Below are 57,671 nucleotides of genomic sequence, written 5' to 3' on the forward strand. Positions count from 1 at the left end.
CGTTAAATCCGCCGCCTGAGCGCACAGCGAGTCTAATAACGGCAAAAATGCCGTTAAATCCGCGATCTGAGCGCACAGCGAGTCTAATAACGGCAAAAATGCCGTTAAATCCGGCGGCCTGAGCGCACAGCGAGTCTAATAACGGCAAAAATGCCGTTATACCCGCCGCCCGTATGCGCGGCGCACTCAACACCAGCCTGCCGCGCATTCCCAAGGCAGGCTAACCTCAAAGGGGAGTGAACCCATGAAGATCATGACGATTTTGGGCACACGGCCCGAGATCATCCGCCTAAGCGTCATTATTCCGCTGCTCGATGAGCATGCCGAGCAGCATGTGCTGGTGCACACGGGACAGAACTTCACCGCAAGCCTCAGCGGCATTTTCTTTGCCGAACTGGGGCTGCGGGCACCGGATTATGTGCTTCAGGATAAGCAGGCAGGCCTTGGCGGGCAGCTTGCCGCCATGTTCGGAAGCCTGGAGAGCATTCTGCTTAAGGAACAGCCGGACCGGATTCTGCTTCTGGGGGATACGAACAGTGCGCTGTGCGCAATCCTCGCCGAGCGGATGGGCATTCCCGTAGTGCATATGGAAGCGGGCAACCGCTGCTACGATTTGAAAGTGCCGGAGGAGAAAAACCGCCGTGTTATAGATGCCGTCTCCACTATAAATATGCCTTATACCCAGCAGAGCAAAAGACATCTGCTAAGCGAAGGTTTTCCCAGCCAGCGCATTGTATTAACCGGCAATCCGATCCACGAAGTGATTACGCATTATGAGCAGCAGATTGGAGCCAGCGATATTCTGACCCGGCTGAAGCTGAGCGCGGGCCAGTACTTTCTCGTCACTGCACACCGGGCTGAGAATGTGGATGATCCCGAACCGCTGCTGCAGATTATGTCCGGACTGAACCTGGTGGCAGGGCATTTTGGCATCCGCCTGATCTGCAGCATCCATCCCCGTACCCGCTCCAAGCTTACGGAGCAGTTCAAGCTTGAGATGAATCCGCTGGTGGAATTTCATGAGCCTTTTGGATTCTTTGATTTTGTCCATTTGGAACGGTATGCCCGCTGCGCGATCACGGACAGCGGAACCGTTCAGGAGGAATGCTGCCTGATGGGGGTGCCCGCAGTAACGATCCGCCGAACCACAGAACGTCCGGAAACGGTGGATTGCGGCAGCAATGTAGTGTCAGGAGTGGAGCAGGAGAGCATTTTGCGCTGTACCCGGCTTATGACGTCGCTTCATCCGGAATGGGAGGCGCCGGAAGGTTATTTAACCCCGGATGTCTCGGTAAAGGTAGTCAAATTTTTGCTTGGAGGGAACCTGCATGTTCAATAATAAAAGGATAATGGTCACAGGCGGAACCGGTTCCTGGGGGCATGAACTCATCCGGCAGCTTTTGCCGCAGAACCCGAAAGAAATTGTAATTTTCTCCCGCAGCGAGTCTGCGCAAGTGGCAATGAGCCGCGAATATGAAGATTCCCGCCTCAGCTTCATCATTGGCGACATTCGTGACAAGGACGCTCTGACGGCGGCTTGCCGCGGCGTCGATTATATCTTTCATCTGGCGGCGCTCAAGCATGTGCCGGTCTGCGAGGATCAGCCGTATGAAGCGCTCAAGACCAATGTGGTCGGTACCCAGAATGTCATTGAAGCAGCTATCGCGAACAATGTGGAAAAAGCAATATACATCTCCACCGACAAAGCCGCCAACCCCTCCAATTTCTACGGCATGACCAAAGCGATCGGGGAAAAGCTGTTTGTCTACGCCAACCTGCTGGGCTCCGAAACCAGGTTCGTGACTGTGCGGGGCGGCAATGTGCTGGGAACGAACGGCAGCGTGGTCCATTTGTTCATGAAGCAGATCAAGGATAAGGGACAGGTGCGGATTACCGATATGAATATGACCCGTTTCTTCTTCACCCTGCGCGATGCCATCACCTTGCTGTTCAAGGCCTCTGAGGTCAGCATCGGCGGTGAAATCTTCGTCATGACCATGCCGACCTGCCGGATCGCGGACCTGGCCGGGGTGCTGATTAAGGCATCCGGCAAACCGGATGTAAGCATTGTTGAAACCGGCATCCGGCCGGGTGAGAAAATCCATGAAATTCTCATGAGCGATTTCGAAAGCCAGACAACGGTTGTCTACGATGAGCAGTATCTCGTCATTCTTCCTACGCTGGATATGCCTGAACTGAAGACCCATTACAGCAAATTCCCGCATGTGTCCTTCAACAGCTTCAGCTCGGAGAATAACCTGATGGACCAGGAGGAAATCAAGCACATCCTGATCAGGGGGGGGTTCCTCCAATGAAGCTGCTTATCCTCGGCGGAAACGGTATGGCGGGTCATATGCTGGCGGATTATTTCCGCCGCCAGCGCAAGCATCACGTCTTCCATACAACCCGGGATAAGAGTGATCCTGGCGGGCTGTATATAGATGCCGATGATATCGCCGGAGTTGAAAAACTGGTCGAAATTGTTTCTCCCCATTGTATAATCAATGCGCTGGGCGTGCTGAATCAATTTGCTGAACGCGACCCGATCGGCGCATACCATGTGAACGGGTTTCTGCCCCACCGCCTGCGCCGCGCGGCCGACCTTGTCGGCGCCCGGCTGGTTCACATCAGTACCGACTGCGTGTTCGAAGGGACACGCGGCGGTTATACGGAGGACGATAAGCCAGACGGGACATCCGTGTATGCAATTACCAAAAGCCTTGGAGAAGTGCGCGAGCCCGGGCATTTGACGATCCGCACCTCGATTATCGGCCCTGAAATCCGCTCCGGCGGCATCGGTCTGATGGAATGGTTTCTGGCCCGGAAGGGCCAGGTATCGGGATATCAGCGGGTCATGTGGAACGGGGTAACGACATTGGAGCTGGCCAAAGCGATAGATTCCCTGCTGGATTCAGAGATCTCCGGACTGATCCATCTGGCCCATCCGCAGCCGGTCAGCAAATATGAGCTGCTCCGGCACATGCAGGCCGCATTCCGCAAGGAGGATGTTGAGATCATTCCCGATTCAACGCACATTCAGGATCGTACTCTCGTCAGTACAAGACCCGATGTTCAGGTAGTGCTGCCCTCCTACCCTGTTATGCTTGCGGAGCTGGCGGGCTGGATGAGCCGGACGGCGGTGTCCACATGAAGGCCCGGAGGCTGTTGATTACGGGGGCCGCCGGATTTACCGGAAGGCATGCGGCAGCTTACTTTCAGGCGGCCGGAGCTGAAGTTACCGCCGTGGTGCGCCATACGGCAGCCGCGTCCGTATTTCCGGCCCAGGTGAAGCAGTACGTCTGCGATTTGAGCGACCGCAGGGCGGTAAGGTCAATGATTGAAGAGATTCAGCCGGATGAAGTCCTGCATTTGGCCGGCAAGAACTCGGTACCCGAATCCTGGCGCGATCCGCTGCTCTATATGGAAACAAATGTAATGTCTACACTTTATCTGCTTGAAGCCCTTCGTACCCGGCCGGCCCGCCGCATTCTGGTGGCCGGCTCCCGGCTTAAATACAGGCCGGGTCTTGCAGAAGGTCCGCCTCATCCCTACAGTTTGAGCAAAACGCTGGCCGAGCTGGCGTCTCTGGCCTGGTGTACGCTGTTCAAGCAGCCTGTGCTGCTTGCAGAGCCCTGCAATCTGATCGGGCCAGGCCCATCCACAGGATTCTGTTCCTTGCTTGCACAGCATATTGTGCGGAGCGAGGCCGCCGCAGGCACTTCTGACACACCTCCGCCGTTCAAGCTCTCTTCACGATATGACCGCAGGGACTTTCTTGATGTGCGCGATGCGGTAAAAGCGTATGACTGTATCCTGCGCAAGGGAGAAACCGGAAAGATCTACCGGATTGATTCCGGCATTCAGCGGGGACTCGGAGAGATTGCTGAGCAGCTGCTGGCACATGCGGCCGTTCCGGTGGGTATGGAATGGGGGCCGGACAACGGTGAGGCAGAACAGGCTTCTGCTCTGGCGGCAGCTGCCGTTCCGGAAACGTTGCCGGCAACATCTGCTAATAAAGAATCATCCGTATCCCCCGAAGACAATGCCGCCAGTCTTGGCTGGAGCCCGCAGGTGAAGCTTGCCCGTTCGCTCGCGGATATCGTTGACTACTACCGGGCGAGCAGGGAAGGAGGTGCTTAATGAGGCCGAAGGTTTCTGTAGTGATTCCTTTTTACAATTGCCCCTATATTGAGCAGGCGCTGAACAGTGCCTTGAACCAGTCCTGGCAGCCCTATGAGATTATCGTGGTCGACGATGGCTCCACCATGCATGCAGAACGGATTGCTCCGTACCGTCCGCACATCCACTATCTGGGCAAAAGCAACGGAGGCACTGCATCTGCATTGAATCACGGCATCCGTCATGCGACAGGCGACTACGTTGCCTGGCTCAGCTCGGATGATATGTTCTACCGCGACAAAATCAACAATCAGGTGCAGTTCATGGATCAGAACCGCCTGCTGATTACCTATACCAATTTCAATTACATTAATGAAAACTCACAGCTGACTGCACTCAACGCGGCTGCGGTATTTCCGAGCCAACTGGATTATTTACGCTGTTTTCTGCAAGGGAATCCGATTAACGGCTGCACCGTGATGTTTAAGCGTGAAGTGTTTGGAGCCATTGGTTTTTTTGACGAGCTGCTGCCTTATACCCATGACTATGATCTGTGGTTCCGGGCAATTCTGAGCGGATTTCCGCCGGTGATGCTGAACCAGTCCTTGACCGCCTACCGGCGGCATGACGGAATGGGAACGATTAAGCACTACGATACTATCATGGCTGAGGCTGCTGCAACCAATGCCCGTTACAGCCCCATGCTCCGCGGACTCATTGCTTCTATGGGCGGCTGAGCTGCAATCTGCTAGTTATTGGAGGAATGGATCTATGTACCGGGAAATTGAGGTGAAGGACTTTCTTCCGGTTCTGCTGGAGCATCTGAAATTCTCTGAGAGTATCCTGGATGTCGGGAGCGGCACCGGTACGCTGCTTGAACGCTACGAAGCTTCGGTGGTGATCGCACTGGATATTCACAGGCCTTATCTGCTGCACCGCAAGTATACGGCACCCCATATCATTCCGGTGCATGCCGATGCCGGACATATCGATAAGCTGTTTCTGCCGGGGACCTTTTCGGCAGTGACGCTGGTCGACTCCCTGGAGCATTTCACCATGAGGGAGGGCAGGGCCATTTTGCGAAAAGCGGAGATCATCGCCGCAAACCGCGTGGTTGTATTTACACCGCGCGGGTTCTTTCCCCAGGAAGGAACGGATCATTACCATCTGCACGGAGAGCAATTTCAAAAACACCGGAGCGGCTGGGAGCCGGAGGATTTTTTGGAGCTGGGCTATGCCGTCACCGTCCTCAAGGGCTATCATCATGCGGAGAATCCTTCCTTCCGTGAAGCGTTCGGACCGGAGCATGCGCCGCTGGACGCCTTGCTTGCCTGCAAAATCGTATAAATTCAACCCGGGAAGGAGGTGAGCGCATGAATCATGGAACCAGAGTCTCGGTGGTAATCCCGTTATACAATTGTCCATACGTGCATCTTGCCATAGAGAGTGTGCTTACGCAGAGCTACCGGGATATTGAGATTATCGTTGTCAATGATGGATCAACGCTTCACACAGAGAAGCTTGCCCCTTACACCGGCAGAATAAAGGTGCTTAACAAAGTAAACGGCGGTACCGCTTCAGCCCTGAACCTGGGAATTAAGTACGCCAGCGGGGCTTATTTTGCCTGGTTAAGCGCCGACGACCAGTTTCATCCTGATAAAATCAGGCGGCAAATGGAAACCTTGCGCGGCACACAAACCTCTTTTAACCATACAGCCTATTATTATATCAATGAGCTGGGACAGCGATTCTCCGATATCGTCCGTATGTCCCCCCACAGTAAAACCCAGCTTATTGAGATTATGATGAAGGGCTGTCCGGTAAACGGAAGCTCTGTACTGCTCGATATGAATATTTTCAAAAAAGTCGGACTTTTTAATGAAAAATTGCTATATACCCAGGATTATGATCTGTGGCTGCGCATATTGCCGCATTATGAATGGTCATATATTGAAGATCCGCTGCTGGATTACAGGGTTCATAAGGAGATGGGATCCGTCATCCACAGTGAGGCGCAGAACCGGGAGATTAAGCAGGTGCAGGAGCAGCATCAGGGAACCCTTGTACGGCTGCTCGGAAAGGAGGGAGAGCGATGAGAATAACCTTCCCTATTCTAACGCTATCCCGGGGAGGAGCGCAGCGGATGCTGGCTGAGCTGGTCAACCGTCTCACGGAATTAGAGCACCGGGTGATTGTTCTGATGCCGCCCGGCGGCATCGTGGAATATGAGATCAGATGCCCGATTATCTTTTCCGGCGCTGCCCGGATTTCGGAGGATGATTTCCCGGAGGGCGATGTGATCATCTCCAACTTTTTTTCAACTGTGTCTGTGGCGCAGCGGGCCAGCCGGCAAGGGAAGGGTATTCATATCCGCCTGGCGCTCTGCTATGAGCCCACGTTCTTGCCGGACAATAACGAATCGTTTGCCTCTTACCATCACTCGCCGAATTTGCTGGTGCTCTCGCGCTGGCAGCAGGGGATCATCCGCCTCAACCATGGAATCAAAGGCCGGATTGTGCCCATTGGCGTAAGCTCCGACTTTAAAAATATGCACATCCGCAACCCGCAAAGGAAATTTGTGGTTTCCACCATAATGCGCAAGCCGGAGGGGGGCTTCTCAGACCACCGGGAGCAGGAATACCTGCTGCAGCAGCTGAATTTGGTAAAGGCCAGGCATCCGGAGGTTCAGCTGTATCTGATTACGCCGCCGGGAGAATTCGCCGAATCGCCTGCCCTGCAGGCACTTATGGGCGACGGGCGTTACCATTTGCGCACTCCTTCAAATGATGAGGAACTCTGCTACCACTATAATGAAAGTGATATTTTTGTAAGCTCCAGCACCTACGACAGCGGCTCGCTGCCCGGTCTTGAAGCGATGCGGTGCGGTGCGGCACTCGTTACGGTCTATTCCGGAGGCAATCTTGAGTACTGTGTCCACGGACATAACTGCCTGATGTCGTACCGTTATGAGAACCGGCTGGCAGAGGATGTTGCGGCTCTCATCCGGGATCAGGAGCAGCGTGACCGGCTGGCCCGCAATGGGGAAGCCGATTCCCTGCGGTTCACCTGGGAGAGAAGTGTACAAATTTTCCAGGCAGAGCTTTATGAGCTTTTATCTAAGCAGGGCTGAACCGGATTGCATAAGGCAGAAAGAACCTTCAACTCCACTTGGCCGTGTGGAATTGAGGGTTCTTTGTGTTTTAGAAAATGGAGAAGGAATTCATCATTTCGCGAAAGGACTGGGCATATTTCTCGGAACCGAACCGGGAGATCATGTGATTGCGGCCCTGCTCGCGGAGGAAGCTGCGCAGCGGCATATTGTCCATCAGCTCCAGGCCTTCGTTAACGGCGGCTTCAACATTCCCCAGCGGGTAGAATTTTCCCGTTATATTATGAATGATGAAGGAACGCACACCGTCGGAATCTGTGCTCAGCACAGGACAGGTACAGCATACAGCCTCGGCAACGGCATAGCCGAACCCTTCGGTGATGGAGGTGGACAACAGAAATCCGCCGGAAGCGGCAATGGAGGAGTAGTATACCGGCATAAGATGATTGGGAATATTGGTGAATACATTCAGCCTGTCATTCAGCCCCAGAGATTGAAGCTGAGTGTTGAAGAGCTGCTTCTGCTCCTCTGACGCCAGATTCGGGTCATGGAACATCCACAGATGCAGATTGGGTTTGCTGCGGCGGATGAGGTGCGCCACGTTCAGATATTCACTCCAGTTCTTGTTCGTTTCCAGCCGTCCTACCCAGGCTATCACCGGATCACAGGGAGGGTCACCGGGAATGAAATGGAAGGAATGGACATCTACAATATTGGGAATGACATAACGCTGCAGCCATGGGCAGGTGGAAATAAACAGCTCCAGCAAATGGTCTGTGGGCGGAATCAATACCGCATTGCAATAGGAACGAAAAAAGGGGAGGGCATCAATGATCATCAGCTGGGCATCGCTGCGTGTTCCAAGGCCTTGGGCTTCATAAATGATCGTACGGTTGTACCCCAGACGGCGCAGACGCTCCATCAGCAGATAATCCGAAGTTACAATAATGGCATCGTAGTTGTAGGTATTGAGTATTCCTTGGATCTCCGTATCCGTTTGAGCAATAAATACTGGAAAGTTCGCCTTATTTTGGCTTCCTGATCCCGGCATGAGATACAGCACATGGCACTCTATCCCGCTGCGCTGCAGACTTTCGCACCGCAGCTTATTCAATGTCTCCACTCCGCCGCTGGGTACATAAAAAGTAAACAAAATCTTCAAGCTCATCCCTCCTGACTTTACCCTGCGAAAGAGATGCCCCTCGCAAAGTACGGCCTGCTGTTTATAAGATACGCCGGACTCCGCTTGCAGGTGACGATGAAAGGGCGGCGTTCCAAATCCTTTCAGGATAGCCCAGCCGGGTGAAGGCCATCCTAATCAATGTTGCGCTGCACATATTACAAATTCAGAGATGGAGGATGAATTCATGTTGCGATCAAAGATCAGCATGTCGGTTATGGCCGCGCTGCTTCTGGGCATGGTGAGCATCACGGGGTGTGGCACCAATAACACGGCAAGCGACAATAATGTTCAGACCAACAGTGTGCGGGGAGCCCAAGATGGCCGGCTGGGTGTAAACTCCGTACCCGGAAGCTTGAAGGCAAATGCCTTCGACAAGATGGAAATGAGCAAGGAGCTGGCTGACCGCGTGGCGGCTTTGCCGGAAGTCCGTTCCGCCAATGTAATGGTGGCTGGCAAAAGCGCATATGTTGCGGTAACTCTGGATGAAGCCGCAGGAGGGACGCATGCCAAAAACAGCGGCAATACTACACGGATAAACAGCTACAACGGTACAGGCAACGGCATGAAGGATATGACTATCGGCACGAGAGGGTCGAGAACGGGAACGCCGGGCATGACCGGCATGGGCGGCTCGATGACAGGCGTTCCGGGAAGCGCGACAGGCACAGGAACCACCGGCGGAACAGGGACGGCTGATCCGGGGGCTTATGCAGGCAATGGAGGCAACGGAATTATGTCCCGCAGCAATATAACCGATGGCCGCACCCTGAAACGGGATATCGACAGAAGTATGGGAACAGCGGCGGGAACCCGTACGGTCACTCCATACAGTACGGACAGCACGGGTAACGGCAACGTTATTGCTAACGATACTGTGACCAAGGAAATGAAAGATAAGGTCGCTGCCGAGGTCAAAAAATACGATAAGAACATCGACAATGTATACGTATCGGCCAACCCGGATTTCGTGGAGCGGGCAAACTTTTATGCCGAGGAATTCAGCGCAGGCCATCCGTTGAAGGGCTTCGCAACGGAATTCAGCACAATGGTTGAACGCATTTTTCCAACACGCAGCGGATATTAATCATAATGGCCAGCAAGCCTTTTCTTAAAATATAAGAATTTATATGCTTTGCACATTAAATTATCCTTCTATTTCTCGCTGAAACGCCCTGTCCCTAATAAGGACGGCGAAGCCGTTTCTGCTTGTTATTATTCCTGCGGATTGATGCATTATTCCGAATGTAATGATAATACGCAAAAAAAGCGCAGCCCCTTCCGGCAGTAAATAGCCGGTCCGGGGCTGCGCTTGTATGAATTCACGGGCATTTTTAGTCAGCGAGCCTGCGTCCGTTGATCCAGACTCCGCGCAGGTCCAGCGCATCATCCAGCAGCAGGATGTCACCGCGTTTGCCGGCTTCCAGCGTTCCGATGGTCCGCTGCATGCCGAGGGCTTCCGCCGGTGTCATACTCGCTGCTCTGGAGGCCTCCTCCAGCGTCAGACCGACCTCCTGCACCAGATAGCGGAATCCGCGGATCATGGTGAGTGTACTGCCCGCGAGGGCCTCCGGATTCTCCTTTAGCCTGGCAACGCCGTCACGGACCAGAACCGGAAGGTCGCCGATGGTGTATTCGCCGTCACTGAGTCCGGTCGCCGACATGGCGTCTGTAATCAGCAGCAGATTGCCGGCATTCTTCAGCCGGGCGAGGACGGAGATGGCTGCCGGATGCACATGAATGCCGTCGGCAATAATCTCTGCGCGTATCCGCGAATCGAACAGGATGGCCCCGGCGGCACCCGGCTTGCGGTGATGGAGCGGGGTCATCGCATTGAACATGTGCACTGCCTGGTTCAAGCCGGCATCGGCCGCAGCGATGACCTCTTCAAATACAGCATCGGTATGGCCCAGTGCTGCTGTGATTCCATGCTTGCGCAGCCAGGTGACGGCTTCCAGCGCACCTTCCCGTTCCGGAGCGAGGGTGACCTGCCGGATCAGTCCGGGATATAAGGCCTCCCACTGCTCCAGCCATTCAATATTGGCGGGGACAATATGCTCGGGGTTTTGCGCACCGGACCATTTGGGACTGATGAACGGCCCTTCCAGATGCACCCCGGCAAGCTGTGCAAAAGGCATCGGGGAGGCGCGGAATGCGTCCACTTCCGAGAGCGCGCGGTCAATATCCTTTTTGTCCGCTGTCATGGTGGTGGCCAGCATGGTGGTGGTTCCCTGCGAGGCATGAAACCGGGTAATCGCCTCCAGTGACTCTGCATTTGCATACATGAAATCAAATCCGGCCCCGCCATGCACATGCACATCTACGAAGCCCGGAATCAGCAGGCCGCCGGTTTCCTCAGTGCTTACAGGCCAGTGTGCATAGACTTCCGGCAGAAAGGCGGCTTCACCGGCGTAATGGATGGCCTCTTCCGAGACGGCGATCGCCCCCTGCTGGATGATTCCTGCAGGGGTAAGAACTTTTCCGAACAGCAGCTCGCCGGCGGTGGAGGTTATTTCAGCCATTTTGCAGCACCTTCATCCAGCAGCACAACGACATTGGGATGGCTCTGGAGCAGAGAAGCCGGGCACTGTGTGGTGATCGGGCCTTCCAGTGCATTCTTTACCGCTTCTGCTTTTTCTTCGCCGCGCACCAGCAATACAATTTGCCGTGCCTTAAGAATGCCGCCGATGCCCATGGTGACCGCCTGGCGGGGAACATCCTCCCGGCTGTCGAAGAACCGGGCATTGGCTTCCAGTGTCTCAGGAAGCAGATCAACGACATGCGTGCCGCTGGTAAGGCTGGCATCCGGCTCATTGAAGCCGATGTGGCCGTTGCTGCCGATGCCCAGAATCTGCAGATCGACCGGGCCGCCATCCTCCAGCAGCTTATCATAAGCAAGGCATTCCGCGTCCAGATCGGCGGCGTTGCCGTTCGGGACATGTGTTCTGGACAGGTCAATGTCAATGTGGTTGAACAGATGCTCATTCATGAAGCTGCGGTAGCTCTGCGGATGATCTACGGGCAAACCTACGTATTCATCCAGGTTATAGGACGATGCCTTGGCGAAGCTGACGATGCCCTTGCAGTGCATATCGACCAGCTTGGCGTATACACCGACCGGCGAGCTTCCTGTAGCAAGACCCAGTACAGCCTTGGGATTGCTCTGCAGCAGGCTGACAATCAGGTTTGCTCCGGTCTGTGCGAAATCCTCATTGCTTTTAAATTTCAAAATATTCATTAGGCTTGACCTCCCCGTTTATGACGGTAATGTTGGACATTCAAGTAAGACTGCTCCAGCTTGGGAATGAAATCCCCAAACCTTGTGCTGACCATTCCGGTGAACAAAATATCGATGATATGCAGCTGTGCGATCCGTGAAGCCATATCGCCGCGCCGCATGCCCTGCTCCAGTGAGGAAGAGAACAGCGGGATGCCAGCCAGAGTGGCAAGCGAATTGCTGCCATAAGAGGTCAGCGAGATTGTGGCCGCGCCGCTGGCGGCGGCACAGCTCAAGGCGTCAATCGTTTCCGGGGTTTCCCCCGAGTAAGAGACCGCGAACGCCACATCGCCTTGATTGAGCGAAGACGCAGACGTAATCTGCATATGGGAATCGGAAAAAGCGGTGCAGTTCACGCCGATGCGGATCAGCTTCTGGTAGAAATCCTGGGCAACGATCGAAGAGGTCGCCATCCCGTAGAGGTCCACCCGCCGCGCCCGGCATAGCACATCAATGGCACTCTGCAGCCGCTGGAGATCAAGCAGCGAGGTGGTATCACGGATGGAAGCCAGATGATTGGCCTGCATCGCTTCGACAATCACAGAAAGAGGATTGCCTGCGACGATATCCTGGTAAGAGGAGCTGCCATCCTGAGGTGAGACATCGCTGTGGGCAATTTCTGCCGCCAGCTTGACCTTGAAATCCGGGAAGCCTTTGAAATGCAGCACCTTGCAGAACCGTGTAATCGTAGCCGGGCTGATGCCGCACTGCTCAGCCAGCTCCGTAATGCCCATATGGACGATTTCCCCGGGAGAGGCCAGAATCCGCTCTGCCAGCTTGCGCTCCATTTGAGACAGCTTGGACTTCTCATGCTCAAGGGCATGCAGGATGGGAGACATCCTTCCACCTTCCTTTCTTAGTTTCTTCAGATGTGATGAAATTATTTTTTAATAAAATGATAATTAATTAGAAAATTATTTTCATAATTAGGATAAAGCATAACCCTAAAGGATGCAAGAGGGAGTTTTGGCTGAATGCTGCGGGCTTAATAAGCTGCCGGAGTACACAGTGTGCTTATGGGTAAGACCGCTTGCGAACGGCCTTTTAGTTTAGTTTTTGCATGACGCTGGAGATGTGGGCTACTGTGCTATAATAAAAGCACGACATTTCAAGCGAGTTGAAGCCGATGAAACGGGCAGAGATTACGGAATTGCACCCAGGTCGCTTTGTACTGGTGGAAGCAATCAAAGCAAGCTCCAGCAACCGTGTGCGTCAATTAGAGGATATGGCGGTCATTCAGGACTACGGCAATCCTCAAGAAGCGTGGAGCGGCTATAAAAAACTGCACAAGCTTCATCCGACACGTGAGTTATATGTATTTCATACGAGCAGAAGTGATGTTGAGGTTGTAGAGGAATTTTTCTCAGGAGTACGGCAACGGAGTGAAATTTGTTATGAGCAGCAGATTCCCGGCTTTTGCATTGAACATATTGCTTTGACTGATTTTCCAATTCAGCTTGGTTCGATTCAAGAGCCTTATGGCTTTGACGGAATTGTTGGCATTGATTTTTATGATGAGAGCCAAATGCAAGGTGAACTTCGAAACCATGACAACATTTTCCCACAACAAAAAACCTCCCCTCATCCCGAAGGATAAAAGAAGGCATAAACGCGTCGCTTCTAAAGCACGGCAGCTATATCTTCAGCTCCCCAAGCTTGATCAGCTCGACAACCGCTTGCGAACGGCCTTTTACGTTTAATTTTTGCATGACGTTGGAGATGTGGTTGCGGACGGTTTTTTCGCTGATGAACAACAATCCGGCAATATCCCGTGTTGTTTTGTCCTGCACAAGAAGCTCGAATACTTCGCGTTCACGATGCGTCAACAGAAATTTGCTGTGATGTTCGTTCCCTTTCAATGGTGTCACCCCTCCTTGCCCTGGGTTTGTTTGGTATAACAAGGTAAAGGGATACAGTCAAAACCATATTATGTATCGGGGCAGTTAATGGTGCGGTCGCTGCCTTAAAATGGGCGATGGCGGAGAGAAGGAACACAGGCACGGAAATCAACAGGCAAAAAAACGGCTGCCCCTTCCTGTCCGCCAGGAAGACCACCCGTTACATATACCGGTCCGTCACGCCCTTGCGGTCACGCCGGTTTCTCCGGTAATGCTGTTGCTCCTTCAGTGTATTTTGTGAAATGGATTCCATAGCAAGCTTTTTATTCGGAGAGCTTCCGGCACGCAATATGCTAAAATAAAAGCACTATATACCCTGATCCAGGAGGCAGCGCCGATGGCCAATATCAAAGAAATCGCCCGCATTGCCGGGGTTTCCGTAACGACTGTATCGCGTGTGCTGAACAATCATCCATATGTAAGCAAGGAAAAGCGGGCTGTGGTGCTGAAAACGATTGAGCAGCTGAACTATACACGCAATATGAACGCCGTCCATTTGATCACCGGCCGTACGGGGGCGGTTGCGGTTGTATTGCCGTCCATCAATAGCTTTTACTTCTCGGTGGTGGTGGACGGACTGGCACAAGCAGCACTGACCGAGCAGTATCGGCTGATTCTGTGCCAGACCAATTATGTCCCCGAAGAGGAGCTTAAGGTGCTGGACATGCTGCGCAACAAAGAAATTGACGGCGTGGTCATCGTCTCCACAGCACTGAAGCCCGAAACCATCGAACAATACATCACTTATGGACCGATTGTTGCCTGTCAAAATAGCGGGGAACGCCAGTACTCTACAGTATATATTGAGCATTACGCCGCTTTCCGCCATGGGCTGGACTATCTGTACGGCAAGGGACACCGCAGAATCGGCTATTGCGAAGGCCGTCAGAACGGCAGCAGCGCCTCCATCCGCCAGAACGCTTTTCAAAATTTCCTTGCTGAAAAGGGGCTGCGCTTTGAGAAGGAGTGGATGATTTTCGACTGTGTGCGCGAGGAGGACGGCGTGGAGGTAGCCCGGAAGCTTCTGGAGATGCAGTCCCGGCCTGAGGCAATGATTGTCTCCGGTGATCATGTGGCCGCAGGCCTGATCATTGAAGCCCGTAAGCAAGGCATGAGTATCCCGGAGGAGCTGGCGGTGATGGGATTCGACAACCAGCCGATCGGACGGCTGCTCGGAATTACTACGATAGACAATCAGCTTTACCAGATGGGCGCGGCTGCCTTCGGGATCATTTACGGTCATATTAACGGCAGCAGCCTTCCGGTAACCCGCAAGCTGGAGTACCGGATTATCGAGCGGAGCACGGTATAGGCAGAGGAACCGGGGACTGGTGCTTTCTGGAGGTATTAGGAAGAGGCAATGTCTTGAAGATCGTTCCCAGCTTATCCGTATTATCTCCGGCACGGCCGAAGAAGCCGGCGACATAGCTGCCTGAAGGGGCTGACAGGGCGGTCGGGGATCCGCTTTTTGTTCCTGCGGCGAGCTTGCGGCCCAGATTCGCTGTCAATTCAAGATAGAATATTCTGCCGCTGCCGTTATAGCTGTTCTTGTATGCCAGAGCGCTTGTGATATATTCTCCGCTGTTTAGCGTGAGTGTTGCTGCTGTGCCGCCGTTTCGCAGAGTTGTTCCATCGGCATATTGCAGACTTACGGAATCCAGGCGGCTTGCGCCGCTTATGGTTGCAGATACCGGTCTGCTTGTTGAGGAGGCTGTGCTTCTCAAAAAGTTGCCGGCACTGGTCTCACCCGGTGTGCCGAGCATATAATTCTGCGTTATATTTTAAAAAAAGCGGCTGCCCCATGGAGACAAACGCTTGAATTGGCGATATGCAGAGGCAGAGAGGCTATTTAATCCGTTTCAATGCGGCTTCCTGGTCAATGGAGCGTCTTGACAGCAAATCAAGTGTGACGTCATGTCCCTGCAGTGTTGCTTCTATACGCTGGATGGTGTCGCGGGTGGCAATCACTTCAGCGTTCACTTCGGATACGGCCTGCTGGATCAGCGGAATCAGCTTGGTATCTTCTTTGATGCTGGAGATATCTGATTTCATCTCGCTGATCTCGGATTTCATTCCGGAGATACCTGATTTCATATCCTTTATGTCAGACTGCACACCAGTTAACGCTGTTAGTATCTGTTGAAGTACGGGGTCACTCATCGCTACAGCTCCTTAGCTTTAATCAATACATTATCGGTGGATATGTGCGGGAGGGGTTCTTCATCGGTGTAATTTTGATTTATTATAGCATAAATGGCCGGGACAGGAATTGGAAAAAGGATGAACTCTGTACTCTTGTCAAAAAAAGACCGGGAAATCTATAATTTTGACTGGTTTTCACACTAATTATTGGGATATTTACCAGCTGATAATGATGCTATATTGGTTCTGGTAAGCGTTTGCAAAAAATGCCGGAGGTGATTTTATGCAGTAGTCCCCATCCTGGACAACACAGATCAAAGAACGGCACGGCCACATCTGTTGTAAAAAGGAGCCTTACACTACAAAGGGAGGAATTAACTTTTTATGTTTAAACAGAAATCGTTTATGCCTTTGATGTTCATCGCTGTTTTGGTGCTGGCGCTTGCAGCGCCAGCAGTGTCCGCTGCTTCTTCGGAACCAGCGCCGCGGGCACAGGCTGCCGCCGCAGCTACAGGTTTGCAATCCTATGTCGACGCCATGCAGCCGGGCTGGAATCTCGGAAATACGCTTGATGCGACCGGTGCGGATGAGACCTCCTGGGGCAATCCGGCGGTCACTCAGGAGCTGATTAAGAAAATTGCCGCGCAAGGGTACAAAAGCATCCGCATTCCCGTGACCTGGGATGTTCATACCGGAGCCGCTCCGGGCTATACCATTGAGCCGGCTTACCTGGCCCGGGTCCAACAGGTTGTTGACTGGGCGGTGGCCGAGAACCTGTATGTAATGATCAATCTCCACCATGACTCCTGGCTGTGGATCAGCAGGATGGAGCAGCAGCATGATCAGGTGCTGGCCCGCTATAAAGCCATCTGGACGCAGGTTGCGGACCGGTTCAAGAGCTACTCCAACAAGCTGATGTTTGAGAGCGTCAATGAGCCGCGTTTCACCGACGGAGGAACAACCGATGAGAACAAGGCACTCCAGATGCTGGATGAGCTGAACGTATCCTTCCGCAGCATAGTTAGAAGCTCCGGCGGAAACAATGCCGCCCGTCCGCTCGTGCTGTCTACCTTGGAAGCGTCTCCAACCCAGACCCGGATGGACTCGCTCTACAGCACGATTACCGGGCTGAACGATTCCAACCTGATTGCGACGGTGCATTACTATGGCTTCTGGCCGTTCAGCGTCAACATTGCGGGCTATACCAAATTCGATGCGGAAACCCAGAATGATATCAACACTACCTTCACCAATGTATACAACACCTTTACCGCCAAGGGGATTCCGGTCATTGTGGGCGAATACGGACTGCTTGGCTTTGACAAAAATACAGGTGTAATTGAGCAGGGAGAGAAATTGAAATTTTTCGAATATCTGGCCTACTATCTGAAATCCAAGCAAATTACGCCGATGCTGTGGGACAATGGCCAGCATTTCGGCCGTACTACGTATCAATGGTCCGATCCACAGCTGTACAACATGATGAAGGCCAGCTGGACCGGACGTTCATCCACTGCTGAAAGCGATCTCATAAATTTGAAAAAAGGGGCAGCAGCCAAAGACGTGACAGTGAAGCTTAACCTGAACGGAAACACGCTGTCCTCCATCCTGTACGGCAGCCAGCGGCTCGTCCAGGGAACGGATTATACGCTGAGCGGCGATCAGCTGACCTTCAAGGCTGCCAGACTCTCCAGCCTGACCTCCTCCGGCAAGCTCGGAGTGAATGCGGTATTGACCGCTCGCTTCAATAAAGGGGCGGATTGGAGCTTTAATGTGATCCTCTACAACACGCCTGTACTGAGCAGTGTCCAGGGCACGACCAGCTCGTTTAAAATTCCTGCGGCCTTTAATGGAACCACGCTGGCTACGATGGAAGCCGTGTATGCCTCAGGCGGCAATGCCGGTCCGCAAAACTGGACTCCGTACAAGGAATTCGGCTATGCCTTCACCCCCGGCACAAATGGGATCAGCCTGCTGCCGGCCTTCTTTAACGAAGTGAACAACGGCGAGGTAATTCTGAAATTCCACTTCTGGAACGGTGAAATTGTGAATTATAAAATTACGAAGAATGGAACGAGTGTTACAGGGACGGCTATGTAAAATAAGCGAATAAGACAGAGCCTTCTTTTTCACCCGGTGCGTTTACGGGCGGGAGAAGGCTTTTTGCCGCTGCTTGCCAAGATTCATTGATTTAGTAAAGGTTTCGTTATTTTGTACCGTGGAAGTAAAGATGGAGATGGGATAGCATGAAATATATAACAATTCATCAGAGCTGCTAAGGATAGGCGGTGAGGTTCAGGGAACTTTGCGGAAGAAGGATTAATTACCGCAGAAACGGTGCGGCCTTTCAGGGGTGGCTAATCCGTTTCTGCTGATGCACTTTTTGTAAGCGTTAACATTCAAAGGATAAGAAAAGGAGCGTGATCATATTGCCTAAAAAAATGATCTCCATTCTGCTATGTCTCTTGATGCTGTCCGTCTACGTGCCGGGGGTACTCGCGGCCAAGACGGAGCTTGCTGTGGAAGGGGATAGCCTGGCTTTTGCGGCAGGGGAGCAGCAGATGCTGGCTGGGGCTGCCGGATCGCTTGCCGCAGCCGAAGACAATGGGCTGGACAGGCTTCCGCTTGCCGGGCAGTTCCCGCTGAAAAACGGTGATTTCTCGAATGGTGCCGCGGGCTGGAGCGAGCATGTGCAGGGACGCTATGACGGCTGGGACTACACGACAAAATTTGCTGTGCAAGGCGGGGAACTGAAATTTACTATTGCCAGCCAGGGCAACAACCCGTGGGATGTGATGCTCATGCAGAATGATTTTCAGCTGCATGCCGGAAATACGTATGTTGTGTCTGTAGATGCCAGAGCTACTCAGGCGAGAGACGCGGAGATTGTAGTGGATGATGCAAACGGACGTTATATCAGCCAAAAGGTAAGGCTCGGCACAGCAATGCAGACCTTTGCATATGAGCTTCCTGTGACCGCCGATTTGACCGCCTCCTTCAAAATACTGCTCGGAAAGGTGGACGGCCTGGCTGCTGCCGGAGAGCATGCTGTATTCGTGGATAATGTCAGAGTAGAGGTGAAGGATGCGCGGGCGAAGGCTTTTCTGCTGGCGAACGGCGATTTCTCAGATGGCTTAAATGGCTGGGAGAGCTACTCATCGGATCAAGCCGAACCCGGGGCCTCCGAAGCGGTTTTTGACGGAGCAGGCCATGCTGCAAGGATCGCTATAGATAAGACAGGAGCCTATCCGTCTGATATTATGCTGATGCAGAACGGCAAGACGCTGTCCCAAGGCGCAACCTATGTGCTCAGCTTTTTTGCCCGGTCCACACTGCCGCGCTCCATAGAAGCCATTGTGGAGAACGGCAGTTATGTCCGCCTCCTGAACGAGAGGCTTCAGCTGGAGAATTCCACGCTGAGCTACCGGTATGAGTTCACAGTGGAGAGCGATGAAACCGCCGGATTGAAGTTTCTGCTCGGCGATGCGGATGCTGCGGCTATTGCGCCGCATGATGTTTTGATTGATACTGTGCGACTGGAGCTGAAGGGCGCGCAGGAAGCTACCGGTGAACAGCCGGTCAGTACTACGGATATCTCCCTCCCGGCCGGTCCTGTATTGTCGCCTGATGCGGATCAGAATGTTGTGGGACAGCCGGTGGCACTTACTTTTGCCGACCATGCGGCTTGGAGAGCTGCGGTAAGCGAAGTGCTGGTGGACGGTGTGCCTCTTCCGGAAACGGCCTTTACGCTGGCCGCAGGCCTTCTTACAGTCGGGGAAAGCGCCTTTGGCAGCGTTAAAGACTACGAGGTCACGGTCAAGGCCGCAGGCTACGAGCCGGTCCGGCTGCTGCAGCCGATTGTAAATGAAAGCGACTGGAGCCTGGTATGGAACGATGAGTTCTCCGGCGAAGGGAACCATCTGGATGCCAATGGGGTCAACCTGGACAAGTGGGCTTACCAGAACGGAACCGGACAGGAATACGGGCTGGATGGCTGGGGCAACAACGAGAAGCAATATTACCAGAAGGACAATATCAAGGTGCAGGACGGACATCTGGTGATTGAAGCCAGACAGGAGACGGTCGGCGGCAAGCCTTACACCTCGGGCAGACTGTTCACCGACCCGACCTTCAGCAAGGCGTACGGCAAATTTGAAGCCCGGATCAAGCTGCCCGAGGGGCAGGGGCTGTGGCCGGCGTTCTGGATGATGCCGAAGGATCAGGCTTACGGCACCTGGGCGGCTTCCGGGGAGATCGACATTATGGAGGCGCGCGGACGGGTTCCGGGAACAGTCGACGGCACACTTCATTTCGGCAAAAACTTCCCGAACAACAAAGCCGGAGGCGGGCACTATGTTTTCCCCGAAGGGGAGTCCATTACCGGATTCCATACGTATTCCGCGGAATGGGAGCCGGGCGAGATCCGCTGGTACGTGGATGGCCGGCTGTATTTCACGGAGACGGACTGGTACAGCTGGAGCAGCGGACAGCCGGAGAAAAACGCATTCCCCGCTCCGTTCGACCAGCCGTTCTACATGATTCTTAATCTGGCGGTCGGCGGCAACTATGACGGAGGCCTGGAGCCGACGGGCTCCATGCTGCCTGCACAGATGGAAGTGGATTATGTCCGTGTCTATGAATTGACGGGACGGGACTATAAGGAGCCTATTGAACCGGTAATCAGCAAAGAGCCGGTTCCGGCCAACGCCAAAACGGCAATCGACGGCAGCTATGTCTACGATGCCGCCTATGAGCATGGGTTCCATGCGATTACGGCGGATGAAGCGCTTGATCCTCTCTATTGGAATGCGGTGACAGGTACCGGCGGAGCAGCCGGCGCCGCCGTCGACACCGTGGAGGGAACGCCTTATGCCAAAATGAGCATTACAAACGGGGGAAGCAACGATTACTCCGTCCAGCTGATCCAGAACGTGTCTCTCGTCAAGGGGCATTATTACAAGGTCAGCTTTGATGCAAAGGCCGGGTCTGCGAGAAATATAAACATGAAGCTCTCCGGCGGAGCCGACAGAGCCTGGGCAGCCTATTCTGATGTGTTTCCGGTCTCGCTTAAAAATCAGGTGCAGCACTATTCATTTATCTTCCAAATGTCCGAGGCCACTGATCTTTTGGCCCGCCTGGAATTCAATATGGGCTTAAGCACCGTTCCGGTATGGCTGGGACAGGTCAAAGTGGAGGAGACGGAAACGCTGGTGGATACTCACGCTCCCAAAGCGCCGCTTGATAACGGCAACCATGTGTACAACGGCGGCTTCGACCTGGGAACGATGGACCGGATGGTTTACTGGGATTTCGCAGTCCGGGACGGGGCTTCCGCGCAAGCAGCAGTAGATCCTTTGTCCCGGCAGCTGACGGTCTCGACAACAGGGGCAGGAGCGGATTCCGGCACAGTGACGCTGTCCCAGCAAGGGATGAATCTGCTGCAAAAGGACAGCTATATCCTGACCTTCGACGCCAAGGCCTCAGCACCGGGAAGTGTACAGGCTTCACTTGCCGGCAAGGATGGCGGCACTGTGTATGCGGAAGACCGTTTTACGCTGGATACGAATATGGAGCAGCAGTCCCTGCACTTTACAATGCCAGCCGGTACAACGGATGAGCAGGCAGTGCTGGAATTCGGCATAGGGGCTGTAAATGGCAGCGTTACACTCGATAATGTGCAGCTGATCCGTACGACCAACAATAATGTGGATTACAGCGGCGTGAAGCTGTTCCCGCTGGCCAACGGCGATTTTGCGCTCGGCCTGGAAGGCTGGGAGACCTTTGTCCAGGGAGGGGCGGCGACCTTCTCGTCATCAGGGGATCAGGCGAAGATCACGGTGCAGAATCCCGGAGCGGAAGCCTGGAACGTGATGCTGAACCAATCCGGCCTGCCACTGTCCAGGGGCTTTGAATACGTGCTTTCCTTCGATGCCAGCTCCTCGGTGAACCGCAATATCGAGGCAGCGCTGGAGAATGCGGGCTATACCAGACGTTTTCAGACCGGGGCGATTGACCTGACTCCGGAAACAAAGCATTTTACGTATGTCTTCAAGGCGGCGACGGATGATCTGGTGGCGCTGAAATTCATTCTCGGCCAAACCTCCTCCGCACCGGCCACGGTCCATGATATTGTGATCGACAATGTGGTATTTGAGATCAAGGATGCTCCGGTAAAACGGCCGCCTACCCTTGTTCCGGATAACAGCGGCAATGTTGTGGGAGCGCCGATTGAGATTACTTTTGCTGCGGAAGAGGGATGGAGCGGGGCTGTTCAAGCGCTGATAATCGGCGATAGCGTGGTTCCTGCATCCCGGTACACCGTAGGGGCGGGAAGCATCACCCTGGCTGCGGAGCTGTTCAGCATGGACGGCAGTTACACGGTTACTGTGGAAGCCTCCGGGTACGCGCCGGTCTCTGTACAGCAGCAGGTGTTCAGCAGCGACGGCAATCTGGTTCATAACGGCTCGATGTCCAACGGAAAGGCAAGCTGGCAATATTGGACAGAGGCGGAGGATTGGTCCCATTGGGACGTAGAAGACGGTGTTTCCGCGGTGGATATCCATTTCGACGGTGCCCAGCAGAATGAGTGGAATGTGCCATACAGCTGGTCCACCCAATTGCTGCAGGATGGCATCAGGCTTGAGGGCGGCAAAGCTTATGAATTAAGCTTCAAAGCCTGGTCCGATCTGGAACGGCCGATTGTGGCCGAACTGAACGGTTATACGGGTGCCGACAAGATCACCTATGAAATCTCTGAAGACCGCACCAAAGTATATACGGCCTCCATCACTCCGGCCCATACGATGACCTTGAAGCTGATCTATTTACTCGGCAATATAGATGGCTCCACGAACGGGAAAGAGCATACCGTTTTCATTGATGACGTAGCCATTAGAGAAGTGAAGCCGTCCCCCGCTCTGGTGGAAGATACCGCTGAAAATACAGTCGGACGGGATCTTCAGATTTCCTTCGCAGACAATGCTGAATGGAGAGCGGCGGTTGCTTCCCTTGCAGTAGACGGTGTTCCGGCTGCGCCGGAGCAGTACACGGTCGGTCCGGGAGCAATTCTCCTGAAGTCATCCCTGTTTCCATCCGCGAAAAGCTACACTATTTCGGTCATCGCAGCGGGCTATGCGAATGCATCCGTAGCGCAAAAGGTCAAAACCGGCGCCGCGAACCTGGCTTTGGGCAGGGAGGCTTCCTCTTCCAGCAGCATTCAGCCGGCCGCCTCCGCTTTTGACGGCAATGACAATTCGCGCTGGGAATCGGCTGCTTCCGATCCGCAGTGGATTGCGGTAGATCTCGGTGCCGCCTCCGTTTTGGAGAGCCTCCTGCTGAACTGGGAAGGGGCTTACGGCAAAAGCTATAAAATTCAAATCTCCACGGCGGCGGAACCCGGGGACAATGACTGGAACGATGTATACGCCACAGACAGCGGCAAAGGCGGAATCGATGAGATTCCCCTGAACGGACAGACGGCACGCCATGTCCGGTTGTACGGAACTGAGCGGGGAACACCTTACGGATATTCGTTGTGGGAGCTTGAGGTGTACGGCACACGGGGAAATGTTGAGGGGCCGGAGCCCGGAAATCCGAAACAGGCTCCCGCTCTTAGCGCGGATACAGCGGACAATACAGTCGGCCAGGACATCGCGGTCAGCTTCACGGATGATTCCGGCTGGAGAAGCGCCATCACTGCGGTCAAGGTGGACGGCATTGCCGCAGCGCCTGGGCAGTATACGGTCCGCGGGGGCGTAATTACCCTGCAGGCTGCCTTGTTCCCCGCCGCCAAGACCTATGCGGTTACAGTATCGGCGGCAGGGTATGCCGATGCGGTGCTTGCGCAGCCGGTTGCGGCAGCGCCCGCGGCGGCAGTGAACGTGGCGCTGAACAAGGAGGCGTCCTCCTCGGGCGCCCTCCAGCCGGCCGCGGGGGCTTTTGACGGCAATACAGGAACCCGCTGGGAATCGGAATTTTCCGACAATGAGTGGATTGCGGTAGATCTCGGTGCCGTCTACAGCCTGGATAAGCTGCTGCTGAACTGGGAAGGGGCTTACGGCAAAGGCTACCGGATTGAGGTTTCGAGTGCTGCATATCCGGTTGCCGGCGACTGGAGGGAGGTATTTGCCACCGCCAGCGGCGACGGCAATATCGACGAAATCACGCTTCAAAATGTGAGGGCCCGGCATGTCCGCCTGACCGGCACGGAACGCGGGCTTCCCTACGGTTACTCCCTGTGGGAATTTGAGGTGTACGGTACGCTTGCGGAGTTGTAAGGCTCCGGCTGACCGGATTCGCTGAATAAGCAGCACAAAGGGGCTGTCTCAAAAGTAGATTTTCTACGAGCGGAGACAGGCCGCCATCAATTTTAAAAGCATAAAAGTCAATAGAGCAGCGCTCCTCCTGTTATTGGAGGAGCGCTGCTCTATGTTTTTGGTCCAGGGCTGCTCGCTTCAGCAGATTGTGGGCAAGTGAAAGCCAACCGGCCTCTAGCGTCACTTTTTCGATCCCGCGAAGCAGAAAACGCCGGAAGCCCCGGTTATTTTTTAGTTGTCCCAATACACTTTCTGGCTCCGTAATTCGGCGTACAGCTAAGGCGTAGCCCTCTTCACTCCGCAACCGTTTCTGCGAGAAAGATAAGGCTAATGTATAGCGTGAAACATATAAATATCTTTTAAAAAAGGGCTGATCCAAGCAGCCATTTCATGGCTTTTGGGTCAGCCTCTTTGCCGTGAACGGTGCCGGTTCCATCACAGTAGTTAATCATTATCAATAGTCCTTAGCCCTGACTGGGCGAGGGGAGGCTTTTTGCCGTGGAGTTAATCCGGCAAACTATTTCAATTTATAAATATACAAAATAGAGCAATGGGTGTAAAATTGCATTGCTTAGATTTTTTGGGGGAGCAGGCAGTGTACATAATTCTTGCCAAAACGGATTACTTCATTAAGGGCTGTCCCCCCGTTCAGAGGGAGGAGGGCCGTTTTCGCTTGTTATGTGAATTAATTCGCATATGTCAGATGATGCATTGCCTGGCCGACCCGAAGGGAAGGAAAGTTTCAGAATCCAATCAACAGAGAAGATGGAGGCTGCCCGAAAATCATGAAAAGAACAAACCGGAAACACCGAATGATGCTGTTTATGCTGGCCGCTGCGGTCAGTATGGCTGCGGCGGGCTGCGGCTCTAATACGAACAATGCCGGCACGCCAAATACGGGAAATGCCGCAGCAGACGCGCCGGCGGCAAATGAAGCACCGGCTGAGGCGGCTGTGCTTACACTGGGACTATTGCCTTCGATTGACGCTATTCCATTTATCATTGCCCACGAGCAGGGCTTCGACCAGGAGCATAACGTGAACCTGGAGATTCAGACGTTTAAAAGCGCCAAAGACCGTGATGTGGCTTTTCAGGCCGGTAAAGTGGATGGCATCAGCGCCGATTTGGTGGCGATGTCGATCTACAACGAAGCGGGCCTGGATGTGAAGATCACCAGCACCACTACCGGTGAATTCGATCTGCTGACCGGAAATGACGCCATTCAGGATGTACAGGATCTCAAAGGCAAAACGGTGATTTTATCCAAGAATACTTCAACCCAATATACGGTCGCGATGATGCTGAAGCAGGCAGGTCTGACCGGAGACGATATTACCGTGACCGAAGTGCCGCAAATTCCGACCCGTCTGGAGCTGCTGAAGAATCAAAAAGCCGATGCGGCTATACTGCCGGAGCCTTATGTCACTATGGGCCGGGCGGCGGGCCTGCGCGTGCTCAGCTCCACCAAGACCGCAGGAGTGAACCCGTTTGTGCTGGCCTTTCCGCAAAGCGCCATTGATGCCAAGGGACAAGCCATTCGGGATATGTATGCCGCTTATGACGAAGCGGTAGCCTATATGAAATCGCATGACCAATCGGAGTATATTGACCTGATTATCAAGGAGGTAGGCTATCCGGACACCTTGAAGGATCAGATTACAGTGCCGGAGTACCTGCCTGCGAACCAGGTGGACGTTAAGGAAGTGGAAGCGGCATTTGCCTGGGCACGGGAAACAGGCCTGCTGACCAAAAATATATCGGCTGAAGAAGTGATCTCCGATGTCCAGTTTAAGAAATAGCGGACTCAGCATCAAAGCGCTCCAAGTGGAATATAAAAGCGGGCAATTGGCGCTCGGGCAAGTCAATTTAACCTTGCCGGAGCATGGGATCTATACGATTATCGGGCCTTCCGGCAGCGGCAAATCCACGCTGCTGCGCGCGGTGGCGGGACTTTTGCCGGGTTATGAGGGCGAGCTGCTGTTCAACGGGAAATCCGTTCATGACAAAAACACGCTGATCGGGCTTGTCCCGCAGAATTACGGGCTGCTGCCCTGGAAAACCGTCCGTGACAACATCCGGGTAGCCATGCGGATTACCCGTCCGGCGGGCGGGAGCAGGGAGTCCGTGGAAGCGGAAATTACCCATTGGCTGACGTCGATGGGAATTGCCGAGCTGGCCGGCCGCTACCCGCTCTCACTGAGCGGGGGACAGCAGCAGCGGGTGGCCATCGCCCGGGCATTTGCCATCCGGCCGGCCATTCTGCTGCTTGATGAGCCATTCTCCGCGCTGGATGCCATTACCCGCGAAGCGCTCCAGCAGATTTTCCTGGACAATTGGCTGGCTCATCCGGCAACCGCGCTGTTTGTCACCCATGATGTGGAGGAAGCGATCCTGCTCGGGCAGAAAATCATCGTTATGCCGTCAGGCAAACAGGACACCCCCCAGATTCTCGATAACGCCGCTGTTTTTGCAATGCAGCATGAGCACAAACGGGACAGCGATGATTTCTTTGAACAGAGCAAGCGGATCAGAAAGGTAATGCTTGAGAAATGGTGAAAAAACGGCGTCTTTCTCATGTGCTGCGGTTGTTATTAGTCTTTTTGTGCATGAACATCATCTGGTACATGGCCTATCTGCTGATGAACCACCCGATTCTGCCCAGCCCGGGGGCAGTCTATGAGGCAATGCTTGAGCTGGGAGCCGGGGATGTGGCGCTGAATGTCGGGTACAGCCTGCTGCGGATCTTCGAAGGCGTGCTCCTGGCACTGCTGATCGGCCTGCTGACGGGTCTCTTAATGGGACGTTCGCCGCTGTGGAACCGGCTGCTGGACCCGGTGGTCTATCTGACCTATCCGATTCCGAAGATTGCGCTGCTGCCGGTGGTCATGCTGTTCTTCGGCCTCGGCGAAATCTCCAAGGTGCTGATGATTATGCTGATTTTGCTGTTCCAGGTCATCATCTCCGTGCGTGACGGTGTCAAGGCGATTCCCGAGAGCACCTATGATGTCCTGACCAGCATCGGGGCAAGCCCGGGGCAGAAATTCTGGAATGTGACGCTGCCCGGCGCATTGTCGGTCATTCTCAGCACCATCCGGATTTCGCTCGGAACAGCGATTTCCGTTTTGTTTTTCACCGAAATTTACGGGACGGAGCACGGCATGGGCTTCTTCATCATGGATGCCTGGCTGAGGCTGGACTATCCGGAGATGTATGCGGGCATTATTCTGTTCAGCCTGGTCGGCTTTGTACTGTTCCTGCTGGTGGATGTTCTGGATTACAAATTTATGAAATGGCGGCGATAAGTGCCGTTATATAATCCTTGAATTGCAAAAAAAGACGACGTTCATTCTTTTTGGAATGAAATGCCGTCTTTTTGTTTATTATGCTTTCCTTATGACCACACTATCGTTGATTTGCAGCCGTTATAGCTAGATTCTGCCGTTCTAAACTGCAGAATACAAACTGTTCCGAAGATAACGCTTCCAAGTAAAATAGAGCTATAACCAGCTGGGTTGCTTCATCCGATACTAGTATCACAAATGAGGGATTTCAATGAGAGAATATACGATTGTCAATATCTTGTTCACCCGCAAGATGCCTGTGCGCATGGGCGAGCTGATAGCGGAGGTGGGCCTTTCCGAAAGGACGATCCGGGATGTCATCCGTTCGCTGGACAAGACGGGCGAGGCGAACGGCTTCCGGGTCCGCATGATCCGGGGGCAGGGCTATTTGCTGGATATCAGCGATGAGCCGCGGTTTAGCGCGTATTGGGAGAAGGGGCTGCTGCAGCGCGACCAGGTAGACCTCGATAACAGGCAATCCCGGCAGCAGTACCTGTTGTTCTATCTTTTGCAAAGCGACGACTTCAGGTCGATGGACCGGATGGCGGAGGAAATGGGCATCAGCCGCTCAACCATCATCTCCGATTTGAAGGAGGTGGAACAGCGGTTATCCCCCTTCAGGCTGACCTTAACGCGCCGGGCCCACTATGGAATGAAAATCGAGGGGGATGAGAAAGACTTCCGCAAGGCCTTTTCCCACTTTATTTTACAGAATGGACATGCTCTGCAGCACACGGAGGATTTTCACGCCTATGAGCGGGTATTTGACAAGGATCAGCTAAAGGCCTATCTGCTGCAGGTGCTGAAGGAGAAGAAGCTGAAAATCTCCGATGTGTTCCTGAATAATATAGTGACCCATTTGTTTATTCTCCTGTACCGGATTTCCAGGCATAATTATATCGTCTCCGGGCAGGACATGAAGGGTGCGTACGAGCCGCTGTACCATGACATCGCCGCAAGAATCGCCGGCTGGATTGAATCCAACTATCAGATCACTCTTCCCGAAGATGAAATTGATTATCTGGCGCTGCACCTTTCAGGCAAAACCATTATGGAGCATATCTCGGAAGAAACGAAAGCACATTTGCGGAAGGGGATAAGCGGTATTCTGGACCGGCTGGACCGGGAATTTCTCACCGGCTTCAATCAGGACCAGGAGCTGCGGGAGGCACTGCTGATTCATATGTTCCCGCTGCTGAACCGCCTGTACTATAATCTTCAACTCGGCAATCCGCTTGTGGAGGACGTATACAGCCAGTATGCCAATGTATTTGTGATATCCTTCCGTTTCGCGGACATTGTGGAAGAGCAGTATGGTTTCAAAATGTCGCGGGACGAGGCGGGCTATGTGGCTCTGCATTTCGCTACACATCTGGAACGGATGCAGCAGCGTAATTTGGAGCAGTTCAGACGGATAGCGGTCATCTGCTCCTCGGGCGCAGGCAGTGCCCAGCTGCTTCGCCTGAAGCTTGAAGCTTTGTTTCCGAAGGCGCTCGTAATCACAGCGTCCATAACAGAGCTTGAGGAGATCAGCGGCAAGCCTGTGGACCTGATTCTTACGACAGTGCCGCTGGATACAGAGATTAAGGGAAAACCGGTAATTCATATTAAACAGCTGCTGGATGATTATGAAATTCAGCGGATCAAAGAAATACTTTCCCTGCAGATCAACCGGACGCAGCCTTCTTATAAGCTGATGGATTTCAAGGATCTGTTCCGCAAGGAATTGTTTCATTTATCAGGCCCGGAGAATTATACAGACCTGCTGCTGCAGCGATGCGGGGAGATTGTGAGCCGGAAATACGCCGACGAGGATTTTCCCAATCAAGTGCTGTTCAGAGAGAATAAATTCACAACCATTTACAGAAACGGGGTTGCCGGACCCCACCCGATGAAAATGAGCGCCATCAGGGATTGCATTAGTGTGACCCTGCTGAAGAAGCCGCTTGTGTACGAAGGCAAGACGGTGCAGTTGATTTTCTTGATAAATTTGCGCCCGGGCCAGCTTTTTCTGCATAAGGAGATCAGCAAGCTGCTGCTGCTGCTGATGGAGAAGGAGGATACCCGCAACCGGTTGCTGTCAGTAAACAGCTATGAGCAGTTTATGTGTGAGATAGAAAGCTTACTATAGACAAGAGGAGTGGAGACATTTGGATTACGAACAAATGATTATGCAAATTATTGCGAGCAGCGGGGAAGCGAGAAGTCTTAGCCTGAAGGCGGTACGCACCGCGCGCGGAGGTGCTGTTACAGAAGCGCTGGAACTGATCAAGAGTGCCAAAGAAAGCCTCACCAAAGCACATAAAGTGCAAACCGGACTAATCCAGGCCGAGGGGCGGGGCGAAAAAACGGAAATTACGCTGCTCATGATTCATGCGCAGGATCATCTGATGAACGCGCTGACGGTCAGAGAGCTGGCCGTGGAATTAATTGAAGAAATCAAGGAACGCAAAATTATGGAGCAGGAATGGAAAGGAACGGTGAACTAGAATGCAAAAAATACTTCTTGCCTGTGCAGGCGGATTCTCGACAAGCATGCTGGTGGAACGCATGAAGGAAGCAGCCCGTGGCAGAGGGATTGAGATTGTAATCGATGCGGTGGCGGAGAACGATATAGCCGCCCAAAAGCCTTTTGACATCATCATGCTTGGACCGCAAATGGGTCATGCCGAAGGGGAGCTGGCTGCCGAATACCCGTCTATTCCGGTAACAACGATCGATATGATGGATTATGGCATGATGGATGGGGATAAAGTGCTGGGAACAGCGCTTGAGCTGATGGAGAAGGGGGTCTAGAACATGGCAAGCGGCGCAGAATGGAGAGCCAAGATCCAGAAAGCCAGTACCAAAATTCAGAAAAACAACTATATCAGTGCCATTTCCAACGGCTTAATGGCCTTGATGCCGATCTTGATTCTGGGTGCTATTTTTTCTCTCATCAACGCATTGAAGCTGGAGCCTTACCAGAACTTTCTGGAAAGTACCGGACTTAAGACATATACCTCGATTCCGTCGACAATCACAACAGACTTAATTGCTCTGTATGCGGTATTTTCCATTGCCTATAATTTCGCGGCACAGCTTAAGCAGCAGGGCTTTTCGGCGGGGATTCTCGCTCTGATGAGCTTTCTGCTGGTAACTCCGAAGGGCCTGCTGGACGATGGTGCGACCAAAGCCTTCGGCTATTCCTGGCTGGGGGCCAAGGGGCTGTTTGTAGCCATTATCGTGGCTTTGATCGTAGGCAAGCTGTATACCTTCATTTTAGAGAAGAAATTTTATATCAAAATGCCGAAGGGAGTTCCGCCTACCGTCGAGAAATCCTTTGCGGCTTTAACACCCGGTTTCATTGTAGTCATCGTAATGCTGATTCTGGCCGCGATCTTTGGGGCGACGAAATATGGAAATATGCACGAATTTGTATTTTCAATTATTCAGCTGCCGCTGACCAGCCTCGGCGGAACCTGGTGGGCGATGCTGATCTGCATCTTCTTAATCCACTTGCTGTGGTTCTTTGGCGTTCACGGTACACTGGTTGTCTATTCCGTAGTGGGTCCGATCTGGGTGGCCTTGGGCCTTGAAAATCTGGACGCCTATCAAAGAGGTGTTGAGGGCACGCATATTATCGGCTCGCCCTTCTTCCCGGTTTATGTGCTGCTCGGCGGTGCCGGGGCAACGCTTGGGCTGGTTACCGCCATGCTGTTCGCCAAGTCTGTGCGGTATAAAACGCTGGGCAAGCTGGCCTTCATTCCCAGTCTGATCGGCGTGAATGAGCCTGTAATCTTCGGAATGCCGCTCGTCCTCAATATGCGCTTCATGATTCCGTTTATTCTGACACCGCTGGTGAGCAGCGGAATGGCAATTCTGCTGACCTCGATAGGCATTCTGCCGGTGCTGCACGGCATTCAGGTGCCGCTGGGCATTCCGGTGCTGGTTAACGGCTGGATGAACGGAGGCTGGCGGGTTGCCGCGTTCCAACTGGTGATGATTGCCGCCAGCTTCGTGATTTACTACCCGTTCTTCAAAAAAGCCGACGCCGAGGCGTTCGGGCAGGAGCAGCAGGCCGAAGTGAAGGCGTCGGCAGCCAATTAAATCTAAGGAGGACTATCCGATGTCCAGCCAATTTCCGGAGAACTTCCTGTGGGGAGGAGCGGTTGCAGCCAACCAGGTGGAAGGGGCGTGCCAAGAGGATGGCAAGGGGCTGTCCACGGCGGATGTGGTGAAGTATGTTCCGCCGGAGGAACGCAAGAGCCTGGAGCATATACTGGGGATGTCCAGGGCGGAGCTTTCCGCCGCTATCCTTGACAAGCAGGAGCAGAAATACCCCAAACGCAGAGGGATCGATTTCTATCACCGGTACAAAGAAGACATTGCCTTGTTCGCCGAGATGGGATTTAAAGTGTTCCGGATGTCCATTTCCTGGCCGCGCATCTTTCCGGACGGTGAAGAAACGGAGCCCAATGAAGCGGGACTCCGCTTTTATGAAGATGTTTTTAATGAACTGCGCAAATATAACATCGAACCGCTGGTCACGCTCTCCCATTATGAGATGCCTGTCCATCTGAGCGTCAAATACAACGGCTGGGAGTCGCGGGAGCTGATCGGCCTGTTTCTCCGTTATGCGGATACAGTGCTCCGCCGTTATAAAGATAAGGTTAAATACTGGCTGACCTTCAATGAGATCAACTGCACAATCAAGTTCCCGTTTCTGGGTGCGGGAGTGTTGACAGAAGGCAGGGACAACGGGAAGCAGGCCGCCTTTCAGGCGCTCCATCACCAGTTCGTCGCCAGCGCCTTGACCGTCAAGCGCGCCCGGGAGATCAATCCGGAGTTCCGGATCGGCTGTATGCTGGCCCGCAAGCTGGTGTATCCGTATTCCTGCCGTCCGGAAGATGTGCTGAAGGCCCAGGCCGAGAATCAAATGGCCCAATTCTGCTCGGATGTTCAGGTGAGAGGATATTATCCGTCGTATATCAGGCGGCATCTGCAGGAATATGGCGTGACCATTGAAATGGAGCCCGGGGACGAGGCGGTTCTGCGCGGCAACCTGGCCGATTTTCTCTCCTTCAGCTATTACATGTCTTCAACTGTCAGTACGGACGAGAGCATTACGGACAGAACGGAGGGCAATCTGTCGTCGGGACTGGCCAATCCCCATCTGAAGAGCTCCGAATGGGGCTGGCAGATTGATCCTATCGGCCTGCGTGTGGTGTTGAAGGAAATGCATGACCGTTATCAAATTCCTCTGTTTGTGGTTGAGAACGGGCTGGGCGCTGCGGATGTCAGGGAAGATGACGGCAGCATCCGGGATGATTACCGGATTGAATATTTAGCCAGGCATATTGAACAAATGGCTGAGGCGATTGCCGATGGAGTGGAACTGCTGGGCTACACAAGCTGGGGCTGCATAGATCTGATCTCCGCATCCACCTCGGAAATGAGGAAGCGGTATGGCTATATCTACGTGGATCAGGATGATGCCGGCAGCGGAACTTTGAACCGGTATCGGAAGAAAAGCTTTTACTGGTATAAAAAGGTGATCGCAAGCAATGGTCAGCAGCTCGATTAGCAGATCGGCCCGCGGATTTTTCCGCAGGGCCGTTTCATTTTGGACGGATAGCCGCCGTTTACTTCTCTGCCTGCAATATTTCCTTCAGAGCCTCCAGCAGCAGTCTCATCTCCGCATCCGTTCCTACGGTGATCCGCAGGTGGTTGTCAATGCGCGGCTTGTCAAAATAACGCACCAATATCCCATGCTCCCTCAGCCTGCGGAAGAGGACGGCTGCCGCAACGGCGGGATGGGTGACAAAAAGGAAATTTGCGGTGGAATCCGTCATTTGGAATCCAAGCCCGGCAAGCTGCATTTTGGCGGTTTCTCTGGTGCGGATGATCCTGGCGGTTGTTTCACGCAGATGTGCTTCATCCTGAAAGCTGGCTTCTGCTCCGGCAAGGGCCAACCGGTCCAGCGTATAGGAATTGAACGAATTCTTAACCCGGTTCAATCCTTCAATCAGCTCCGGCTGCCCAAGGGCATAGCCCACCCGCAGCCCCGCCAATGAACGTGATTTGGACAATGTATGAATGACGAGCAGATTGGGGTAGTCGGCAATCAGCGGCACGGCGGATTCACCCCCGAAATCAATATAAGCCTCGTCCACAATCAGCACATGCTCTGTATGCTGCGCCAGCAGCCTGCGGATATCCTCCAGCGGAAGGCAGACAGCGGTAGGGGCGTTGGGATTCGGCAGAATGATCCCGCTGTTCGGTATGCTGTATGCGCCGGTCTTAATGCGGAATTGTTCATCCAAGGGTACCGGAGCATGAGAGAGGCCGTATAAATTGGCGTACACGCTATAGAAGCTATAGGTCACATCCGGGAAAAGCACAGGCAGTCCGCGGTCAAAAAATGCCTGAAAGGCAAATGCCAGTATTTCATCCGAACCGTTGCCCAGAAAGATGTGCTGTTGGGATAATCCGAACCGTCCGGCGATTTCCGCCGCCAGTCTGCTTCCGTGCGGATCGGGATAGAGGCGCAGCTTGCTGTCTGCGGCACGGCGGATGGCCTCCAGTACCCTCTCTGAGGGAGGGTAGGGATTCTCATTCGTATTCAGCTTGACCATACTGCCCTCTATAGGCTGTTCGCCGGGAATATAAGGTGTCAGGGCCGAGGTGGTGGTGCTCCAGTATTTGCTCATAACCGGTAAGTCCTTTCTGCTGATTATTTTGACCGAAGCCAAGGAGGTATTCTAAATATATATTGATTATCGCTTTAAAGCAATGAAGTGACGGGCCTCAAGGCTTCTTCTTTTGCACATGATATCCATTCTGTAGGCCCATCATCAAACAGGGTTTTCACAGCTCTTGAAGACGCAGTAAAGCCTGCTTCCCGTGATCAGGCGGGGAGCAGGCTTTTACAGGTTTGGCTATGCACAGCTGTCTTTTATTTACCTAACTGCTTATCGACCTCACGAATGGGGTTTTCACCCACATTCTCTTCAATCTTATGGCTGCTCATGAACCAGCCGGTGGCTGCAATAATTACAAGCACTACATAGAAGGTAGCCTTCCACCAGGTGCTGTGGGCGAAATCCTCGGACAGCACACCCAGCGACGGATGGGCGAGGGTGATGACGGCCAGCTTGACGCCGACCCAGCCAACAATGAAGAAGGCGGCAATTTCAAGGCCGGGACGGGAATGGAGCAGCTTGACGAAAAAGGACGCCGCGAACCGCATAATCACCAGTCCGATGAATCCGCCGGCGAAGATCACGAGGAATTGTCCGCCGTCCAGGCCGCCGATATTCCCCATTCCGCTTGCCGGAAGCGCAACGGCAAGCGCAACAGCCGCGAGGATAGAGTCAACAGCAAACGCAATATCCGCCACTTCAACCTTCAGAACCGTAAACCAGAAGCTGGATTTCTTCTTTTCCACGGCTTCCTCAGTGCCGCTTTCGGCAGCCTCTTCAGTGACAGGCTTCTTGAACAGCACTTTTCGGAAGATATGGTTCCCTGCGATGAACAGCAGGTAGAGTGCGCCGATGGCTTGTACCTGCCAGATGTCCACCAGATAGGAGATGACGAAAAGTGAACCGAAGCGGAATACAAAAGCCCCCGCCAAACCATAGAACAATGCTTTCTTGCGTTCCTCATCAGGAAGATGTTTAACCATGATTGCCAGTACAAGTGCGTTATCTGCGGCGAGCAACCCTTCCAGTGCTACGAGAACGAGCAGTACCCATCCGTATTCTAATAATAATCCCCAATCCATTGCTGCTTCCTCCTCATTTGGGTGTGAAATACCGCCGCAAAAATTCCTGCGATACATTATTTTAACCAATTATATATAAAAAAGACCTTTACCAAGCAGATCAGCCTTTGGAATAAAGACTAACCTGATTGGTAAAGGTCTCGCTAACAATAGTTCATTGCCGATAAAACCGGAGAACATCCTCACGCTCTCGTATTGACGATTTTATCTAACAGCTACTCCCCTTTACGGGATATATTAAATTTTATTGGTTACGTGATTGATCTAGAAGTATCATATATGACTTGAGAGTCGTTGTCAATGCCTTTGAGAATAAATATCAATAGAAAATGCGCAAATGGAAACGGAAACATGATATGTTTAAGTAAGATAACATGACATCTCATATGGCGAAACTGCAAACATAAGGAAATATAGGGGTTTTTAAGCCTAAACCCAATTGACGGTGCGTGTGATTGAAAATATGATGAGACTAATTAAAGCGGCCAAGCGAATTGGTGTTATGAAATATAACATTAACTCATTTGCCCGCAAAAATAAACTCTATTTAGTAGCAGATTGCCGTAGCTCCATAGTTGTAAAGCTCCGTAAAACTTGGCGGATGCTTACGAAGCGAGTTTTGTACGCTGACTTTGCAGGAAGCCGGGCTCACAAAACTTTTAGGAGGTGGGAAATGATGCAGCCGTCGCCGTGTATATCAAGTGAAGCAGAGGAGGAGATCAGCCGCCACCCTTGCTACAGCGAGGAAGCCCATCGGTTTTATGCCAGGATGCACATCCCGGTAGCTCCCGCCTGCAACATCCAGTGCAATTACTGCAACCGCAAGTTCGACTGCGTGAACGAGAGCAGGCCTGGTGTGGTCAGTGAGGTGCTTACCCCGGAGCAGGCGGAACGCAAAGTGAAAGGGGTAGCGGCCCAGCTCATGCAGCTCTCGGTGGTCGGCGTAGCCGGACCCGGCGATCCGCTGGCGAACCCGGAGCAAACGTTCGATACTTTTGCCAGAGTCAAGGAGCATGTGCCTGATGTCTCCCTTTGCCTCAGCACCAACGGATTGACGCTTTACCGGCATATCGATGAGATTATGGAGCTTGGCATCCGCCATGTCACCATTACAATCAACGCCATCGATGCTGATGTCGGCCAGGAGATTTATCCCTGGGTGTTCGACGAAGGGGTGCGCTACGAAGGCAGAGCGGCAGCAGAGCTGCTGATCAGCCGCCAACTGCTCGGCCTTGAATTGCTGGCGAAGCAGGGGGTATTGGTCAAAGTCAATTCCATTATGATTCCCGGGGTCAACGATCATCATTTGCCCGCAGTGTCCAAAAGAGTAAAAGAGCTCGGGGCCACACTGCACAACGTAACACCATTAATTATCGCACCGGGCAGCCAGTACGAGCTGGACGGCCGCAAAGCGCCCCGTCCGAAGGAGCTGCACAATCTGCAGGAGCTTCTTGGACGCGACGGCATGAAGGTGATGCGCCATTGCCGGCAATGCCGGGCTGATGCCATCGGACTGCTGGGCCAGGACCGCAATCAGGATTTTCCGCTCGAGGCCATGGAGGCTGATCCGGTAATCAACGAAGAAGCCAGGGCGCTGTTCCAGGGCGAGCTGGACGCGAAGATCCGCGAGCGTGTCAAAGCCAAACAGGCCAGACGCCTGCAAGAGAATGCCCCGAAGATCAGGGTCGCGGTAGCCACCAGGGGCGGCGATAAGGTCAATCAGCATTTCGGGCATGCGACGGAATTCCTGGTTTACGATACCGACGGAGCGGATGTCCAGCTGCTCGGTGTCCGCAAGATACAGGCATACTGCCAAGGCAAAGCCGACTGCAATGGCGACAAAGCCGCCACGCTGCAAGAAATCATCTCCATTTTAAGTGATTGCCGCATTCTTCTCTGCTCCGGTATCGGCGATGGCCCGCGTGCGAGCCTGAACAAGACCGGAGTCCTGCCTCTCGTCCGCAAAGGTGGAATACAGGAAGCGATTCTCGAAAGTGTGAAGTACAGTTCTTATTTTGAAAATATAAACATTTCGAAGGGATGATGAATCATGAGACAAATAGCTTTCTACGGTAAAGGCGGTATCGGTAAATCCACAACTTCCCAAAATACTTTGGCCCAGCTCGCAACCAAATTCAAACAAAGAATTATGATCGTAGGCTGTGACCCCAAGGCAGACTCCACACGCCTGATACTGAACACCAAAGCCCAGAACTCCGTACTGGAGCTGGCGGCAGAACTGGGTTCCGTAGAGGATCTTGAACTCGAAGATGTGCTGCAGACCGGCTTCGGCGACATCATCAATGTAGAGTGCGGCGGACCTGAACCGGGCGTAGGCTGTGCAGGGCGCGGGATCATTACAGCCATCAACTTCCTGGAGCAGGAAGGCGCTTATCAGGATCTGGACTTCGTATCCTATGACGTACTGGGCGACGTTGTATGCGGCGGGTTCGCAATGCCTATCCGCGAAGGCAAGGCGCAGGAGATTTACATCGTCTGTTCCGGTGAAATGATGGCAATGTACGCCGCCAACAACATCGCACGCGGTATCCTGAAATATGCCACAAGCGGCGGCGTGAGACTGGGCGGACTGATCTGCAACAGCCGTAACACTGACCGTGAAGATGAGCTGATCATGGAGCTTGCCCGCCGTCTGAACACGCAGATGATCCACTTCGTACCCCGCGATAATATCGTTCAGCATGCGGAGCTGCGCAGAATGACAGTTGCCCAGTACAACCCTGCACATCAACAAGCCAAAGAATATGAAATCCTGGCTGAAAAAATCCTCAACAACAAAATGCTGACCATCCCTACTCCAATTTCCATGGAAGAGCTGGAAGAGCTGCTGATGGAATTCGGAATTATCGAAGATGAAGAAGCCGCGCTCAAGAAGCTGCAGGCTTCCGGCCAATAAGCCAGCAAGCCGTCATTACCCAGGCATCCGGTGAAAGGGAGTGGAGAGACGGCCTTCACCGGATGAACTTTCAGTGGCCTAGAGAGAGGCCATGCAGGCGGCATAAGCGTCCTGCACCACGAAAAGGAGGGTCAATAAATGGGACTGAATATCGAAGAAGAGAATAAGAAATTAGTAGAAGAGGTTCTCGAAGCTTATCCCAAGAAAGCGAAGAAAGACCGCGAAAAGCATTTTCAGGTCGCTACAGATAATGCAATAGATTGTGGTACGTGCGCAGTGAAGTCCAACATTAAATCCCGTCCGGGCGTTATGACACCGCGCGGATGCGCATATGCAGGGTCCAAAGGTGTGGTATGGGGGCCAATTAAGGATATGGTTCATATCAGCCACGGTCCTGTCGGCTGCGGGCAATACAGCTGGGGCTCGCGCCGTAACTTTGCCAACGGAACGCTGGGCATCGATAACTTTACGGCCATGCAAATCACAAGTGATTTTCAGGAGACGGATATTGTCTTCGGCGGGGATAAGAAGCTTGCAGTAATCATGCGTGAGATTACCGAAATGTTTCCTCTTGCCAAAGGCATATCGGTTCAGTCCGAGTGTCCGGTCGGACTGATTGGTGATGATATTGAAGCAGTTTCCAAAAAAATGTCCAAAGAGCTAGATATGCCGATTGTTCCGGTACGCTGTGAAGGGTTCCGTGGTGTCAGCCAATCCTTGGGTCACCATATCGCTAATGATGCCATCCGCGATTTTGTAATGGGGCGTGCAGAACTGGCTGAGACGGGGCCATATGATGTCAACATTATCGGTGACTACAATATAGGCGGTGACGCTTGGGCATCCCGTATCCTGCTGGAAGAAATGGGGCTTCGCGTTATTGCCCAATGGTCCGGTGATGGCTCCCTCAACGAACTGGAAGTAGCTCATAAAGCAAAGCTTAACCTGATTCACTGCCACCGTTCCATGAACTACATGGTAGATCATATGGAAAAAGCATATGGTATTCCTTGGCTTGAATACAACTTCTTCGGACCAACGAAGACTTATGAGAGCCTGCGTGCGATTGCAGCCCTGTTCGACGCAACAATTCAGGAGAACTGCGAGAAGATGATCGCCAAATACAAGCCGCAAATGGATGCCATTATCAATAAATACAGACCCCGCCTGGAGAAGAAAACGGTAATGCTCATGATCGGTGGGCTGCGCTCCCGCCACACCATCGGAGCTTATGAAGACCTGGGCATGGACATCGTGGCTTCCGGTTACGAATTTGCCCACAAAGATGACTACGAAAAGATGCTCCCGATGTTGAAAGAAGGAACAATCGTTATGGATGACCCGACGGCCTATGAGCTTGAAGAGCTCACCCAGAGATTGGGTGTTGACTTGGTCGGTTCGGGAGTTAAAGAAAAATATGTATACCACAAAATGGGTGTTCCGTTCCGTCAGATGCACTCTTGGGATTACAGCGGCCCATATCATGGATTTGACGGGTTCAAGGTTTTTGCCAAGGATATGGATATGACTGTAAACAGCCCGGTGTGGGATCTGGTGAATAAAAAGGCGAAAATCCAGCCAGAGGGGGCGAGCGTATGAGCAAGGACGAATTGAACATTAAAGACAACACCAGCTTGTTCAAGGAAGAACGTTACGTGCAGCAGCGGGAGAACAAAAAACAGTTCGAAGCGCCTTGCAGCGAGCAGGAAACTGCCGAAGCTCTCGCCTACTCCAAATCTGCCGAATATATGGAAAAGAACTTTAACCGTCAGAATGTTGTTATTAATCCACATAAAGCATGTCAGCCATTAGGTTCAGTTATGGCAGCCCTCGGGTTTGAGAAGACATTGCCCTTTGTGCACGGTTCGCAGGGCTGCAACGCCTACTTTCGCAGCCATCTAAGCCGTCACTTTAAAGAACCTACGCCATCCGTCTCCACTTCCATGACCGAGGATGCCGCTGTGTTCGGAGGAATGAACAACCTGATTGACGGCCTTGAGAACAGTGTAGCACTGTACAAACCGGAAATGGTTGCTGTGTGTACAACTTGTATGGCCGAGGTTATTGGTGATGATCTTAATTCCTTTATTGGCAACGCCCGTATTAAAGGGGTAATCAGTGAAGAGTTCCCGGTGGCCTATTGCAATACGCCAAGTTTTGTCGGCTCGCATATCACCGGCTATGATTCTATGGTCAAAGGAATCTTGAGTTATCTGTATGAACGCTCCGGTATTCAGGCGAATCCTGGAAGTGGTGAAGGGACAGGCGAGAAGCTGAACGTTATGCTTGGCTTTGAGCCATACACCGGAAACTTTGGTGAGATTCGCAAAATCCTGAACGCTTTTGATACGAAGTTTACAATCATAGGCGATCACAGTGGCAACTATGATTCGCCGGCTACGGGAGAATACGAATACTATTATGGCGGTACCAAGCTTGAGGATGTGCCGCAAGCAGCCAATGCGCTTGCGACCCTGTCACTGCAAAAGTATACGTTGAAGAAGACACAGGAATATATCAGCGGAACCTGGAACCAGCAAATTGCTGCATTATCTACGCCGCTCGGTATCAAAGGTACAGATAAACTTCTGGAAACAATCAGTGAACTGACAGGACTTCCTATTCCTGCATCACTTACCGAGGAGCGCGGCCGGGTAGTGGACGCTCTCATGGACAGCCATCCTTATCTTCATGGCAAACGGGTAGCGCTTGTAGGTGATCCGGATCTTTTAATCGGTCTGATCGGGTTCTGCCTCGAGATTGGTATGGAGCCGGTGCATATTGTCTGCTCCAACGGGGATGTTGATTTTCAAGAAGAGAAATTCAAGACGGAAGCCGAAGCTCTTCTGGCTGCGAGTCCGTACGGTTCAGAAGCAACAGTGCATGTCGGAAAAGATTTGTGGCATATGCGTTCACTGCTGATCAATGATCCGGTTGATTTGGCTATTGGCAGCTCGCATCTGAAATTCGCCGCTAAGGATGCCGATGTTCCGCTGATCCGGGTTGGATTCCCTATCTTTGACCGTCATCATATGCACCGTTATCCAATACTAGGTTACCAAGGAACTCTAAATCTGCTGAGTCTGATAGTTAATACTATCCTTCAGCAATTGGACGATAATAATTCCGGCTTCAATTTCGAATTGGTACGTTAAGTGATACGCTGGTGCGAATTGAGTTGAAGTGACGAAAATTACTGAAACTTTCTGTAAGGATATTTTATATTATAAATACATCAATTTGAATAAATGTAAAAATCATTTCACCCGGCGTTCCCTGGTCCCTTACATTTCGGCGAAGGATTATTTCAAGCCAAATTCCGGGGACAGGGCAGGCCGGGAATTTTGCAATAATGTGCGAGTAGGCCGCCTTAGTAGCGCGAGTCAGCGTGAAGCAAGCAACTTTAGCGAAGGAGATGAGAGCCGATGGACCCTGTTCGAAAAGACGAATTTGATTCCGAGGCTTGCGGGAGCCTAGCCCCAAAATCCAAGCCCTGTCCACGGCCCAAACCGGGTGAAGCGGCTGGAGGCTGCTCCTTCGACGGAGCCCAAATTACATTGCTGCCGATTATGGACGCTGCGCATCTTGTCCATGGTCCGATTGCTTGTGCCGGGAACAGTTGGGAGAGCAGGGGGGCTCTGTCGAGCGGCCCCTCCCTGTCCCAATATGGCTTTGCTACGGATCTTACCGATTCCGATATTATTTTTGGCGGAGAGAAGAAACTGAAGGAAAGTATTCACTACATTGCCGAGCGCTTTGCGCCTCCGGCAATATTTGTATATTCAACCTGCGTGACTGCCCTTATCGGTGAAGACATGGATGCCGTTTGCAAGACTGCGGCAGACCGGCTGGGCATTCCGGTTATCCCGGTGAACAGCCCCGGTTTTGTCGGCAGCAAGAATCTTGGCAACCGTCTGGCCGGAGATGCCCTGATGCAGTATGTCATCGGTACCGGGGAACCCGCTCCAGATATGTCCATGGGCATCAATCTTATAGGCGAATATAACATCGCCGGCGAGATGTGGGATATCGAGAAGCTGATGAACAGTGCCGGTATTTCGGTAACCTCGCGTATTACAGGAGACGCCCGCTACAGGGAGATTACCTGGGCGCACCATGCGAAGGTTAACATGGTCGTCTGCAGCCGGGCCTTGCTCGGACTCGCGAAGGAAATGGAGTCGAAGTACGGGATTCCTTACTTCGAAGGCTCTTTCTATGGTGCCAAGGAAACGACCTATTCATTAAGACAGATGGCCTTCCTGATGAATGACCGCGAAATGGAGCGCCGCGTAGACCGCCTCACCGAACGTGAAGAGGCCCGTCTCACCCAGGATCTGCGCCCTTACCGCAAGATTCTGAAAGGGAAGAAGGCGGTGCTCTATACCGGCGGCGTCAAAAGCTGGTCCGTCATTTCCGCACTTAAGGAGCTTGGCGTTCAGGTGGTGGGCGTCGGCACGAACAAAAGCACGGAGGATGATGTCCGGCGGATTGCCGACCGGGTGAGCGACGACACCGAATATATTCCCGAGGGCGGCGCGAGCCGGATTCTCAAGACGGTGCGTGAGCGCAAGGCGGATATTATGATCGCCGGCGGCCGCAATATGTACGTGGCGATGAAGGAGCAGATTCCATTCATTGATATCAACCAGGAGAGACATAAGGCATATGCGGGATATGAAGGCTTGCTGCGGCTGGCCAAGGAGCTGACCTATTCGCTTGCCAATCCGATCTGGAAGCTGGCCGCGAGTCCGGCTCCGTGGGACAAGGAGGCGCCTCCTTATGACCGTTAGCAGAAGGAAAAAACCGGCCGCAGTCAATCCGATCAAGATCGGCCAGTCGCTCGGCGCCGTGCTGGCGCTGCAGGGCTGCTATCGCGCCATGCCGCTGATGCACGGCTCTCAGGGCTGCTCCGCGTTTCCCAAGGCACTGCTGACCCGGCATTTCCGCGAGCCGATCGCCGTACAGACCTCCGCGCTGCAGGAGATGGATGTCATCTTCGATGCCAACCGGAATCTGGAGGAGGCTCTTAACCTGGTGCTGAGCAAGCACCGGCCCGATATTATCGGAATTATCGGAACGGAATTGACCGATGTCGCCGGGGTGGATTATCAGAGCATGCTCAAGTCCTACAAACGGGAGCGGAACATGCGCGGAGGACTTGCTTTTTCCGTGGTGCTCCCTGACTTCCGCGGTTCGCTGGAGTCGGGCTTCAGCATTACGGTGGAGGCGATGATCGATGAAATGATCCAGCAGGTGGGGCACAGGGGCTCGAGAAGCGTGAATACCCGGCAGATTACGCTGCTGCCCGGATCTTTCCTGACACCTGCGGATGTGATGGAACTGAAGGAGATTATTTCTTCCTTCGGCTTCGAGGTGATTGCGCTGCCGGATATCTCGACCTCCCTGTCAGGGCATTTGCTGACCGGGTTCTCTCCGCTGACCCGTGGCGGTGTGCCGCTGGATTCCATGCTGCAGAGTCTGCAGTCCGGGCTGACAATCGCCATCGGCGGCAGCATGGAGCGTCCGGCAAGAAGGCTTCACAATGCGCTTGGCACGCCTTACAAGGTTTTTGAAGGCGCGATGGGACTTAAGGCTTCCGATGAGCTGCTGCATTTTCTGCACCAGATCAGCGGAGAGCCGGTGCCGCTGCGGTATTGCTGGCAGCGTGAGAATTTGCTCGACAGCATGCTTGACGCGCATTTTCAGTTTGCCGGCATGTCTGCAATGACCGCGCTGGAGCCGGATCATCTGTATTCCGTCTCGGGATGGCTTGAAGAGCTTGGGGTGGAGCAGAAGGCGTTGATTGCTTCCTATGAAACACCGCTGATTGCAGGAATGGAGCGCGAGGTGTGGGTAGGAGATCTGGACGATGCCGAAGTGCTGGGCAAGGGGGCCGATCTCTGGATCAGCAATTCTCACGGCATCGCCGGAGCGAAGCGGATTGACGCTGCATTTATGCCGGCCGGCTTTCCGGTATGGAACGAGCTTGGAGCTTACATGTCCGTCTCTGTAGGATACAGAGGCGCCATGGAGTGGAGTAATAAAGCAGGGAATTTGTTAATGCAAAGGGAGGCCAAACACCGTGAAAGTAGCATTCGCCACAGATGATGGAAGCCGCGTGAATGCCCACTTTGGGCAAAGTCCTATGTTCGCCGTATATAATGTAACCAAAAATGGCGGCGAACTGGTAGAACTGCGCAAGCTGCCGGTTGTCCTGAATCAGGATGAAGCCGGTAAAATTGACAACCGGCTGGCGGCGGTAGAAGATTGCACACTGATCTTCATCATGCAGATTGGCGCTTCAGCCGCCGCGAAGGTGACGCGCCGCAAGATTATGCCGGTTAAGGTTCCGTTCGGCAGCCCGATTGACGAGCAGGTGAAGCGTCTGGTTGAGATGCTTCAGGGCAAGCCGCCGATGTGGCTGGCCAAGGTGCTGCGTGCGGAAGAGGAAGGCACAGGCGAAGGGGAGGAAGCGAATGGAACCATTGGCAAATGAGAAGATGACAATTCAAGCTGCTCCTTCCTTGGAAGGAGCGGCGGTGAAGCTCCGCCGCCGCAAGGCCGAAAAAGAACTGGATCAAGATACGGCGGATGCTTTTGTCCGCCGTTTGTGCAATCTTTTGGATACGGCTGACTTCTTCGGACGGCATGCCTCGCTGTCCCCGCAGGAGAAGATTGCCAAGCTGTTCCTGGCTACCGCCGAGGACAAGGATAAATCGGACTTCAACTGTGCCGTATCTCCGAAGGTCCGCCAGCAGGTTCCGGTTCTGTTCCAGGCCATCGCCGGAGTCATGGAAGAGAAGAGCGGAACCATGGTGCAAAGCACCGCCGAGATTAATGTGGAGGGCTTTGGAAGGGGATTGCTGTACAGCGGCCGTGTCATCCTGGTGCTGAAAAGTCTGCGGGCCGGCTTTCCCTTCCCCTTCACCTCGGAGGAGAAGACCATCCGTTATGGAGTGGAGTGTGTGGAGGAAGGCCTGGCCTTTTTGGAAAAATATAACGAGATGACGCAGTTTCACGGATTGCTCAGCCTCGAAGGCTAAAGGCGCGAATTAATTATCAGTCACAGGGGGGAACAGGGATGGAGCAGCTTGCCGGTGATATGGAGCTGGAACGGTATGCCCGGCAGCTTAAGCTGCTCGGAGAAGACGGGCAGAAGGCGCTGAAGGAAGCGACGGTGATGGTGGCCGGAATCGGCGGACTTGGAGGAACGGCTGCGCTGTATCTGGCAGCGGCGGGCGTCGGCAAGCTTATTCTGGCCCATGAAGGGATAATTGTCCCTCCTGACCTCAACCGGCAAATTCTCATGGATGCGGAGCATCTGGGGATGGAGCGGATGAGCACGGCCATTGCCCAGCTGAAGCGCCTGAACCCGCATGTCGAGATTGAGGGCTATAATTCCAGGATTGAATATGAACTTGCCAGACCCTGGGTGGAGAGCGCAGATATTGTGATCGACGCCCGTTATGATTTTCCGGAGAGATATACGCTGAACCGTCTGTGTGTAGATACCGGCACACCTATGGTGGAAGCCGCTATGTATGGATTTGAAATCTCCCTGACTACGGTCATTCCCGGTCTAACGCCCTGCCTGGAATGTTTGTATCCGGATGTGCAGCCGCAGTGGGAGCCGCTTGGATTTCCAGTTCTGGGAGCGACCTCCGGAATTGCAGGTTGTCTGGCTGCGCTGGAAGCCGTAAAATGGATTACAGGGGTAGGGACAACTTATGCGGGCGTGATGCATCGCTTCAGCTCACTCGACTTCGCCTGTTACAGCGTCCATATTGCCCGTAATCCGAATTGCGCTTGCTGCGGAGAAGGAGGTAAACCGTGAAAAGTCTCAAGCTATGTGACACGACACTGCGGGATGGTGAACAGGCGGCTGGAGTTTCATTCACGAGGGCGGAAAAGCTGGAAATCGCAAAGTTGCTGTCGGAGTGCGGAGTAGAGCAGGCAGAGGTGGGGATTCCTGCCATGGGCAAGCGGGAGCAGGAGGATATTGCGGCCATCGCCGAATTGAATCTCCCGATGAAGCTCATGACCTGGAATCGTTCGGTGGCGGGGGATATCGACAAGGCGCGGGCGACCGGAGTGAACTGGAGCCACGTGTCCATTCCCGTCTCGGAGATTCAGCTGCAGGGCAAGCTGGGCCTCACCCCTGCGGAGGGGCTGAACAAGCTGCTTGGCGCGGCCGAATATGGCCTGTCGCTGGGGATGACGGTGTCGGTAGGGATGGAGGATTCCTCCAGGGCCAATATGGGTTTCCTGGTCCAGCTGGTGAATTCTCTCCATAAGGAGGGAATCCGCAGGTTCCGTTATGCGGATACGGTCTCGGCCCATCATCCAGGGCAGATTGCAGAGCGCGTAAGCACTCTGCTTGGTGCGGTCCCGGCAGATGTTGAGCTGGAGGTGCACTGCCATAATGATTTCGGGCTGGCCTGCGCCAATACGCTGAGCGGAATCGCCGCAGGTGCAGTGTGGGCCAGCACCACGGTGGCCGGAATCGGCGAACGCACCGGGAACGCAGCCATGGAGGAAGTGGCGATGGCCTGGCATTACCTGTACGGTGGAGAGAGCAGCGTAAGATTCGATCTGCTCAAAGGCTTGGCCGACAAGGTGATTGCCGCTTCCGGCCGCAGTGTAGGAGATGCCAAGCCCATTGTGGGACAGATGGCTTTTACGCATGAGTCGGGCATTCACGTGGATGGTCTGATGAAGGAGAGAGCCACTTATCAGACCTTTGATCCCTCTGAAGTGGGCCGGAGCCACCATTTCGTACTGGGCAAGCATTCCGGCACCGGTGCTGTGTCCCATGTGCTCGATCAGTGGGGCCTTGCGATCAGTGCGGATACTGCTGGGCGTCTCCTGGAGCGGGTCCGTGCATACGCAGAGGCCCGTAAAGGAACTGTACCGGAATATATGCTGGTGCAGTGGCTGATGGAAGAGCAGCAGCGGGCACAGAACGCTGTATAAGAATGGAGCGTAACGCCGGAGCCGGGATTAGAACACAGAACGCCTGAGCGGCCTGTAAGAAGGTTTTACAGCGTAGGCCAGGCGCCTGTGACGGAAATGTGCTTGAGGTTTGGATGGCTCTGAAGTGTTAATATTAAGCAGACAGCGCTGATCTTCATTAAGGAGGAGGGGAGCGCTGCCTGCTTTTTTTGCAAATATATGCTTGTTAAGGGTTCACGGCCATCAGCAACAGGAGTGATAAGCAGAGAAGGCAAGTAGAATGGAGGAGCAATGACTCAAAAAACAATCTTTTTTGATATTGACGGCACGATTTATGATGAAGCCAAGAAAATTCCCGCGTCTGCGAAGGAAGCCATCGCTGAACTGAAAAGCCGGGGCCACAATGTGGCTATCGCCACCGGCAGAGCTGCTTACATGTTTGAGGATTTGCGTGAAGAGCTGGGAATTGATTCATATGTGTCACTGAACGGGCAATACGTAGTTTTTAAAGGAAGAGAGATCTACTGCAACCCCCTGGATACCCAATCTCTGCAGAAACTGACCTTGTTCGCCGAGAAGAACGATCACCCGGTGGCCTATATTGATGCTGTCGGCATGACCGTAAATGTTGCGGAGCATGAGTACATCAAAACAAGCATCGGCTCTCTGAAGCTGGCGTTTCCGACCCATGATGCGGGTTATTTTTTGCAGCATGAAATCTATCAGGCGCTGATTTTTTGCCCGCAGGAGGATCAGGGCTTGTACTCAGAAGCGTATCCGCATTTGAATTTTGTCCGCTGGCATAAGCTTTGTATGGATGTGCTGCCGGGAAATGGCTCGAAGGCGGGGGGCATTCAGCAGATGATGAAAATTCTTGGTGTGCCGAGGGAAGATATCTATGCTTTTGGCGACGGACTGAATGATCTGGAGATGCTTAGCTTTGTTGGTCATGGCATCGCGATGGGCAATGCGGAGGATGAAGTGAAGGCGGCCGCCGCCTATGTGACCAAGCATGTCAGCGAGAACGGCATTCTTGAGGGCTTGAAAATGGTGGGCCTGTTGTAGAGAAGAAGGCAGGACCCTTCTCTTGCAGAATCTGCAGCAGATGCGGTCCTTTTTGGCTTGGGGCGAAGCTCTGCGTCTGAGGGCTGAAATGCAGGCTGGATGTTTGGGGAAAGAGTTGAATTCAAGCCGCTGTACAGGTGCAATTGCAAGTTAAGCTGAACAAGACTGGGCGGGTTGTCCATCTATAGTATATGTCCGCTCAGCAGCAGAGGTGTCCAGGCATGTGAACAGATTATTCCGGTCCCGGGTAATTTCAGCTTGTCCGGACGGGGTAAACACCCGGATTTTGCAAAAATAAACTGCGGCCTACGAGACAGATGTCCATGCCTTCCCTGGGTAAATGGAGTACTATACATCAAGTCTATTGGGAGGTGCTGTAAATGGGAAGTCTGGAGCTTAAGAAAAAATGCCCGAATCCTGAGAAAAAGCGGCTTGAGTGCTCTTTGCCAAAACCGTGCAAGAAAGGGCTTAAAAGAAAAACTGCAAGACGGAAGCATGAAACGGAAAGGAAATGCGGCTGCAAGAAAATTATCGTCAAAAAGCAGATTGTCCGTGTAAACATTCCGCTTGGTGCATTGGGAGCGGCCGGAGCCGCCGGAGCGCTTGGCGCAGCGGGTGCTGTGGAAGCGCTGGGTGCAGCGGGTGCAGCCGGAGCCGCCGGAGCTCTGGGGGCCGCCGGTGCAGAAGGATTGCTGGGGGCAACGGGTGCAGCCGGAGCCCTGGGGGCTATTGGAGCCGCCGGTGCGCTGGGCGCCGCCGGGGCCGCCGGGGCTTTGGGCGCGGCCGGGGCAACGGGCGGCCTGGGAGCGGCCGGAGCCGCAGGGCTGCTTGGCGCCGCCGGCGCTGTCGGCGCTCTGGGCGCAATGGGTGCTACGGGAGCGCTGGGCGTCGCCGGAGCCATTGGGGCCGCCGGAGCTATCGGGGCCGCCGGCGCCATCGGCCCGGCAGGAATCGGAGGACTGGTGGGTCCCGCTGGACCGGCTGGGGCCGCCGGCGCTGCCGGACCTACCGGACCGGCGGGACCCGCCGGAGCCGCAGGGCCTGCCGGAATTGCCGGGCCTGCCGGAATTGCCGGGCCTGCCGGAATTGCCGGACCCGCCGGCGTTGCCGGACCGGCCGGGGCGGTCGGACCCGCGGGACCCGCCGGGGCTGCTGGAGCAACGGGCGCAACCGGAGCTGCAGGAGCGGCAGGCGCAACCGGCGCAACGGGTGCGGCCGGAGGGATAGCCCAATTTGGTTATGTGTATAATCTGGGGGCGCAGGTCGTGCCGATTGAGGCGGATGTGTCTTTTGATACGAACGGTCTGCTGACTCCGGGGATTACCCATGCTCCCGGCACAACGACAATTTCAGTGACTAATGCCGGGATTTATGAGGTCAATTTCTCGGTATCCGGCGTGGAACCCAACCAGTTCGCATTGTTCGTCAACGGGGCCGAGGTTGCGGGTACCGTATACGGCTCGGGTGCAGGAACCCAGCAAAACACCGGGCAGGCGATCTTCGCCTTGGCCTCGGGAGATGTGCTGACGCTGCGCAACCACAGCTCCGCGGCGGCAGTCACGCTGCAGACACTGGCCGGGGGCACGCAGGCGAATGTCAACGCGTCGATTGTAATCAAGCAATTAAGCTAGGCTCAAATGAAAGGGAGCGCGGTTCTAACCGGCAGCACAAACCTGCGGAGCAGAGTGGCGGAACCTTTAAAAGCAGAAGACGGAAGCTCTTCCTTATTAAGAAAAGAATGAGCTTCCGTCTTTTTTTTTCTGCAGATTCAGCTGCCGAAGTACATACAGGGCCTTTCCTTTCAGCATTGTCGATTGACGCTCTGCCTGCTAAGGCGGCCAGTGACTGATGATGCACGGAAGTGAAAGGTTTTAACGGAATTTTGTTATTCTCTTCCTCCGGTGTGGTTAAGATATATTAATATGTCCGGAAGAGGCCGGGGTGGCCTTTATACGGATCTGAAGCTCTTATCCAAGCAGGAATCGCAGAAGCGGAGGGAATTCCGGTGAACCCCAAATGGTGGAAAGAAAGCGTCGTGTATCAGATTTATCCGATCAGCTTCATGGACAGCAACGGTGACGGAATTGGAGATTTGCGCGGAATTATGTCCAAATTGGACTATTTGCAGGATCTGGGTGTGGATGTAATCTGGGTATGTCCGATTTATAAATCGCCGGGCCACGACAACGGATATGATATCAGTGATTATTGCGACATTATGAAGGAATTTGGAACGATGGATGATTTTGACCGGCTGCTGCGGGAGATGCATTCGCGCGGGATGAAGCTGATGATGGATCTGGTGCTCAACCATACCTCCCACCAGCACCCCTGGTTCATTGAATCCAGAAGCTCGAAGGATAATCCCAAACGGGATTATTACATCTGGAGAAAGGGCAGAAACGGCGGTCCGCCGAACAACTGGGAGTCCTATTTCAGCGGTTCGGTCTGGGAGCTCGATCCAAGGACAGGGGAATATTACCTGCACCTGTATTCCAGATTTCAGCCGGATCTGAACTGGGAGAATCCCGCCGTGATCGACAAGCTGCATGAAATGGTGCAGTGGTGGCTGAAGAAAGGGATCGACGGCTTCCGGTTTGACGCAATTGCCCATATTGTGAAGAAGGACGGGTATCCCGATGCTCTGAATCCTAACGGCACGGCAACTGTGCGGGCGTATGACATGTTCTCCAATCTGGAGCATGTCCATACGCTGCTGCGCAATCTGAATGATCGGGTGCTCTACTTTTACGATATTATGACGGTCGGCGAAACCTCGGGCCTCGGGCCGGAGCAGGCGCTCGATTATGTCGGCGACGGACGCCGCGAGCTGAACATGACCTTTCAATTTGAGCATATGAATCTGGATTGCGCCGCACCGGGCGGAGGGAAGTGGGACACCATCCCCTGGAGCCTTTTGGAGCTGAAAAAAATCATCAGCAACTGGCAGACGGTCCTGCACAACAAAGGCTGGAACGCCAATTATTTGTGCAATCATGACCAGCCGCGCTCGGTATCGCGGTTCGGCAACGATATGTATTACCGCATCCCCTCGGCCAAAATGCTGGCCACCTTTATTCACATGCTGGAGGGTACGCCATATATCTACCAGGGTGAGGAAATCGGGATGACGAATGCGGGCTTTGAGTCGATTGACGATTACCGGGATGTGGAGACGCTGAATTATTATGAGGAAAAACGCACGAATGGCGTTCCCGAAGCCGACATCATGGCCGCTATCCACAAAAAAAGCCGGGACAATGCCCGGACGCCGATGCAGTGGAACGATGGCGAGGACGGCGGATTTACGGAAGGGGTTCCGTGGATTCGGGTGAACTCCAATTTCCGGGAGATCAATGCAGCCAGGGCGGTCAAGGACCCGGACTCGATTTATCATTATTACAAAAAGCTGATTCAGCTGAGAAAAAAGCATCAGGTCATTGTCTACGGTGAATACGTTCTGCTGCTGGAGGAGCATCCGGAAATTTATGCTTATACCCGCATGCTGGAGGATGAGCGGCTGCTGGTCGTGCTGAATTTTTTTGAGCGGGAGCCGGTGTTCGAGCTGCCGGAGGAATTTCAGCCGGAAAAGCTGGAGCTGCTGATCTCCAACTACACGCCGGGCAAAGAGGAAGACTTAAGGAAGCTGAAGCTTCGTCCCTATGAAGCCAGAGTCTATCTGGAGAAGCAAGGCTAGTATGAGAATAGGAGTTGCCACAACCGCGGGAAGTATGGCGGAATGGCGACTCTTTTTTGAGTTTAAGGTGAAAAGGCGGTACAATTGCGTTACATCAGATGATGTATCCAAGCCCGGTATCAGGCGCGATAAAGCAGGGCTTGAATACACGCATTCAGCATACATAGGACGGTTTGTGCATGTACTGTTGCGGGAGGAGAAGGAACATGGGTGAATGGTATGAGGAGAGCTTTGGCGAGGATTATTTAATCGTATACAGACACAGGGATTTTGGCGGGGCGAAGCGCGAGGTGGAGCGGATGATCGGATGGCTGGGGCTGCCGAAGGGGGCCAGGGTGCTGGATCTGTGCTGCGGCATGGGACGCCATTCGCTGGCGCTTGCAGAGGCGGGCTACGAGGTTACGGGAGTGGATCTGTCTGAAGCGCTGCTGCGTGAAGCACGGGCGCAGGCCGGGGCCGAAGCCGTCACCTGGATACGTTCGGATATGCGCAAGCTGCCGCTGGAGGGCGGTTTTGCCGCTGTGGTTAATCTGTTTACTTCGTTTGGTTACTTTGAAGAGGATGAGGAGCAGGTGAAGGTGCTGCGGGAAATTCACCGCATGCTTGTGCCGGGCGGCAAATTCATTATTGATTTTCTCAATCCGTCTTATGTGGTCCGCCATCTGGTTCCGCACTCTGTCCGTGAGGACGGAGACAATCTGATCGACGAATCGCGGCGGATTGAGGACGGCTATGTGAAAAAGGATATTATCCTGACCTCCAAAGCGGGCGGCGCCCCCCGTGAATACCATGAGCGCGTCAAGCTGTATCCGCTGGAGCAGTTCCGCCGGATGATTGGAGCCGCAGGCTTGCAGCTGGAGGCTGTGCACGGCAGCTATGAGGAAGAGGAATACGTTGCGGAGAGCTCGGCACGAATGATTTTTACGGGCGTGCGTCCTTAGGATGGTGTCGGGAAGAAGATTCAAGGGAGGCGGAGACGGCATGATGCATAAGACAGACCTAACCACATGGGAGGGCGGCATTATTCAGGTCTCGGTTCCGATGGCTCCGCCGCTGCGTCAAGTGAACAGCTATATTCTGCCTGACCGGAACGGGCAGCTTACGGTGATTGACCCTGGCCCGCATACGGCTGAGGCGGAAGCGGCCTGGGAGGCTGTGCTGCAGGAGCTGAATTCTTCCTGGAGTAAAATTCGGGATATTGTGGTTACGCATCATCACCCGGACCATTACGGCCTTGCGGGCTGGCTGCAGTCCCGCAGCGGCGGCAAGGTGTGGATGTCGGAGCGGGCGCATGACGAAGCCCGGCTGACCTGGGGAGCAGAGGGGATTCTGAATGAGGCGCTGCCGCTGTTCTTCATCCGCTACGGAATGCCGGAGGAGTGGGTGCAGGGAGTCAGGGAGCATCTGGAGAGCTTCCTGCCCCAGGTCACCCCCCAGCCGGAGGTGACCTACATCAATGCTGCGGAGCCATTTGTCATGGGCAACCGCAAATGGCAGCCGCTGGTGACCGGAGGACATGCGCCGGGGCACCTGTCTTTTTACCACGGCGGCAGCGGGCAGATTCTGTGCGGCGATGCTGTGCTGCCGCAGATTTCGCCCAATGTCAGCCTGCAGCCGGGCAGCGATCCGCAGCCGCTGCGGACCTTCATGGAGGGGCTGCGCGAGCTGCGCAGCCTCCGGGTGGGCCAGGCGTTCCCGGGCCACCGGGAACCGTTCACGGGCTTCGCGGGGCGGGCGGACAGCCTGCTCGCGCATCATGAGGAGCGGCTGGACAGGACGGCCGCTCTGCTTGCAGGCGGCCCGCTCAGCGGCTTCGCGGTATGCGAAGCGCTGTTCCGCAGCCGCGTGAGCAGCGCGCACCAGATGCGCTTCGCCATGAGCGAGGCGCTGGCGCATCTGGCCGAGCTGGTGCGCCGGGAGCGGGCAGAGATAATCCAGCCCGCTTCCGGCGGGGTGACGATGTTCGCGGCAATGAAGTAAGCTAAGCAGCGGACGGACAGCAGCTTAATAGAGGCCAGGCTGCGTATGCATAGGGTGTCCCCCATGTATACGCGGCCTGGCCTTTTTGAGCAACAACGGCAGAAGTGCCGTTGTTGAGGCGCCAAGGGCTGGGTTGCCGAGGAATAACGGCAGAAATGCCGTTATTGAAGCGCCGACGGCCGAAGTGCCCAGAAATAACGGCAGAAGTGCCGTTATTGAGGCGCCAAGGGCTGGGTTGCCGAGGAATAACGGCAGAAATACCGTTGTTGAGGCGCTGACGGCCGAAGTGTCCAGAAATAACGGCAGAAGTGCCGTTATTGAGGCGCCAAGGGCTGGGTTGCCGAGGAATAACGGCAGAAATACCGTTGTTGAGGCGCTGACGGCCGAAGTGTCTAGAAATAACGTTACTACTTAGGTACCCATATAGTGCATTTTGTACCAATTGGGATTTGAAGCACTACATGTAGATGTTTATCTGGTCGTGTTGCCTGAAACATAGGTGCAAACTCAAATTTAAGTAGATAAAAAACACAACATAAAGTATTTAAGTAGCCTTTAAAATCAAAATGTTGTACCTAAGTAGTTACGAAATAACGGCAGAAATTCCGTTATTGAGGCGCCGACGGCCAAAGTGTCCGTAATCCTGCAAAGAAGCTTATATTCTAGGGAAATCTAAAAAAGTGCACAAAAAAAAGAGATTCCTGTATCGTAGAAGTTGTAACGACACCCACGAAAGGAGATCTCTTGCTGTATATGTATAAGTTACCTGAACAAGGGTTGTTATGTCAAGTCACTACGTGGTTAAACACGAAAAGCAGGTTGTGGATCGGTGACCGTTATGCCAAAAAACTGAATTGGGGCATTACCACATTTCTTTTTATGGAAGCGATCCTGAGCCGCCGATCCGGGGTGCAGGACATCGCCGATTTCCTGTTCCGCACGCCTTGTTTTCAGGAGTGGACGGGGGTTTCTTCGATTCACCCCTCGTCCCTCTGCCGGAAGTTAAGCCAACTGCCACCGGAACTCATGCGTGAACTTTACCAGTCCCGCCTCCAGCTGCTACTCGGAAAAGAAGGACCGCCTCTTCCCAAACCGTTACAGAAGCTCGGTCCCTTAGAATAGGCAGCCACCTTGCGTGTACTGTGTTAAGTTCTTTGCAAAATCACTGCGAAGTGTCCAGAAATAACGGCAAAAGTGCCGTTATTGAGGCGCCAACGGCCAAAGTGTCCAGAAACAACGGCAGAAGTGCCGTTATTGAGGCGCCGACGGCCGAAATGCCGTTATTGAAGCGCCGACGGCCAAAGTGTCCAGAAATAACGGCAGAAATACCGTTATTGAAGCGCCGACGGCCAAAGTGTCCAGAAATAACGGCAGAAATACCGTTATTGAAGCGCCGACGGCCGAAGTGTCCAGAAATAACGGCAGAAGTGCCGTTATTGAAGCGCCGACGGCCAAAGTGTCCAGAAATAACGGCAGAAATACCGTTATTGAAGCGCCGACGGCCGAAGTGTCCAGAAATAACGGCAAAAGTGCCGTTATTGAGGCGCTGACGGCCAAAGTGTCCAGAAATAACGGCAGAAGTGCCGTTATTGAGGCGCCGACGGCCGAAGTGTCCAGAAATAACGGCAGAAGTGCCGTTATTGAAGCGCCATGAGTTGTCTGACTGTGCACATAACGGTTAGTCCAGCTTTTTCATCTTGGACGGGTTGTTGATTTTGTACCTGACCGGATGCTGAGTGAGCTTCTTGGCGACTATCTTTGCTTCAAAGGAAACTTTATCGCCGACAGCCAGCTCCAGCTTTTTCAGCGTTGCGCTGTGGCTGGACCAGACTTCCTCAATCGCAAGGTCATGTCCCTCAATGGTCACTCCTTCATAAATGATAACCTCGTCATCGTTGTCCGAGAAATGATTGGGGACGGTCGTGAACTCTTTTACAATCGCCGTCATCTGCAGCTTGTCTTCGGGCAGCACGAGGGCGGGCTTCTTCTTGGATTTGACCGGCTTTTTTGGAGCTTCCGGTGGTTCTACGGTCCCGGCAGCTTCAGCGGCGGAGCTTATGGACGCTGATTCTTCGCCCAAGGCATCCCCGCTTCTCTCCGGAACAGCTGCCGCATTTTCACTATCTTCCGCGACGTCAGCTTCTGCCATCATGCCAGCTCTTTCCGCTATCCCGGCTTCTTCCGCCACCCCGGCTTCCGGAGCCTCATCCGCCTTTGCAGCTTCCGAAACAGCACCTGCTCTGGAGCCGAAGCCGGCGGTCTGCATTTCTTTTAGATAGGCGGGATGAATACAGTGCTGCTGCTTGTTCTCGAACTGGATCACAACCGTCTGAGGGTCCACGTAACCCACAATTCCACAAGGCAGAGTAAGCCCTTGCCGCTTATACAGATAGGTTTTGACCCGGGTTGCTGTACTGGATAAAAGATTCCATTCCTTGCACCGCTCAATCAGCTCATCTTCACTCTCAAATTCCTGTACCAGCACGGGGCTGATCACAAACGAATAGGTCATTCTGCGGTTCACCTTCCAATCTGTTAACTTGATCCGGAATCTACCTGCGCATAGTGCGGGGATAAGAAGCTAAGTGGAAAAAGTAACACTAATCTCAGCAGTTTGGCCCCCAAAACTTCATTAGTGGTAATAAGTGAACCTATTCAGCGCAGATCGGCCTAATATGGTGAATTCGGCCGAAATAGGTGTACAAAATCCCACTAAACTCCACTGCTGAATGGATGATAGCGGATTAGTTATACTAATTCCACTTAGCCTCCGGTGTTCATGCTATGCCCTTGCAGCACCCATCTTCCTGTTCCCGGCAGCGGGCAGGAGCCCGGTCCAGCTTAAAAAAGGCTTCGCGCCCGCGTAATCTTTACGTCCGCTGAGCTTTCCGGTCCGGCCTCATTCAGGCTGTTCCTTGTCCTGCGGTGCCTTCCGCGCGGCTTCCTCCGTGTCCTCCGGCGCATGCGGAAGTCCAAGCTCCTGCTCGCGTTCGGCCTGCTTCCGGTGGGCAATGCGTGAACTCGCGGCGGCGGCGACAGCCCCCACGATATCGTCCAGATAGGTATGGACTTGGCCGGTGGTTTTGTCATTCAGCCGTTCCAGCACACCGGGCTTCAGCTTGTCCACATAGCCGTAGTTGGTGAAGCCGATGCTCCCGTACACATTCACAATCGAGAAGGCCAGAATCTCATCGACGCCATACAAGCCCTCATCGTTTTCGATCATATCCTGCAGAGGGGAGAACAGCTTGCCCTCTTCCGCCAGCACATCCAGCTGAATGCCGGTAAGCACAGCGTTCTGCACCTCGCGTTTGCTCAGCACCATCTCTACGTTATGGATGCACTCTTCCATGGTGAGGTTCGGATAATATTTCTTTTGCAGCAGCAGAACAAGCTCGGCGATCTCCTCCAAGGCTACTCCGCGTTTGTGCAGCCAGAATGTGGTTGCCTCCGCGACCTTTTTGCTGTTGAGACTGTAAGGTATTTTTGCATTAGCATCAGCCATGATGATCAGTCACCTCGTAATTGGAGTCATTAGTTTATACAGCTTAGGAAATTGTACCCTTCCTGCGCTGCAATTGTCCAGAAACCGGTAATTTAGGATAAGCCGTTGTTATTTTTTGGACAGGAGGCTCGTATACATAGCAGTACAACTGATCTCAAGCATTGAAAGGGGTAATCATTTATGAAGCATATGAAACAAATCCGCGGGCTGTCCGCGGTTTGCCTGCTCGCGGTTCCGCTCGCCTTGTCCGGCTGCAGCCTGTTCGGTTCGGAATCGGCATCGGTTGATCCGCCGCCGAGCGAGGTCGAAGCGCAAATGCTGCAGGTCACCGGCGACGGGACGCTGGATACGGGAGTGTTCGGGCCCGCAGCGCTGGATGGAACGGATCTTGCAGCAGGAGTGAGCACAG

52 protein-coding genes and 1 pseudogene (2 of these 53 running past the window's edge) are annotated in these 57,671 nt (G+C 53.6%); 40 read left to right on the forward strand and 13 right to left on the reverse strand.

Features of this window, described 5'->3' with window-relative positions; translation table 11 throughout:
• Positions 1-190: the 5' portion of a hypothetical protein gene (locus HYD27_RS06655; RefSeq protein ID WP_219212818.1), read on the reverse strand. 95 nt of this gene lie to the left of the window's left edge; 190 of the gene's 285 nt are visible here — the first part of the coding sequence; its start codon is at positions 188-190; the stop codon falls past the left edge of the window.
• Between the two features lie 54 nt (positions 191-244).
• Here HYD27_RS06655 and wecB point away from each other — a divergent pair, with 54 nt between their 5' ends.
• Genes wecB through HYD27_RS06695 form a run of 8 tightly spaced genes read left to right on the forward strand, consistent with a single transcriptional unit; the run spans position 245 to position 7,249 of the window.
• Positions 245-1,339 carry a non-hydrolyzing UDP-N-acetylglucosamine 2-epimerase gene (gene wecB, locus HYD27_RS06660; RefSeq protein ID WP_219212820.1) on the forward strand — a complete coding sequence of 365 codons (1,095 nt, stop codon included), beginning with the start codon at positions 245-247 and terminating at the stop codon, positions 1,337-1,339.
• Entirely contained in the window at positions 1,329-2,315 is a 987-nt protein-coding gene (locus tag HYD27_RS06665) for a polysaccharide biosynthesis protein (protein WP_219212823.1), read from the forward strand. Before wecB ends, HYD27_RS06665 begins: the two co-directional genes overlap by 11 nt.
• Positions 2,312-3,151, forward strand: coding sequence for a dTDP-4-dehydrorhamnose reductase family protein (locus HYD27_RS06670; protein ID WP_219212825.1), 840 nt, complete (start codon positions 2,312-2,314; stop codon positions 3,149-3,151). Before HYD27_RS06665 ends, HYD27_RS06670 begins: the two co-directional genes overlap by 4 nt.
• The gene (locus tag HYD27_RS06675) at positions 3,148-4,140 is read left to right on the forward strand and encodes an SDR family oxidoreductase (RefSeq protein WP_219212827.1); all 993 of its coding nucleotides are present in this window, start codon (positions 3,148-3,150) and stop codon (positions 4,138-4,140) included. Before HYD27_RS06670 ends, HYD27_RS06675 begins: the two co-directional genes overlap by 4 nt.
• Entirely contained in the window at positions 4,140-4,856 is a 717-nt protein-coding gene (locus tag HYD27_RS06680) for a glycosyltransferase family 2 protein (protein WP_219212828.1), read from the forward strand. The genes HYD27_RS06675 and HYD27_RS06680 overlap by 1 nt, the downstream gene beginning before the upstream one ends.
• Before the next feature lie 34 nt (positions 4,857-4,890).
• Entirely contained in the window at positions 4,891-5,466 is a 576-nt protein-coding gene (locus HYD27_RS06685) for a class I SAM-dependent methyltransferase (RefSeq protein ID WP_219212830.1), read from the forward strand.
• Positions 5,467-5,492: 26 nt separating this feature from the next.
• The gene (locus tag HYD27_RS06690) at positions 5,493-6,215 is read left to right on the forward strand and encodes a glycosyltransferase family 2 protein (RefSeq protein ID WP_219212831.1); all 723 of its coding nucleotides are present in this window, start codon (positions 5,493-5,495) and stop codon (positions 6,213-6,215) included.
• On the forward strand, positions 6,212-7,249 hold the full coding sequence (locus HYD27_RS06695; RefSeq protein ID WP_219212832.1) for a glycosyltransferase family 4 protein: 1,038 nt from the start codon (positions 6,212-6,214) through the stop codon (positions 7,247-7,249). Before HYD27_RS06690 ends, HYD27_RS06695 begins: the two co-directional genes overlap by 4 nt.
• Before the next feature lie 70 nt (positions 7,250-7,319).
• On the opposite strand, the gene HYD27_RS06700 is transcribed toward HYD27_RS06695, so the two are convergent.
• Positions 7,320-8,396: a glycosyltransferase family 4 protein gene (locus tag HYD27_RS06700; protein ID WP_219212834.1), complete on the reverse strand. Its 1,077-nt coding sequence runs from the start codon at positions 8,394-8,396 to the stop codon at positions 7,320-7,322.
• 199 nt (positions 8,397-8,595) lie between these two features.
• On the opposite strand from HYD27_RS06700, the gene HYD27_RS06705 reads away from it, so the two are divergent.
• A complete protein-coding gene (locus HYD27_RS06705) occupies positions 8,596-9,495 on the forward strand; it encodes a YhcN/YlaJ family sporulation lipoprotein (RefSeq protein WP_219212836.1) in 900 nt (299 codons plus the stop codon).
• Positions 9,496-9,742: 247 nt separating this feature from the next.
• Here the strand turns inward: HYD27_RS06705 and nagA are convergent, their stop codons facing one another.
• The 3 genes from nagA to HYD27_RS06720 are packed head-to-tail and all read right to left on the reverse strand — an operon-like array spanning position 9,743 to position 12,524.
• Positions 9,743-10,930 (reverse strand): N-acetylglucosamine-6-phosphate deacetylase, encoded by a 1,188-nt coding sequence (gene nagA / locus HYD27_RS06710; protein ID WP_219212838.1) that lies wholly within the window; start codon positions 10,928-10,930, stop codon positions 9,743-9,745.
• Positions 10,918-11,646 (reverse strand): glucosamine-6-phosphate deaminase, encoded by a 729-nt coding sequence (gene nagB, locus HYD27_RS06715; protein WP_219212840.1) that lies wholly within the window; start codon positions 11,644-11,646, stop codon positions 10,918-10,920. Before nagB ends, nagA begins: the two co-directional genes overlap by 13 nt.
• Complete coding sequence (locus HYD27_RS06720; RefSeq protein WP_219212842.1) at positions 11,646-12,524, reverse strand: MurR/RpiR family transcriptional regulator; 879 nt, start codon at positions 12,522-12,524, stop codon at positions 11,646-11,648. Before HYD27_RS06720 ends, nagB begins: the two co-directional genes overlap by 1 nt.
• Positions 12,525-12,811: 287 nt before the next feature.
• Between HYD27_RS06720 and HYD27_RS31940 the strand changes: the two genes are divergently transcribed.
• Complete coding sequence (locus HYD27_RS31940; RefSeq protein WP_228745012.1) at positions 12,812-13,282, forward strand: hypothetical protein; 471 nt, start codon at positions 12,812-12,814, stop codon at positions 13,280-13,282.
• 37 nt (positions 13,283-13,319) lie between these two features.
• Here HYD27_RS31940 and HYD27_RS06730 read toward each other — a convergent pair whose 3' ends face one another.
• Positions 13,320-13,544 carry a helix-turn-helix domain-containing protein gene (locus HYD27_RS06730; RefSeq protein WP_019908812.1) on the reverse strand — a complete coding sequence of 75 codons (225 nt, stop codon included), beginning with the start codon at positions 13,542-13,544 and terminating at the stop codon, positions 13,320-13,322.
• Between the two features lie 376 nt (positions 13,545-13,920).
• Here HYD27_RS06730 and HYD27_RS06735 point away from each other — a divergent pair, with 376 nt between their 5' ends.
• A complete protein-coding gene (locus HYD27_RS06735; protein ID WP_219212844.1) occupies positions 13,921-14,895 on the forward strand; it encodes a LacI family DNA-binding transcriptional regulator in 975 nt (324 codons plus the stop codon).
• Here the strand turns inward: HYD27_RS06735 and HYD27_RS06740 are convergent.
• Both HYD27_RS06740 and HYD27_RS06745 read right to left on the reverse strand, forming a co-directional pair.
• On the reverse strand, positions 14,873-15,346 hold the full coding sequence (locus HYD27_RS06740) for a jacalin-like lectin (protein WP_219212846.1): 474 nt from the start codon (positions 15,344-15,346) through the stop codon (positions 14,873-14,875). The genes HYD27_RS06735 and HYD27_RS06740 overlap by 23 nt on opposite strands.
• Positions 15,347-15,428: 82 nt before the next feature.
• Entirely contained in the window at positions 15,429-15,743 is a 315-nt protein-coding gene (locus HYD27_RS06745) for a histidine kinase (protein ID WP_219212848.1), read from the reverse strand.
• A 366-nt stretch (positions 15,744-16,109) separates the two neighbouring features.
• Between HYD27_RS06745 and HYD27_RS06750 the strand changes: the two genes are divergently transcribed.
• Together HYD27_RS06750 and HYD27_RS06755 are read left to right on the forward strand one after the other, a co-directional pair.
• Positions 16,110-17,825 (forward strand): cellulase family glycosylhydrolase, encoded by a 1,716-nt coding sequence (locus tag HYD27_RS06750; protein ID WP_219212849.1) that lies wholly within the window; start codon positions 16,110-16,112, stop codon positions 17,823-17,825.
• A 329-nt stretch (positions 17,826-18,154) separates the two neighbouring features.
• A complete protein-coding gene (locus tag HYD27_RS06755; protein WP_219212851.1) occupies positions 18,155-24,001 on the forward strand; it encodes a hemoblobin-interacting domain-containing protein in 5,847 nt (1,948 codons plus the stop codon).
• A gap of 130 nt (positions 24,002-24,131) precedes the next feature.
• Here HYD27_RS06755 and HYD27_RS06760 read toward each other — a convergent pair.
• Positions 24,132-24,356: pseudogene (locus tag HYD27_RS06760) on the reverse strand (transposase); the annotation flags it as partial.
• Positions 24,357-24,825: 469 nt separating this feature from the next.
• Between HYD27_RS06760 and HYD27_RS06765 the strand changes: the two are divergent.
• The 8 genes from HYD27_RS06765 to HYD27_RS06800 all read left to right on the forward strand — a co-directional run bounded on the left by HYD27_RS06765 (position 24,826) and on the right by HYD27_RS06800 (position 32,947).
• Entirely contained in the window at positions 24,826-25,839 is a 1,014-nt protein-coding gene (locus tag HYD27_RS06765) for an ABC transporter substrate-binding protein (protein WP_219212853.1), read from the forward strand.
• Positions 25,820-26,596, forward strand: a complete 777-nt coding sequence (locus tag HYD27_RS06770) for an ABC transporter ATP-binding protein (RefSeq protein WP_219212856.1) — start codon at positions 25,820-25,822, stop codon at positions 26,594-26,596. The genes HYD27_RS06765 and HYD27_RS06770 overlap by 20 nt, the downstream gene beginning before the upstream one ends.
• Positions 26,590-27,342: an ABC transporter permease gene (locus HYD27_RS06775; protein WP_219212858.1), complete on the forward strand. Its 753-nt coding sequence runs from the start codon at positions 26,590-26,592 to the stop codon at positions 27,340-27,342. The genes HYD27_RS06770 and HYD27_RS06775 overlap by 7 nt, the downstream gene beginning before the upstream one ends.
• Positions 27,343-27,592: 250 nt before the next feature.
• Complete coding sequence (locus HYD27_RS06780; RefSeq protein ID WP_219212860.1) at positions 27,593-29,512, forward strand: BglG family transcription antiterminator; 1,920 nt, start codon at positions 27,593-27,595, stop codon at positions 29,510-29,512.
• 19 nt (positions 29,513-29,531) lie between these two features.
• Positions 29,532-29,870 carry a PTS lactose/cellobiose transporter subunit IIA gene (locus tag HYD27_RS06785; protein WP_304623693.1) on the forward strand — a complete coding sequence of 113 codons (339 nt, stop codon included), beginning with the start codon at positions 29,532-29,534 and terminating at the stop codon, positions 29,868-29,870.
• Between the two features lies 1 nt (position 29,871).
• Positions 29,872-30,177 carry a PTS sugar transporter subunit IIB gene (locus tag HYD27_RS06790; RefSeq protein WP_219212862.1) on the forward strand — a complete coding sequence of 102 codons (306 nt, stop codon included), beginning with the start codon at positions 29,872-29,874 and terminating at the stop codon, positions 30,175-30,177.
• A gap of 3 nt (positions 30,178-30,180) precedes the next feature.
• Positions 30,181-31,470, forward strand: coding sequence for a PTS sugar transporter subunit IIC (locus HYD27_RS06795; protein WP_219212865.1), 1,290 nt, complete (start codon positions 30,181-30,183; stop codon positions 31,468-31,470).
• 19 nt (positions 31,471-31,489) lie between these two features.
• Positions 31,490-32,947 (forward strand): glycoside hydrolase family 1 protein, encoded by a 1,458-nt coding sequence (locus HYD27_RS06800; protein ID WP_219212866.1) that lies wholly within the window; start codon positions 31,490-31,492, stop codon positions 32,945-32,947.
• A gap of 58 nt (positions 32,948-33,005) precedes the next feature.
• Here the strand turns inward: HYD27_RS06800 and hisC are convergent, their stop codons facing one another.
• Positions 33,006-34,073, reverse strand: coding sequence for a histidinol-phosphate transaminase (hisC, locus tag HYD27_RS06805; protein WP_219212868.1), 1,068 nt, complete (start codon positions 34,071-34,073; stop codon positions 33,006-33,008).
• Between the two features lie 245 nt (positions 34,074-34,318).
• Positions 34,319-35,146 carry a TerC family protein gene (locus HYD27_RS06810; protein WP_219212870.1) on the reverse strand — a complete coding sequence of 276 codons (828 nt, stop codon included), beginning with the start codon at positions 35,144-35,146 and terminating at the stop codon, positions 34,319-34,321.
• A gap of 673 nt (positions 35,147-35,819) precedes the next feature.
• On the opposite strand from HYD27_RS06810, the gene nifB reads away from it, so the two are divergent.
• The 18 genes from nifB to HYD27_RS06900 all read left to right on the forward strand — a co-directional run bounded on the left by nifB (position 35,820) and on the right by HYD27_RS06900 (position 55,411).
• The gene (nifB, locus tag HYD27_RS06815) at positions 35,820-37,190 is read left to right on the forward strand and encodes a nitrogenase cofactor biosynthesis protein NifB (RefSeq protein WP_219212872.1); all 1,371 of its coding nucleotides are present in this window, start codon (positions 35,820-35,822) and stop codon (positions 37,188-37,190) included.
• Between the two features lie 6 nt (positions 37,191-37,196).
• Entirely contained in the window at positions 37,197-38,063 is an 867-nt protein-coding gene (gene nifH / locus HYD27_RS06820; RefSeq protein ID WP_019908852.1) for a nitrogenase iron protein, read from the forward strand.
• Between the two features lie 138 nt (positions 38,064-38,201).
• Positions 38,202-39,662: a nitrogenase molybdenum-iron protein alpha chain gene (gene nifD, locus HYD27_RS06825; RefSeq protein WP_219212874.1), complete on the forward strand. Its 1,461-nt coding sequence runs from the start codon at positions 38,202-38,204 to the stop codon at positions 39,660-39,662.
• Positions 39,659-41,218, forward strand: a complete 1,560-nt coding sequence (nifK, locus tag HYD27_RS06830) for a nitrogenase molybdenum-iron protein subunit beta (protein ID WP_219212876.1) — start codon at positions 39,659-39,661, stop codon at positions 41,216-41,218. The genes nifD and nifK overlap by 4 nt, the downstream gene beginning before the upstream one ends.
• 270 nt (positions 41,219-41,488) lie before the next feature.
• Complete coding sequence (gene nifE / locus HYD27_RS06835; RefSeq protein ID WP_219212878.1) at positions 41,489-42,853, forward strand: nitrogenase iron-molybdenum cofactor biosynthesis protein NifE; 1,365 nt, start codon at positions 41,489-41,491, stop codon at positions 42,851-42,853.
• Positions 42,843-44,171 (forward strand): nitrogenase iron-molybdenum cofactor biosynthesis protein NifN, encoded by a 1,329-nt coding sequence (gene nifN / locus HYD27_RS06840; protein ID WP_219212880.1) that lies wholly within the window; start codon positions 42,843-42,845, stop codon positions 44,169-44,171. Before nifE ends, nifN begins: the two co-directional genes overlap by 11 nt.
• Positions 44,146-44,559: a nitrogen fixation protein NifX gene (gene nifX / locus HYD27_RS06845; protein ID WP_219212882.1), complete on the forward strand. Its 414-nt coding sequence runs from the start codon at positions 44,146-44,148 to the stop codon at positions 44,557-44,559. Before nifN ends, nifX begins: the two co-directional genes overlap by 26 nt.
• Complete coding sequence (locus tag HYD27_RS06850; protein ID WP_219212885.1) at positions 44,540-45,106, forward strand: DUF269 domain-containing protein; 567 nt, start codon at positions 44,540-44,542, stop codon at positions 45,104-45,106. Before nifX ends, HYD27_RS06850 begins: the two co-directional genes overlap by 20 nt.
• Before the next feature lie 38 nt (positions 45,107-45,144).
• Positions 45,145-45,897, forward strand: a complete 753-nt coding sequence (locus HYD27_RS06855; protein WP_219212886.1) for a HesA/MoeB/ThiF family protein — start codon at positions 45,145-45,147, stop codon at positions 45,895-45,897.
• Positions 45,894-47,036, forward strand: a complete 1,143-nt coding sequence (locus tag HYD27_RS06860) for a homocitrate synthase/isopropylmalate synthase family protein (RefSeq protein WP_219212888.1) — start codon at positions 45,894-45,896, stop codon at positions 47,034-47,036. The genes HYD27_RS06855 and HYD27_RS06860 overlap by 4 nt, the downstream gene beginning before the upstream one ends.
• 270 nt (positions 47,037-47,306) lie before the next feature.
• Entirely contained in the window at positions 47,307-48,080 is a 774-nt protein-coding gene (locus tag HYD27_RS06865) for a Cof-type HAD-IIB family hydrolase (protein WP_219212889.1), read from the forward strand.
• 380 nt (positions 48,081-48,460) lie between these two features.
• Complete coding sequence (locus HYD27_RS06870; protein ID WP_219212891.1) at positions 48,461-49,711, forward strand: BclA C-terminal domain-containing protein; 1,251 nt, start codon at positions 48,461-48,463, stop codon at positions 49,709-49,711.
• A gap of 374 nt (positions 49,712-50,085) precedes the next feature.
• A complete protein-coding gene (locus tag HYD27_RS06875; RefSeq protein ID WP_219212893.1) occupies positions 50,086-51,777 on the forward strand; it encodes a glycoside hydrolase family 13 protein in 1,692 nt (563 codons plus the stop codon).
• 206 nt (positions 51,778-51,983) lie between these two features.
• On the forward strand, positions 51,984-52,718 hold the full coding sequence (locus HYD27_RS06880) for a class I SAM-dependent methyltransferase (RefSeq protein ID WP_219212895.1): 735 nt from the start codon (positions 51,984-51,986) through the stop codon (positions 52,716-52,718).
• Positions 52,719-52,758: 40 nt separating this feature from the next.
• Positions 52,759-53,757: an MBL fold metallo-hydrolase gene (locus tag HYD27_RS06885; RefSeq protein WP_309242026.1), complete on the forward strand. Its 999-nt coding sequence runs from the start codon at positions 52,759-52,761 to the stop codon at positions 53,755-53,757.
• A gap of 85 nt (positions 53,758-53,842) precedes the next feature.
• Positions 53,843-54,172: a hypothetical protein gene (locus tag HYD27_RS06890; RefSeq protein WP_228745014.1), complete on the forward strand. Its 330-nt coding sequence runs from the start codon at positions 53,843-53,845 to the stop codon at positions 54,170-54,172.
• Positions 54,173-54,510: 338 nt separating this feature from the next.
• Positions 54,511-54,879 (forward strand): hypothetical protein, encoded by a 369-nt coding sequence (locus tag HYD27_RS06895; RefSeq protein ID WP_219212897.1) that lies wholly within the window; start codon positions 54,511-54,513, stop codon positions 54,877-54,879.
• 181 nt (positions 54,880-55,060) lie between these two features.
• A complete protein-coding gene (locus HYD27_RS06900; protein ID WP_220101530.1) occupies positions 55,061-55,411 on the forward strand; it encodes a hypothetical protein in 351 nt (116 codons plus the stop codon).
• Positions 55,412-55,435: 24 nt separating this feature from the next.
• On the opposite strand, the gene HYD27_RS06905 is transcribed toward HYD27_RS06900, so the two are convergent.
• Entirely contained in the window at positions 55,436-56,269 is an 834-nt protein-coding gene (locus tag HYD27_RS06905; protein WP_219212899.1) for a hypothetical protein, read from the reverse strand.
• Positions 56,270-56,656: 387 nt separating this feature from the next.
• The gene (locus tag HYD27_RS06910; RefSeq protein ID WP_219212902.1) at positions 56,657-57,262 is read right to left on the reverse strand and encodes a phosphatidylglycerophosphatase A family protein; all 606 of its coding nucleotides are present in this window, start codon (positions 57,260-57,262) and stop codon (positions 56,657-56,659) included.
• A gap of 180 nt (positions 57,263-57,442) precedes the next feature.
• Here HYD27_RS06910 and HYD27_RS06915 point away from each other — a divergent pair, with 180 nt between their 5' ends.
• A protein-coding gene (locus HYD27_RS06915; protein WP_219212904.1) for a GerMN domain-containing protein crosses the window boundary here: on the forward strand, positions 57,443-57,671 show its 5' end (the start). The gene runs 896 nt beyond the window's last position; 229 of the gene's 1,125 nt are visible here — the first part of the coding sequence; its start codon is at positions 57,443-57,445; the stop codon falls past the right edge of the window.

Origin of the sequence: Paenibacillus sp. S150 (assembly GCF_019352175.1) — a bacterium.
In the GTDB taxonomy this organism is placed as follows: domain Bacteria; phylum Bacillota; class Bacilli; order Paenibacillales; family Paenibacillaceae; genus Paenibacillus_AQ.

What these genes read in the sequence shown, in the direction of transcription:
- HYD27_RS06775 (WP_219212858.1), top strand. Translation starts at nt 26,590, where the DNA reads ATGGTGAAAAAACGGCGTCTTTCTCATGTGCTGCGGTTGTTATTAGTC.
- nifB (WP_219212872.1), top strand. Translation starts at nt 35,820, where the DNA reads ATGATGCAGCCGTCGCCGTGTATATCAAGTGAAGCAGAGGAGGAGATC.
- HYD27_RS06770 (WP_219212856.1), top strand. Translation starts at nt 25,820, where the DNA reads ATGTCCAGTTTAAGAAATAGCGGACTCAGCATCAAAGCGCTCCAAGTG.
- HYD27_RS06895 (WP_219212897.1), top strand. Translation starts at nt 54,511, where the DNA reads ATGTATAAGTTACCTGAACAAGGGTTGTTATGTCAAGTCACTACGTGG.
- HYD27_RS06705 (WP_219212836.1), top strand. Translation starts at nt 8,596, where the DNA reads ATGTTGCGATCAAAGATCAGCATGTCGGTTATGGCCGCGCTGCTTCTG.
- nifE (WP_219212878.1), top strand. Translation starts at nt 41,489, where the DNA reads ATGGACCCTGTTCGAAAAGACGAATTTGATTCCGAGGCTTGCGGGAGC.
- HYD27_RS06750 (WP_219212849.1), top strand. Translation starts at nt 16,110, where the DNA reads ATGTTTAAACAGAAATCGTTTATGCCTTTGATGTTCATCGCTGTTTTG.
- HYD27_RS06670 (WP_219212825.1), top strand. Translation starts at nt 2,312, where the DNA reads ATGAAGCTGCTTATCCTCGGCGGAAACGGTATGGCGGGTCATATGCTG.
- nifH (WP_019908852.1), top strand. Translation starts at nt 37,197, where the DNA reads ATGAGACAAATAGCTTTCTACGGTAAAGGCGGTATCGGTAAATCCACA.
- HYD27_RS06800 (WP_219212866.1), top strand. Translation starts at nt 31,490, where the DNA reads ATGTCCAGCCAATTTCCGGAGAACTTCCTGTGGGGAGGAGCGGTTGCA.
- HYD27_RS06745 (WP_219212848.1), bottom strand. Translation starts at nt 15,743, where the DNA reads ATGAGTGACCCCGTACTTCAACAGATACTAACAGCGTTAACTGGTGTG.
- nagB (WP_219212840.1), bottom strand. Translation starts at nt 11,646, where the DNA reads ATGAATATTTTGAAATTTAAAAGCAATGAGGATTTCGCACAGACCGGA.
- HYD27_RS06720 (WP_219212842.1), bottom strand. Translation starts at nt 12,524, where the DNA reads ATGTCTCCCATCCTGCATGCCCTTGAGCATGAGAAGTCCAAGCTGTCT.
- HYD27_RS31940 (WP_228745012.1), top strand. Translation starts at nt 12,812, where the DNA reads ATGAAACGGGCAGAGATTACGGAATTGCACCCAGGTCGCTTTGTACTG.
- HYD27_RS06795 (WP_219212865.1), top strand. Translation starts at nt 30,181, where the DNA reads ATGGCAAGCGGCGCAGAATGGAGAGCCAAGATCCAGAAAGCCAGTACC.
- HYD27_RS06865 (WP_219212889.1), top strand. Translation starts at nt 47,307, where the DNA reads ATGACTCAAAAAACAATCTTTTTTGATATTGACGGCACGATTTATGAT.
- nagA (WP_219212838.1), bottom strand. Translation starts at nt 10,930, where the DNA reads ATGGCTGAAATAACCTCCACCGCCGGCGAGCTGCTGTTCGGAAAAGTT.
- HYD27_RS06665 (WP_219212823.1), top strand. Translation starts at nt 1,329, where the DNA reads ATGTTCAATAATAAAAGGATAATGGTCACAGGCGGAACCGGTTCCTGG.
- hisC (WP_219212868.1), bottom strand. Translation starts at nt 34,073, where the DNA reads ATGAGCAAATACTGGAGCACCACCACCTCGGCCCTGACACCTTATATT.
- HYD27_RS06680 (WP_219212828.1), top strand. Translation starts at nt 4,140, where the DNA reads ATGAGGCCGAAGGTTTCTGTAGTGATTCCTTTTTACAATTGCCCCTAT.
- nifN (WP_219212880.1), top strand. Translation starts at nt 42,843, where the DNA reads ATGACCGTTAGCAGAAGGAAAAAACCGGCCGCAGTCAATCCGATCAAG.
- HYD27_RS06780 (WP_219212860.1), top strand. Translation starts at nt 27,593, where the DNA reads ATGAGAGAATATACGATTGTCAATATCTTGTTCACCCGCAAGATGCCT.
- nifD (WP_219212874.1), top strand. Translation starts at nt 38,202, where the DNA reads ATGGGACTGAATATCGAAGAAGAGAATAAGAAATTAGTAGAAGAGGTT.
- HYD27_RS06685 (WP_219212830.1), top strand. Translation starts at nt 4,891, where the DNA reads ATGTACCGGGAAATTGAGGTGAAGGACTTTCTTCCGGTTCTGCTGGAG.
- HYD27_RS06850 (WP_219212885.1), top strand. Translation starts at nt 44,540, where the DNA reads ATGGAACCATTGGCAAATGAGAAGATGACAATTCAAGCTGCTCCTTCC.
- HYD27_RS06700 (WP_219212834.1), bottom strand. Translation starts at nt 8,396, where the DNA reads ATGAGCTTGAAGATTTTGTTTACTTTTTATGTACCCAGCGGCGGAGTG.
- HYD27_RS06880 (WP_219212895.1), top strand. Translation starts at nt 51,984, where the DNA reads ATGGGTGAATGGTATGAGGAGAGCTTTGGCGAGGATTATTTAATCGTA.
- HYD27_RS06765 (WP_219212853.1), top strand. Translation starts at nt 24,826, where the DNA reads ATGAAAAGAACAAACCGGAAACACCGAATGATGCTGTTTATGCTGGCC.
- nifK (WP_219212876.1), top strand. Translation starts at nt 39,659, where the DNA reads ATGAGCAAGGACGAATTGAACATTAAAGACAACACCAGCTTGTTCAAG.
- HYD27_RS06885 (WP_309242026.1), top strand. Translation starts at nt 52,759, where the DNA reads ATGATGCATAAGACAGACCTAACCACATGGGAGGGCGGCATTATTCAG.
- HYD27_RS06855 (WP_219212886.1), top strand. Translation starts at nt 45,145, where the DNA reads ATGGAGCAGCTTGCCGGTGATATGGAGCTGGAACGGTATGCCCGGCAG.
- HYD27_RS06910 (WP_219212902.1), bottom strand. Translation starts at nt 57,262, where the DNA reads ATGGCTGATGCTAATGCAAAAATACCTTACAGTCTCAACAGCAAAAAG.
- HYD27_RS06870 (WP_219212891.1), top strand. Translation starts at nt 48,461, where the DNA reads ATGGGAAGTCTGGAGCTTAAGAAAAAATGCCCGAATCCTGAGAAAAAG.
- wecB (WP_219212820.1), top strand. Translation starts at nt 245, where the DNA reads ATGAAGATCATGACGATTTTGGGCACACGGCCCGAGATCATCCGCCTA.
- HYD27_RS06790 (WP_219212862.1), top strand. Translation starts at nt 29,872, where the DNA reads ATGCAAAAAATACTTCTTGCCTGTGCAGGCGGATTCTCGACAAGCATG.
- HYD27_RS06690 (WP_219212831.1), top strand. Translation starts at nt 5,493, where the DNA reads ATGAATCATGGAACCAGAGTCTCGGTGGTAATCCCGTTATACAATTGT.
- HYD27_RS06695 (WP_219212832.1), top strand. Translation starts at nt 6,212, where the DNA reads ATGAGAATAACCTTCCCTATTCTAACGCTATCCCGGGGAGGAGCGCAG.
- HYD27_RS06675 (WP_219212827.1), top strand. Translation starts at nt 3,148, where the DNA reads ATGAAGGCCCGGAGGCTGTTGATTACGGGGGCCGCCGGATTTACCGGA.
- HYD27_RS06905 (WP_219212899.1), bottom strand. Translation starts at nt 56,269, where the DNA reads ATGACCTATTCGTTTGTGATCAGCCCCGTGCTGGTACAGGAATTTGAG.
- HYD27_RS06810 (WP_219212870.1), bottom strand. Translation starts at nt 35,146, where the DNA reads ATGGATTGGGGATTATTATTAGAATACGGATGGGTACTGCTCGTTCTC.
- HYD27_RS06740 (WP_219212846.1), bottom strand. Translation starts at nt 15,346, where the DNA reads ATGCTCGGCACACCGGGTGAGACCAGTGCCGGCAACTTTTTGAGAAGC.
- HYD27_RS06735 (WP_219212844.1), top strand. Translation starts at nt 13,921, where the DNA reads ATGGCCAATATCAAAGAAATCGCCCGCATTGCCGGGGTTTCCGTAACG.